Origin of the sequence: Desulfovibrio sp. 86 (genome assembly GCF_902702915.1) — a bacterium.
Classification (GTDB): Bacteria; Desulfobacterota; Desulfovibrionia; order Desulfovibrionales; family Desulfovibrionaceae; genus Desulfovibrio.
On record NZ_LR738849.1, the window covers coordinates 1324797 to 1382467 of the forward strand.

The 57671-nt window shown below is 58.0% G+C and carries 48 protein-coding genes (1 of these 48 only partly in view); 17 read left to right on the plus strand and 31 right to left on the minus strand.

What is annotated here, in order from left to right:
• From DESU86_RS05640 to purN, 3 genes are all read left to right on the plus strand, one after another.
• A protein-coding gene (locus DESU86_RS05640) for a leucyl aminopeptidase (RefSeq protein WP_179980153.1) crosses the window boundary here: on the plus strand, positions 1-26 show its final stretch. Its footprint begins 1480 nt before the window's first position; only the last 26 of its 1506 coding nucleotides appear in the window; its start codon lies off the left edge, out of view; its stop codon occupies positions 24-26.
• Positions 27-28: 2 nt separating this feature from the next.
• Complete coding sequence (cobA, locus tag DESU86_RS05645; protein ID WP_179981732.1) at positions 29-1549, plus strand: uroporphyrinogen-III C-methyltransferase; 1521 nt, start codon at positions 29-31, stop codon at positions 1547-1549.
• Positions 1550-1856: 307 nt separating this feature from the next.
• The gene (purN, locus tag DESU86_RS05650) at positions 1857-2531 is read left to right on the plus strand and encodes a phosphoribosylglycinamide formyltransferase (protein ID WP_179980154.1); all 675 of its coding nucleotides are present in this window, start codon (positions 1857-1859) and stop codon (positions 2529-2531) included.
• Positions 2532-3285: 754 nt separating this feature from the next.
• Here purN and DESU86_RS05655 read toward each other — a convergent pair.
• The 13 genes from DESU86_RS05655 to DESU86_RS05715 all read right to left on the minus strand — a co-directional run bounded on the left by DESU86_RS05655 (position 3286) and on the right by DESU86_RS05715 (position 18429).
• Positions 3286-3990 (minus strand): cytidylyltransferase domain-containing protein, encoded by a 705-nt coding sequence (locus DESU86_RS05655; RefSeq protein WP_179980155.1) that lies wholly within the window; start codon positions 3988-3990, stop codon positions 3286-3288.
• Positions 3991-4220: 230 nt separating this feature from the next.
• Positions 4221-5864, minus strand: coding sequence for a cytidine 5'-phosphate N-acetylneuraminic acid synthetase (locus DESU86_RS05660; protein WP_179980156.1), 1644 nt, complete (start codon positions 5862-5864; stop codon positions 4221-4223).
• 285 nt (positions 5865-6149) lie between these two features.
• Complete coding sequence (locus DESU86_RS05665; protein ID WP_179980157.1) at positions 6150-7337, minus strand: DegT/DnrJ/EryC1/StrS family aminotransferase; 1188 nt, start codon at positions 7335-7337, stop codon at positions 6150-6152.
• 454 nt (positions 7338-7791) lie between these two features.
• Positions 7792-8871, minus strand: a complete 1080-nt coding sequence (locus DESU86_RS05670; protein WP_179980158.1) for an iron-containing alcohol dehydrogenase family protein — start codon at positions 8869-8871, stop codon at positions 7792-7794.
• Positions 8872-9480: 609 nt separating this feature from the next.
• A complete protein-coding gene (locus DESU86_RS05675) occupies positions 9481-10086 on the minus strand; it encodes a DUF805 domain-containing protein (RefSeq protein ID WP_179980159.1) in 606 nt (201 codons plus the stop codon).
• Positions 10087-10166: 80 nt separating this feature from the next.
• Positions 10167-11030: a bifunctional methylenetetrahydrofolate dehydrogenase/methenyltetrahydrofolate cyclohydrolase FolD gene (gene folD / locus DESU86_RS05680; protein ID WP_179980160.1), complete on the minus strand. Its 864-nt coding sequence runs from the start codon at positions 11028-11030 to the stop codon at positions 10167-10169.
• Between the two features lie 574 nt (positions 11031-11604).
• A complete protein-coding gene (gene eno / locus DESU86_RS05685) occupies positions 11605-12903 on the minus strand; it encodes a phosphopyruvate hydratase (RefSeq protein ID WP_179980161.1) in 1299 nt (432 codons plus the stop codon).
• Positions 12904-13011: 108 nt separating this feature from the next.
• On the minus strand, positions 13012-13803 hold the full coding sequence (locus DESU86_RS05690) for a type III pantothenate kinase (protein ID WP_179980162.1): 792 nt from the start codon (positions 13801-13803) through the stop codon (positions 13012-13014).
• Positions 13804-13906: 103 nt separating this feature from the next.
• Positions 13907-15640: a translation initiation factor 2 gene (locus tag DESU86_RS05695; protein WP_179980163.1), complete on the minus strand. Its 1734-nt coding sequence runs from the start codon at positions 15638-15640 to the stop codon at positions 13907-13909.
• Between the two features lie 331 nt (positions 15641-15971).
• Complete coding sequence (locus DESU86_RS05700; RefSeq protein ID WP_179980164.1) at positions 15972-17036, minus strand: mechanosensitive ion channel family protein; 1065 nt, start codon at positions 17034-17036, stop codon at positions 15972-15974.
• 438 nt (positions 17037-17474) lie between these two features.
• A complete protein-coding gene (locus tag DESU86_RS05705) occupies positions 17475-17858 on the minus strand; it encodes a hypothetical protein (RefSeq protein WP_179980165.1) in 384 nt (127 codons plus the stop codon).
• Complete coding sequence (locus tag DESU86_RS05710; protein ID WP_179980166.1) at positions 17822-18106, minus strand: phage holin family protein; 285 nt, start codon at positions 18104-18106, stop codon at positions 17822-17824. The genes DESU86_RS05705 and DESU86_RS05710 overlap by 37 nt, the downstream gene beginning before the upstream one ends.
• Positions 18107-18114: 8 nt before the next feature.
• Positions 18115-18429, minus strand: a complete 315-nt coding sequence (locus DESU86_RS05715) for a DUF883 family protein (RefSeq protein WP_179980167.1) — start codon at positions 18427-18429, stop codon at positions 18115-18117.
• A 282-nt stretch (positions 18430-18711) separates the two neighbouring features.
• Between DESU86_RS05715 and DESU86_RS14345 the strand changes: the two genes are divergently transcribed.
• The gene (locus DESU86_RS14345) at positions 18712-18957 is read left to right on the plus strand and encodes a hypothetical protein (RefSeq protein ID WP_197957536.1); all 246 of its coding nucleotides are present in this window, start codon (positions 18712-18714) and stop codon (positions 18955-18957) included.
• A 224-nt stretch (positions 18958-19181) separates the two neighbouring features.
• Here the strand turns inward: DESU86_RS14345 and DESU86_RS05725 are convergent, their stop codons facing one another.
• From DESU86_RS05725 to DESU86_RS05745, 5 genes are all read right to left on the minus strand, one after another.
• Positions 19182-20996 (minus strand): KUP/HAK/KT family potassium transporter, encoded by a 1815-nt coding sequence (locus DESU86_RS05725; protein WP_179980168.1) that lies wholly within the window; start codon positions 20994-20996, stop codon positions 19182-19184.
• 515 nt (positions 20997-21511) lie between these two features.
• Positions 21512-21880, minus strand: a complete 369-nt coding sequence (locus tag DESU86_RS05730; RefSeq protein WP_179980169.1) for a DUF488 domain-containing protein — start codon at positions 21878-21880, stop codon at positions 21512-21514.
• Entirely contained in the window at positions 21877-23115 is a 1239-nt protein-coding gene (locus tag DESU86_RS05735; protein WP_179980170.1) for a sugar transporter, read from the minus strand. Before DESU86_RS05735 ends, DESU86_RS05730 begins: the two co-directional genes overlap by 4 nt.
• 809 nt (positions 23116-23924) lie before the next feature.
• Positions 23925-24842 carry a LysR family transcriptional regulator gene (locus DESU86_RS05740; RefSeq protein WP_179980171.1) on the minus strand — a complete coding sequence of 306 codons (918 nt, stop codon included), beginning with the start codon at positions 24840-24842 and terminating at the stop codon, positions 23925-23927.
• Positions 24843-24959: 117 nt separating this feature from the next.
• Entirely contained in the window at positions 24960-26591 is a 1632-nt protein-coding gene (locus DESU86_RS05745) for an outer membrane homotrimeric porin (RefSeq protein ID WP_179980172.1), read from the minus strand.
• 299 nt (positions 26592-26890) lie between these two features.
• Here DESU86_RS05745 and DESU86_RS05750 point away from each other — a divergent pair, with 299 nt between their 5' ends.
• The 3 genes from DESU86_RS05750 (at position 26891) to DESU86_RS05760 (ending at position 29671) form a co-directional block, all read left to right on the plus strand.
• Positions 26891-27355, plus strand: a complete 465-nt coding sequence (locus tag DESU86_RS05750; RefSeq protein ID WP_179980173.1) for a CYTH domain-containing protein — start codon at positions 26891-26893, stop codon at positions 27353-27355.
• Between the two features lie 30 nt (positions 27356-27385).
• Positions 27386-28024: a hypothetical protein gene (locus DESU86_RS05755; protein ID WP_179980174.1), complete on the plus strand. Its 639-nt coding sequence runs from the start codon at positions 27386-27388 to the stop codon at positions 28022-28024.
• A 78-nt stretch (positions 28025-28102) separates the two neighbouring features.
• Positions 28103-29671 carry an SLC13 family permease gene (locus DESU86_RS05760; RefSeq protein WP_179980175.1) on the plus strand — a complete coding sequence of 523 codons (1569 nt, stop codon included), beginning with the start codon at positions 28103-28105 and terminating at the stop codon, positions 29669-29671.
• A gap of 319 nt (positions 29672-29990) precedes the next feature.
• Here the strand turns inward: DESU86_RS05760 and DESU86_RS05765 are convergent, their stop codons facing one another.
• The 11 genes from DESU86_RS05765 to DESU86_RS05815 all read right to left on the minus strand — a co-directional run bounded on the left by DESU86_RS05765 (position 29991) and on the right by DESU86_RS05815 (position 43582).
• Positions 29991-32930, minus strand: a complete 2940-nt coding sequence (locus DESU86_RS05765) for a hypothetical protein (protein ID WP_179980176.1) — start codon at positions 32928-32930, stop codon at positions 29991-29993.
• Between the two features lie 257 nt (positions 32931-33187).
• On the minus strand, positions 33188-33991 hold the full coding sequence (locus DESU86_RS05770) for an ABC transporter ATP-binding protein (RefSeq protein ID WP_179980177.1): 804 nt from the start codon (positions 33989-33991) through the stop codon (positions 33188-33190).
• Complete coding sequence (locus DESU86_RS05775; RefSeq protein WP_179980178.1) at positions 33970-34803, minus strand: ABC transporter permease; 834 nt, start codon at positions 34801-34803, stop codon at positions 33970-33972. Before DESU86_RS05775 ends, DESU86_RS05770 begins: the two co-directional genes overlap by 22 nt.
• Before the next feature lie 126 nt (positions 34804-34929).
• On the minus strand, positions 34930-36024 hold the full coding sequence (locus tag DESU86_RS05780) for an ABC transporter substrate-binding protein (protein ID WP_179980179.1): 1095 nt from the start codon (positions 36022-36024) through the stop codon (positions 34930-34932).
• A 230-nt stretch (positions 36025-36254) separates the two neighbouring features.
• On the minus strand, positions 36255-37145 hold the full coding sequence (gene nifB, locus DESU86_RS05785; protein WP_179980180.1) for a nitrogenase cofactor biosynthesis protein NifB: 891 nt from the start codon (positions 37143-37145) through the stop codon (positions 36255-36257).
• Complete coding sequence (locus DESU86_RS05790) at positions 37142-37918, minus strand: 4Fe-4S binding protein (RefSeq protein WP_179980181.1); 777 nt, start codon at positions 37916-37918, stop codon at positions 37142-37144. The genes nifB and DESU86_RS05790 overlap by 4 nt, the downstream gene beginning before the upstream one ends.
• Complete coding sequence (locus tag DESU86_RS05795; RefSeq protein WP_179980182.1) at positions 37908-38762, minus strand: substrate-binding domain-containing protein; 855 nt, start codon at positions 38760-38762, stop codon at positions 37908-37910. Before DESU86_RS05795 ends, DESU86_RS05790 begins: the two co-directional genes overlap by 11 nt.
• 774 nt (positions 38763-39536) lie before the next feature.
• A complete protein-coding gene (gene gltA, locus DESU86_RS05800; protein ID WP_179980183.1) occupies positions 39537-40955 on the minus strand; it encodes an NADPH-dependent glutamate synthase in 1419 nt (472 codons plus the stop codon).
• Positions 40945-41787, minus strand: a complete 843-nt coding sequence (locus DESU86_RS05805; protein ID WP_179980184.1) for a sulfide/dihydroorotate dehydrogenase-like FAD/NAD-binding protein — start codon at positions 41785-41787, stop codon at positions 40945-40947. Before DESU86_RS05805 ends, gltA begins: the two co-directional genes overlap by 11 nt.
• A gap of 247 nt (positions 41788-42034) precedes the next feature.
• A complete protein-coding gene (locus DESU86_RS05810) occupies positions 42035-43393 on the minus strand; it encodes a sigma-54 interaction domain-containing protein (RefSeq protein WP_179980185.1) in 1359 nt (452 codons plus the stop codon).
• A 9-nt stretch (positions 43394-43402) separates the two neighbouring features.
• Positions 43403-43582 (minus strand): hypothetical protein, encoded by a 180-nt coding sequence (locus DESU86_RS05815; RefSeq protein WP_179980186.1) that lies wholly within the window; start codon positions 43580-43582, stop codon positions 43403-43405.
• Between the two features lie 515 nt (positions 43583-44097).
• Between DESU86_RS05815 and grdA (DESU86_RS05820) the strand changes: the two genes are divergently transcribed.
• The 9 genes from grdA (DESU86_RS05820) (at position 44098) to grdA (DESU86_RS05860) (ending at position 54247) form a co-directional block, all read left to right on the plus strand.
• Positions 44098-44574, plus strand: a complete 477-nt coding sequence (gene grdA / locus DESU86_RS05820; RefSeq protein ID WP_179980187.1) for a glycine/sarcosine/betaine reductase complex selenoprotein A — start codon at positions 44098-44100, stop codon at positions 44572-44574.
• Between the two features lie 272 nt (positions 44575-44846).
• Positions 44847-46157 (plus strand): glycine/sarcosine/betaine reductase component B subunit, encoded by a 1311-nt coding sequence (locus tag DESU86_RS05825; protein ID WP_179980188.1) that lies wholly within the window; start codon positions 44847-44849, stop codon positions 46155-46157.
• A gap of 58 nt (positions 46158-46215) precedes the next feature.
• Positions 46216-47544 carry a glycine/betaine/sarcosine/D-proline family reductase selenoprotein B gene (locus DESU86_RS05830; RefSeq protein WP_179980189.1) on the plus strand — a complete coding sequence of 443 codons (1329 nt, stop codon included), beginning with the start codon at positions 46216-46218 and terminating at the stop codon, positions 47542-47544.
• Positions 47545-47644: 100 nt separating this feature from the next.
• On the plus strand, positions 47645-49165 hold the full coding sequence (locus tag DESU86_RS05835) for a BCCT family transporter (RefSeq protein WP_179980190.1): 1521 nt from the start codon (positions 47645-47647) through the stop codon (positions 49163-49165).
• 297 nt (positions 49166-49462) lie between these two features.
• Positions 49463-50380, plus strand: a complete 918-nt coding sequence (trxB, locus tag DESU86_RS05840) for a thioredoxin-disulfide reductase (RefSeq protein ID WP_232088277.1) — start codon at positions 49463-49465, stop codon at positions 50378-50380.
• A 23-nt stretch (positions 50381-50403) separates the two neighbouring features.
• On the plus strand, positions 50404-51942 hold the full coding sequence (gene grdC, locus DESU86_RS05845; protein WP_179980191.1) for a glycine/sarcosine/betaine reductase complex component C subunit beta: 1539 nt from the start codon (positions 50404-50406) through the stop codon (positions 51940-51942).
• An 11-nt stretch (positions 51943-51953) separates the two neighbouring features.
• Complete coding sequence (grdD, locus tag DESU86_RS05850; protein WP_179980192.1) at positions 51954-53120, plus strand: glycine/sarcosine/betaine reductase complex component C subunit alpha; 1167 nt, start codon at positions 51954-51956, stop codon at positions 53118-53120.
• Between the two features lie 224 nt (positions 53121-53344).
• On the plus strand, positions 53345-53662 hold the full coding sequence (locus DESU86_RS05855; protein ID WP_179980193.1) for a thioredoxin family protein: 318 nt from the start codon (positions 53345-53347) through the stop codon (positions 53660-53662).
• 108 nt (positions 53663-53770) lie between these two features.
• Complete coding sequence (gene grdA, locus DESU86_RS05860; protein ID WP_179980194.1) at positions 53771-54247, plus strand: glycine/sarcosine/betaine reductase complex selenoprotein A; 477 nt, start codon at positions 53771-53773, stop codon at positions 54245-54247.
• A 447-nt stretch (positions 54248-54694) separates the two neighbouring features.
• On the opposite strand, the gene DESU86_RS05865 is transcribed toward grdA (DESU86_RS05860), so the two are convergent.
• Together DESU86_RS05865 and DESU86_RS05870 are read right to left on the minus strand one after the other, a co-directional pair.
• Positions 54695-55177: an OB-fold protein gene (locus tag DESU86_RS05865; RefSeq protein WP_179980195.1), complete on the minus strand. Its 483-nt coding sequence runs from the start codon at positions 55175-55177 to the stop codon at positions 54695-54697.
• Positions 55178-55196: 19 nt separating this feature from the next.
• Positions 55197-55994 (minus strand): ankyrin repeat domain-containing protein, encoded by a 798-nt coding sequence (locus tag DESU86_RS05870; protein ID WP_179980196.1) that lies wholly within the window; start codon positions 55992-55994, stop codon positions 55197-55199.
• A gap of 562 nt (positions 55995-56556) precedes the next feature.
• Here DESU86_RS05870 and DESU86_RS05875 point away from each other — a divergent pair.
• Positions 56557-57069, plus strand: coding sequence for a hypothetical protein (locus DESU86_RS05875; RefSeq protein ID WP_179980197.1), 513 nt, complete (start codon positions 56557-56559; stop codon positions 57067-57069).
• Positions 57070-57671 lie beyond the last annotated feature (602 nt).

Here is a 57671-nt window from a genome sequence, read left to right on the forward strand (position 1 = left end):
AACTGGCCAGGGGAGGCGTTCAGTAATGATGAAGGTGTATCTGATCGGCGCAGGCCCCGGCGACCCCGGCCTGCTTACCCTCAAGGGGCGTGACGCTCTTGCCGCCGCCGACGTGGTGGTCTACGACGCGCTTGCCAATGACAGCCTGCTCAACCACGCCAGCCCCCACGCGGAAAAAATCTACGTGGGCAAGGTGGCTGGCAACCATGCCCTGCCCCAGGATGAAATCAACGCCCTGCTGGTGCGCAAGGCCAAGGAAGGCAAGATCGTGGCCCGCCTGAAAGGCGGCGACCCCTACATATTCGGACGCGGCGGCGAAGAGGCCGAAGAACTGGTGGCCGCCGGTGTGCCCTTTGAAGAGGTGCCCGGCATCAGCAGCACCATCGCGGCTCCGGCGTATGCGGGCATTCCGCTGACCCACCGCGATTTTGCGTCTTCCGTGACCATCATAACCGGCCACGAAAACCCGGACAAACCCGGCTCCGTCCACAACTGGCCGGCCCTGGCGGCCAGCGCCTCCACCCTGGTTTTCGTCATGGGCATGAAGAACCTGCCCGACATTGCCCGCAATCTTCTGGACGCGGGTATGGCCCCGGACACTCCGGCCGCCCTCATCTATCGAGGCACGACCCCTCGCCAGCGCAGCCTTGTGTCCACATTGGCAAAACTGCCCGCCGCCGCCATTGAAGCCAAATTCACCAATCCTTCGGTGATCCTGGTGGGCAAGGTGGCGAGCCTGCACAAGACGCTCAACTGGTTTGAACAAAAGCCCCTCATGGGCCGCAGCATCGTGGTCACCCGCGCTCGCGAACAGGCCAGCGGCCTCGCGGCCAGCCTGACGGAACTGGGGGCCGAGGTTATCCAGTGCCCCACCATTGAAATCAGTCCCATGGCCGACTACGCGGAACTGGACGCCGCCCTTGCCAAACTGGCCGACTACCAGTGGGTCATCTTCACCTCGGTCAACGGCGTGCGCCATTTCTGGCAGCGTCTGGCTGCGGCGGGCAAAGACAGCCGCGCCCTGGCCACCTGCAAGGTGGCGGCCATCGGCCCCGCCACCGCCGATGCCCTGACGCAGCACGGCATTGCGCCCGACTTTATCCCCGATCGCTATGTGGCCGAAGGCGTGCTTGACGGCCTTGTGGCCCGCGAAAACGGTAACGTGCGCGGCAAGCGCTTTCTTTTGCCCCGCGCCGCCAAGGCCCGCGAAGTGCTGCCCGAAGAACTGCGCAAGGCCGGAGCCGTGGTGGACGTCATCTCCGCCTACCAGACCGTGCCCGCCGCCCATCGCAAGGACGAGGTGCTGGAACGCATCACGGCCGGTACGCTGGACTGCGTGACCTTCGGGTCTTCATCCACGGTAGAGAACTTTCTCTCCCTTATCCCGGCGGACGTGCTCAAGGCCCACCCCGAAGTGCAGCTTGCCGCCATCGGCCCCATTACGGCCGACACGCTCACGGCCAACGGCCTGCCCTGCCACATCCAGCCAGCGGAATACACCATTCCCGCGCTGGTTGCGGCGCTGCAAGCACACTTCGCCAAGGCCTGAGCCGCGTTCGGGCTGGCTTTACTGGCTTTGATGCAGGGGAAAGTACTCTGTGGGGGGAAATACTTTGTGGGGGAGGGACCCTTTTGTAAAAGGGTCTCCTCCCCCACACCCCCTCCCCCTAAAACTTTTATTTTGTTTCAGTATGCCTCGGTCAGGCGCGGAGCATCGTCCCAGCCTGCCACCCACCCCAAAAACTTTTACCGTGTTTCAGTATGCTGCGTGGAGCCTCCTGGACCCAAGCGGGTGAAGCCAGGGTTCACAAAGCCAGTGGACCCGCATAAAAAAGCTCTAATAAAACGGAAACCCCATGCCACTGAATATCGCCATACTTGCCTCGGGCAGCGGTTCCAACGCCCAAGCCATGATCGACAAAGCAGCCGCTGGCGTCCTTGACGTGAACATCTGCTGCATCGTCTGCAACCGCCCCGGCGCAACCGTCATTGAGCGGGCGCGCAAGGCCGGCGTCCCATGTGTGGTGCTGGACCACAAGGAATTTGCCGACCGCGAAAGCTTTGATCTCGCCGTGGTGCAGACCCTTCAGGATCACGGCGCGCAGCTCATCGTGCTGGCCGGGTACATGCGCATATTGAGCACGGCCTTTCTGGAAGCTTTTGCAGGCCGCGTCATCAACATCCACCCCGCCCTGCTGCCCAGCTTTCCCGGCGTGCACGGCGGCGCGGACGCCTGCGAATACGGCGTCAAGATATCCGGCTGCACCGTGCATTTTGTAGAAGAAAAGATGGACAGCGGCCCGGTGATCATTCAGGCCGCCGTGCCCGTGAATCCCGGCGAAGAAGTGGACGACCTCATGCAGCGCATCCACGCCATGGAGCACCGCATCTACCCGCAGGCCATCCAGTGGTTCGCCCAGAACCGCATCAGCGTGTGGGGCCGCGAAGTGCATGTGGCCCCCGGCACGGCCAGTACCGTGACGCCCGACGGCCCGTGGCTGGTCTGGCCGCCGTTGGAACAGGGATTTTAACGCTTTATTGGAAGAATTTTGTGGGGGAGGGACCCTTTTGTAAAAGGGTCTCCTCCCCCACACCCCCTCCTCCTAAAACTTTCATTTGTCTTCCAGTTCACGACAGGGAACCTTCCCGCGCAATGGGGAGACAAGCTGCATTACCGCAGGGGGCTGCCGCTCCCGCAGCCGCCAGAGCCACGTCAAAAGTATTGCGCATGGTCTGCCGTTAATCAGCAAATACAGCACACAGTTTCATAGCTCAAAAGGCTCCCCGGCAATGCCGGGGAGCCTTTTTAATTATGCTTTTTTTCAAACGGCAGGGAATCATGAGAAGAGGGGAATCAGCCCATTTGGGGCAGGCAAACCTTGAAATAGTGGGACGCCTAAAAGATGATAGCTCTAGCCGCCCCCCCGCAGATCAGAAACCCCTTTCAACCCGACCAAGCCATAATAAGAGTTTTAGGGGTGGGGGCGTGGGGGAGGAGACCCTTTTTTAGAGCATTTAACCTTTAAAAAGGTTGAATGCTCTAACGCTGCACGAGAGTGCAGCGCGCCACAACGAGGCGTGGATTCTGCCGAGCTTTAGCCGTTGCGACGAAGGAAGCTACGGAAAAAGACAGCAATTGGTTAATAGAGCGACCAGCCTGCTGATGCTTGGCGCAAATCGCATTTTCGGCAGAATGACACCTTTGAAATGTAAAACATTTCAAAGGTAATCTAGTCTAAAGAGGGGCCCTCCCCCACAAAGCGCTTAAAATAGCCTCCCCTCAGTTCAGACCTTGGCGCAGGCCGTGCCGCACACGTCCACGATGGCACGCGCGTCCATATCGGGCGAGATGGGCAGGAGCGCCAGACGGCGGAAATCGTCGGGTCTGTCCATGTCCAGCCGCAGATCCGGGCGGCGCAGCCAGTTTTCAGCGGGGTCAAAGGTGCCGATGCGGAAATCGGCGGCATTGTCCCAGATGTAATTCAGGCAGTGCTCGCGTTGTGAAGGCTGTGTGGCCTTGCGGCCCATATCCTCAAGCAGTCCGCGCGAAAGTATCTCGGCCCCGAGGCCATCGGGCCAGAGGTTGTTGCGCGGGATGTGGTTGTAGGCGTAATCCCAGTGGCCTTGGCGGTAAAAATCCACAAGCCTGTCCACGGCTCCGCTCCAGATGAGCGGGTTGTCGGCGCACACGCGCACCACAAGACCGGCGTCCGCCAGTTGGGCGGCCTGGCAGAAGCGCGCCAGCACGTCGTCTTCCGGCCCGGCCATGCAGGGTATGCCGCGACGGCGCAAATGTTCCAGCAGCACCACATCCAGCGGGGTCTCCGGCACTGCCACCATGATGGAATCCAGACGCGCGCACGCGCCAAGGCGGCGCGTAACCCAGTCGATAACCGGCACATCGCGCAGGCAGAGCAGGGATTTCAGGGGCAGGCGGCTGGACCCCAGCCGGGCCTGAACAATGGCGACAACCTTGCCTTTACTGGACATGAATGCTTCCTTTGAGAACAGATGGGCGTTGAATTGGAACAGTGCAGCCAGAGCAATGTAACTTTTACATTGCTCTGACGTCTGTGTGAGCAGACGTTCGCTACGGAGGCGTAAGCGCAGTTTATCTGCGCGGTTAAACGCCGAAGTGAGCGTGCCGTAAACTTTGAGAATGTACATTCTCAAAGTTTATCTGCTCTAGAGCAGTTTACGAATGAAATGAGTTAAATGCTCTAGTGTTCCGGCTCCTGGGGGCGTTCGTTCAGAAGCCCCAGCATGCGCCGCACCACGCGGCCCTTGTTGACGGTGAAATCCATATCGGACTGGCGTTGCCAGAAGCGTTGGCGGCGCGGATTTTTCAGCATGGCCAGAAAGGTATTGCGTATCCTGCCGTCGCTCACGCGGTCCATTATGCCTACAAAGGCAAAGCCGTGGCGCGGGCGGGCAAAAGTATGGCGCGCCTCGCGCTCGTGCGTGGCCAGCACAAGGGCGGGCACGCACATGTGGGCCAGTTCGTAAACAGTGCGCCCGGCGGAGCAGATGGCAAGGTCGGCCCCTTCCATCATGCGGCTCATGACATTGGTGGCCCAGGTAAAGGTGACCAGAGGATTGTCGAGCTTTTTGAGGTGCGCTTCCATGGCCTCTTTATGGGCATAGCCCGGCCCTGCCACCAGGCGGATGGCAATGCCGTAGCCACGGCAGATGGGCTCGATGATGTCCAGCACCCGGCGCGAGCAGTCGTGCTGATCCGTGCCGCCAAAGGTTATGAGCACGGTTTTGACCTCAGACCGGAAGGGATTGCGCGCCGCGTTCACAAATTCGTCGCGCAGGCAGAAAAATTCCGGCCCGCAGCAAATCCTGTCCGTACTCTTGCCTTCGTACAGGGCATTGACCACCAGCCGGGCCAGCGACGCGCCGGGGCCCTCGTCCTCAAAATTGACGCAGCGGACGCCCGCATTGGTGAGGCGCTTCATATAGGCCGTGGTGGTATTGAGAATGTCGTTGATCACAAGGTCGGGGCGCAGGGCAAGCACGGTGTCGGCCAGGTCTTCCTGCCCCTGACGCACGATCTTGTAATCCTTGCGGGCAATGCTTTCCACCGCCAGTTCGCTTTCGCGCGTGCAGACAAAGCTTACCCTGTGGTTGGAAATCTCGTGCGCCAGCATGAGCGCCCGGAACACGTGCCCCATGCCGATGGCGGGCCAGCCGGCCACCACAAAGACCACATGCCGCCGCTCCAGCAGGCGCTCGCAGATCCACCAGTCCTGATAGCCCTGAATTTCAATGGCCCTGTCGTTGAGAAAATAGGGGATGACGCGTCCCCGCCCCGATCCTTTGGGGTTTGCAAGGCAGGAAAGGCGCAGCATGATGAGCGCGCGACTTTCGACAACCAGCGTCTTTTCTTCATCCAGGGCGGCGTCGTCGTCCAACAGGCCCTCAAGCCCTTCGCCATGCATGTTCCAGATGCGCTGCCGCACGCTCTTGACGGTAACAAGGCTGTCTGCGTCGGCCTCGCGGTACTTTTTCCAGGCGTGTTCCACATCCACCCAGGTCAGCAGGGGGCAGGACGCGCGCAGAATGATGCAGTGCTCGTACTCTTGCGCCAGCTCATCCAGCAGCACGCGCATTTCGCTGACAATATCCAGCGACGTGAAGCGCAGATCCTTGTTACGGCGAAAGCCCACCCCTGCGCGCTCGCAGATGAGGGATATCTCCTGGCTGTCCGTGAGCACCACGATGTCTTCACCGGGCAGAACGCCCCGCGCCGTATTGATGGCCCGCTGCACCAACGTCACGCCTGCGAGTTTTTTCACCAGCTGGTCGGGTATGACGGCGTTTTTCTTGATGGCGGGGATGACAATGCAGCGTTCTTTCACGGTAAACCCTTATACAGCGGGCCGGTTTGAAAACATGTTTAACGCGGCCGGTTCGTTTGGGACGCTCGGCTGAATCCACGCCACGTTGTGGCGCGCTGCACTCTCGTGCAACGGTAGAGCATTTACACTTTTTCAAAGTTAACATGCTCTAAACCGGCGAAGCCCGTCTTTTGAAAAGCACGGCGTTACCGGGGATGGCTCATGGCGCAAAGGGCCGCCGGGGATGGCACAGGCCCCCCGGCAGCACCTTCACATATGGCACGACCAGGGACGAACCCCTTGGTCTCAACGGATTTTGGCCAGCACTTCGCGGGTAGACGCCAGCATATAGTCAAACTCTTCTTCCGACAGCCAGTGCTGGAAGGGGAAGGAAATCATGGTGTCAAAAAACAGGTCGGCATTGGGGCAGCAGGCTTCGCCCATGCCCTGCCGCCGGTAGTATTCGTACCTGTCCAGCGGAATATACTGCACAACGCACTTGACGCCTTTTTCATTGAACATGGCGCGCATGAAGCGGTCGCGGGCATCAACGCCGGAAGTCATGCGGGCCGCCAGCAGATGGTAGTTGTGGCGGCGGCTGTCTTCGCGGTGGAATTCCAGTTCGGGAAAATCCTTCAGGGCGTCGATGAAGGCCAGGGCGCGCGCACGCTTCTGGTCATTGATTTCATCAATGCGCTCCAGCAGTTTTGCGCCCAGGGCGCACTCCACTTCACCGAGGCAGTAATTGTTGGGCTGCACCATGCGACCGTCAATAAAGGGCATGTCCACATTGCCCATGGCGGGTTTCCAGTAGTCCGGGCGTTCAAAGTCAAAGGCGCAGTGCCCGTTGTGCCGCAGGGTGGGCACCATGGCCGCGAGCTTGGGGTCACGCACATACAGCATGCCGCCTTCGCCCAAGGTGGTGAGGTTTTTGTGCGAATGGAAGGAGAAGATGGCCATGTCGCCAAAGGCTCCGGCCTTGACGCCGCCAATCTCGGCCCCGATGGCCTGGGCCGCGTCCTCGATGAGGATCAGGCCACGCTCCTTGCACAGCGCGGCAATGGCGGGCATGTCCGCCACATAGCCATAAAGATGCACCACCACCACGGCTTTGGTGCGCGGGGTCAGCACACGCTCAATGCTTTCGGCCGTGGTCACGCGGGTGTGCAGGTCCACATCCGCCCAGACGAGCTTTGCGCCCTTTTTGACATACGGATAGGCCGAAGCCGTGAAGGTGTGGGAGGGGATGACCACCTCGTCGCCTTCATTGAACAGGCAGAGCTGCGCCGAAAGTTCCAGCGCGGAGCAGCCGTTCATGGTGGTAAAGCAGGTTCCCTGGGCAACGCCCTGATAGTCGGCGAACTTGCTTTCAAACTGGCGCATATAGTGCCCCTGGGTCAGGGGATCGGCATTGCGCATGGCCTCTACCACGACGGCGATTTCGTCTTCGGTGTAGCGGATGGCGCGGCCGCTGAAGTTGACTTTGATATCCATGAGACTCCTCACTGTGGAGTTTTGCGCTTGGAACGCGTCCCGGCGAGAGCATTTTCACTTTGAAGTTGCGCTAAAGTGGCTGACGGCGGCGGGGCCTAGAAAAACACTGATTAAAGAGCCTTCTGGAAACGCGCAGTTATTTCGTTTGGCAAGGCGCGATCTTTTTTTGAAGCAGGAGTGGACTCTTCCGTCCTCGACTGTTTCAAAAAAAGTGAAGCAAGTCCGCCAAGCGGAATAAATCAGCGTTTCCTTTGCCCCCTCGCCGCCAGCAGATGGCGTCAGTAGAGCATTTTCGCATTGAGAATATCCATTCTCAATGCTTCCAAGACGCCCACTTCGGCGCGTAACAGCGCAATAAATTACGCTTACGCCTCCGCGGCGGGCGTCTGCTCACACAGCCGCCAGAGCAATTTCAAAGTGAAATTGCTCTGGCGTTCAGATGCCAGCGCTGCGGCTACATCCTTTTAAAGCGCCCGATGACGTTTTCCTTGGTGAGGATATTTTTGAAATCCGGGCCAAGGCGGTTGGACAGCGGTTTTTCGTGCACGATGCTCGCCCCGTAGAGCGCGTCGTACTGGGCGTCGGTAAGGCCCTGACAGATGCCCTTGGGCAGATCAATGCCCTGGCGTTCCATCATGATCATGAATTCCTTGTAGTGCTCGGGATAGATGTCTTCCAGCACGGACAGGGCGTAACAGTTGGCTATGCCGTGGCGCATGTGCAGCACCATGCTGAGACCGGCGGAAAGGGGATGCACCACGCCCACAAATCCGGCGGCCATGCCGCCCAGGTAGGAGGCGATCATCATTTTTTCGCGGTTTTCCTCGCTCATCATGTCCTGCGAGAGGAAAACCTGCTTGCAAAGGTCGATGGCCTTGGCCGCCAGGGAATCCACCACCACGTTGCGGTACGAGCCGGTGATGCTCTCAAAGCAGTGCATGTAGGTGTCGATGCCCGTGTAAAAATACTGGTTGCGGGGCACGCTGGCCGTGAGGTCGGGGTCCATCAGCACCTGGTCGAACATGGTGAAGTCGCTGTTCATGCCCAGTTTGATGTTCTTTTCCTCATTGCAGATGATGCCCGTGCGCGAGGTTTCGGAGCCCGTGCCCGACAGGGTGGGCACCGCGATTTTGTAGGGCGCGGGGTTCTTGACCAGTTCCCATCCCTGGTAGTCTTCAGCCTTGCCGGGGTTATCGAGCAGGTTGCCAACGCACTTGCAGGTGTCAAGCACGCAGCCGCCTCCAAAGGCCACCAGGGTGCAGGGTTCCACGCCCTTCAGAAAGGCTTTCACCTGATCGGTGTAGCCGTCCACGCTGTCCGTGGTGGGTTCGCTGGCGGTGTCGATGTAGAGCAGCATGTCGCGGCTTTCCACAGGCAGTTTGCCCGCCAGATCCTTTCCCTGGAAGAACTTGTCCAGAAAAAAGACTGCAGGTCCAGCCACTGCCTTGCGGCGCACGGCCAAAAGATCTCCAAGCTGGCTCAGGCTGCCCTGGCCAATCATATAATACCCGACATTTTTTGCATTACGGAACATAGGTGTCCTCACAGTATGGCATAAGATTTCCGGGCCATACGCTATAGCCGCAGGTCTTGCAATAGCCGCTGTAAAGCGGCTTCCAGCGCGGACCAGCGGGGTTAAAAGACGGATTAGAGCATTTTAACTTTGAAAAAGCGTAAATGCTCTCACGCTGTACGAAAGTACAGCGCGCCACAACGTGGCGTGGATTCAGCCGAGCTTTAGCCGTTGCGACGAAGGAAGCTACGGATGCTTCAAGCGTTGTGACGCAGGCTTAAAGCGTTGTGACGCAGGAAACTACGCTTGAAGACAGCATGCGTAACGACACCGCTTGTTCCATACAATCGCTGTCGCCATCCGTAAGCCCTTTGGGCAACGGCTGCCGCGAAGCTACGGATGCTTCAAGCGTTGTGACGCAGGAAGCTACGGATAAAGACAGCATGAGTAACTATGCATCTTGTTCTGCGTAATCGCTGTCGCCATTCGTAAGGCTCGTAGACTCGCCAACGACTGCCGCAAAGACAGCAATTGGTTACTAGAGCGACCAGCCTGCTGATGCTTGGCGCAAATCGCATTTTCGGCTGAATGAAAACTTTGAAATGTGAAACATTTCAAAGTTAATCTGCTCTAGTCTCTTTTGTCAGGCACGGCACGCTGCCCCGGCTTCACGCCGGAAGCATCCCTGCCCTGCGCCCGGGTAGCGTCTGGCTTTGAAGCCAGCCGTGCCCAGCCATTATCAGTAGTACCATCGGCATTTGCGCCAGCAGAAGCCGGTCTGTCTGCGGGTGCGGAAGCGGCCGCCCCATCTTCCAGCGGGTCGGGGCCAAAACGGTTGGACCCCACAGTACCCCTGCGTGCGTAAAGGATGAGCAGCCCAAGGCCACTCAGTCCAGCCAGCATGATGCACATATACGCTGACGTGCCAAAGTCAAGATGCAGGGCAAGCCCGCCGAGCGCAGCCAGCCCTATGGGGGCCGCCTGAACCCAGCCGGAAAGGTTGGCGTCGTGCAGGCGGCGGGCAGTCACCGCAAGATGCGGCAACAGCAGCATAAGACTCACAATACCGCTTGTCAGCATGCCTGTCTGTGGCGAGGCGTTGCTGAAAAGCCCCAGAAACGAATTGACGATGGCGCCAAAAAGCACGAACCACCAGAATTCCGACCGCGAAGCACGGCCCTTGAAATCGCTGTACTTGCGAAACAGACACGTTCTGACCGCAGTCCTGAAATCCATGCGCGCTCCTTTGTGCCATGCGGCGGGAAGGGACAGTGCCCTCCCCCACAAAGCATCTCAACGTGGCAATGCTCCGACAACTATTCGCCAGCCGTGCGCTGCCGCCAGGAATGTACGGTATTCACGAGCAGCATGGCGATGGTCATGGGCCCGACGCCGCCGGGAACGGGCGTGATGGCGGAGGCTTTGGCGCTCACGCTTTCATAGTCCGCGTCGCCGCACAGGCCGTCGGGGCCACGGTTGATGCCCACGTCGATGACCACAGCGCCCTGGCGCACCATGTCGCCCGTGATGAGGCGCGGCCTGCCGATGGCGAGAAAAAGAAAGTCCGCGCTGCGGCATTCCGCCGCGAGATCAGGAGTGCGCGAATGGCAGATGGTGACGGTGGCGTCGCCGAATTCGCCGGAGCGGGTCAGCAGCAGGGCAAGGGGCTTGCCCACGATGTCCGAACGCCCCACCACAACGGCCTTCTTGCCCCTAGTGGGCAAATTGTAACGGCGCAAAAGCTCTATGACCCCGGCAGGCGTGCAGGACACAAAGCCCGGCAGCCCCAGCGAGAGCCGTCCCACGTTTTCGGGATGAAAGCCATCCACATCCTTTGCCGGGTCAATGGCCAGCAGACAAGCCTGGGCGTCCAGCCCCTTGGGCAGGGGCAATTGCAGCAAAATGCCGTCCACATCGGGCCGGGCATTGCACTCCCTGATACGGTGCAGCAGATCCTGCTGCGAGGTATCGGCTGGCAGGCGGTAGGCAAAAGAAACAATGCCCACATCGACGCAGGCTTTTTCCTTGTTGCGCACATACACCTGCGAAGCCGGGTCTTCACCCACAAGAATAACAGCCAGGCCCGGGGCACGGCGGCCTTTGGCCCTGGCTGCGCCCACTTCGGCAGCCAGTTCGGCGCGGATATCCTGCGCGGTCTTCTTGCCGTCAATAACTATCATGTATTGCTCCATGGAGTTTTCGTCCACAGGTTCGCAGACGGTTGCTATCGTTTTGACCTACGAGGTTTACAGTATAGACTGCCCTGCTGCCAAGCTCAAGCGCGTGGAACAAAAATGTCAGAACCCGCGGCGTAGTGCTGCCACGGGCTCAACTTTCCATTTCTGCCAGAAATTCAGGGTGATTTTATGCTGTGCCCGGCTCTGGCGGCTGCGCCTGATAGTGCCGCCTGAAAAAGCAAATGCCCCTTGTCTGCCTGAAAAAGCAAATATCCTTTGCCCGCGCTGCTGCAGGGGCAAAGGCGCGTACGGGAGTACGCCAGCTGAGGCACAGCAAGATTTTTAGGGGGTGGGGGCGTGAGGGAGGAGACCCTTTGTTAGAGCATTTACCCTTTAAAAAAGGGTAAATGCTCTAACGCTGCACGAGAGTGCGGCGCGCCACAACGTGGCGTGGATTCTGCCGAAAATCGCATTTTCGGCAGAATGACACCTTTGAAATGTGAAACATTTCAAAGGTACTCTGGTCTACATAGGATCCCTCCCCCACAAAGCACTTCAAAGTGAAACTGCGATTGCTCTACTCGTCGGAACCGAGGGAATAGTATTCTGCCAGCATGGGGCCGAAGAATTCGGCGTCGTCGCCCAGTTCTTCTTCAATGCGGAGCAACTGGTTGTACTTGGCCATACGCTCGGAGCGGCACAGGGAGCCGGTCTTGATCTGGCCGGAGTTGACGCCCACAGCCAGGTCGGCAATGAAGCTGTCTTCCGTTTCGCCGGAGCGGTGCGAGATAACGGTGGTGTACGCCGCTTCCTTGGCCATCTCGATGGTGTCCAGGGTTTCGGTGACGGTGCCGATCTGGTTGAGCTTGATGAGAATGGAGTTGGCCACGCCCTCGGCAATGCCCTCGGCGAGAATGGAGGGATTGGTCACAAAGACGTCGTCGCCCACCAGCTGCACGTGGTCGCCCAGGCTGGCGGTCAGCATGCCCCAACCGTCCCAGTCGCTTTCGGCCATGCCGTCTTCGATGGAAATGAGGGGGTATTTGCGCGTGAATTCGCCCAGCCATTCGCTCATTTCGGCATTGTTGAAGGTCTTGCCTTCACCGGCCAGAACGTATTTGCCGTCCTTGTAGAACTCGCTGGAGGCCGCATCAATGGCCAGGGCCACTTCCGTGCCGGGATTGTAGCCGGCTTCTTCAATGGCCTTGATGATGTAGGTAAAGGCTTCGTCATGATTCTTGAGGTTGGGGGCAAAGCCGCCCTCGTCGCCCACGCTGGTGACGTGGCCGTCCTTTTTGAGGATGCCCTGGAGGGTATGGAAGATTTCCGTACCGATGCGCAGGGAATCACGGAAGGTCATGGCCCCCACGGGCATGATCATGAATTCCTGGATATCCAGGTTGTTGGGGGCGTGCGCGCCGCCGTTGATGATGTTCATCATGGGCGCGGGCAGCACCTTGGCGTTGATGCCGCCGAGGTACTTGTACAGCGGCAGGCCCAAAAACGAGGCCGCCACCCTGGCGCAGGCCATGGACACGCCAAGCATGGCGTTGGCGCCCAGACGGGACTTGTTGTCCGTACCGTCGAGGTCAATAAGGGTATTGTCTATCTGCACCTGGCGCAGCCCATCCATGCCAAGCAGGGCGTCGGCGATTTCGCCGTTCACATGGTCCACGGCCTTGGTGACGCCCTTGCCGCAATAACGCGCCTTGTCCCCGTCACGCATTTCAAGGGCTTCACGGCTGCCGGTGGAAGCCCCGGAAGGAACGGCGGCCCGCGCTCTGAGCCCGGACTCCAGGGTCACTTCCACCTCAACGGTGGGATTACCACGCGAATCCAGAATTTCACGGCCAAATACCGAGGCAATGCTGCTCATGTGTGGCTCCTTTGCCCTCTTGGGCTTGTTTTCATTATACGCAAACGCAAAATGGCGCTGGTTCCGCCCAACCGGGCGGCAGGTCTGTTGGTTCCGCATAGGCGGGCATCAGAGCGCCGTGCGCTCTTCATAGTACAGCCGCCGCAAACCCTCAAGCAACAAGGTGGGCAGAACATGATCAAAAACCGGGCTTACCCGGGCAATGGAGGCGGCAAAGCCCCCTGTGCCCAACACCTTCACAGGGCCGGGCAACTGTCTTTTAAGCCTTTGCGTCAGTCCCTCCACCATGCAGGCAAAGCCGAATACCAGGCCATGCTGTATACTGGTGGTGGTGTTGCGCCCAGGCATGGGCTCGTCGGCCCGCACGTCCAGATTGACTCTGGGCAGCTTGGCGGCCTCGCGCGAAAGCGCGCTCAGCGCCGTGCGCGGACCGGGAAAAATCAGTCCGCCCATGTAGGCGTCGCCATTGACGCAGTCAATGGTGACGGCGGTGCCGAAGTCCACCACGAGCAGTCCGGGCGCTTCGGGGCACTGGCGGCGCGCCGCGTAAGCGCCCACCAGCCTGTCGGCCCCAACCTCGCCGGGGCGTTCGTAGCGGTTTTCAAGAGGAACCGGCAAATCCATGCCGACACAGAGCAGGGGGCAGTCCACATAGCGGGACACGGCCTCGCGCAGCAGGGGATCGAATCCCGGAACCACGGATGAGGCCACGCAGGCCTTGAGGCTTTGCGGCGCGACGCCCGCGTGCCCCAGGAGGGCGATGAGGTTGAGGCCGAGGTTATCCGCCGTTTGCCCCACATCGGTACGCAGGGTGTATGAGGTCAGCACCTGCCGCTCATGCGCCAGCCCGATCTTTATGGAAGTATTGCCAATATCGAAAAGGAGAAGTTCAGGCTGCATGGGGCCTCCGCACGGGTCTGGAGTGGTTCACCCCAATGATTATGCCCAATTAGCCAGCACTCCGCAAGGTGCGCGCAGGTCCAGCCAGCGGGGAGTCTGCCCGTTACTGCGGCGCGTCCTGAGGCTTTGGCGCGGGCGCGCCAGCCGGGGACGCCGGGACTGCGGGAGCCGAGGAAACGTCAGCCGGGGCTGCGGGAACGTCAGGGGAAAGCCCGGATGAAGGCCCGGAAACGTCAGCCTTTCGGCGCACAATAAGCCAGCCGGGATTTTCCCACACCACCTGTCCGTACTTTTCCAGCGTGTCGCGGTCTTCGGGCCTGTCGCAGATAAGCCAGGGCAAGCCGGATTTCAGCCACACGTCCACATAGCCTGTGGGGCTCTGGGCGCGCAGCTTTTCATTGGCAAGCCACTGCCGCGCCTGGTCGAGATTTTTATTGTAATACGGGTGGTAGCCGTCCTTGAAGGTGAGAAAAAGCCCGCGCTGGGCAATATGCCGCACGCCCAGGTCGCCGGAATTGCTGAACACCACATCTCCGGGAGCCGTCAGATCCTTGAGGGCTTCGAGCGCCTCGCGGTGGCTTTTGGCGCGGGCCGCGTCTTCTTTTGCCTTGGCCACATACGGCAACGGAAGCCCTGTTTTTTCCGCCACGGCATACAGGGCGGCCGTATTCTGCCTGTCGCCGTTGCAAAGCAACACAACAACCACGGCCAGCGCACAAAACCCTGTGCGCAGCCAACCGGCAAACCGGGGCCAGAAAATGCCGAGAACTCCGCCGATCATTATCCAGGCAAGGGGCAGAAGGTAGCGCAACCCGCGCACGAATTCGTGCGCCATGGGCAGCCGTCCCACACGCGGCGCCAGAAGGGATTCCAGCCAGGAAAACGTGGCCACCAGCGCAAGAGCCAGCACAAAGGCCGGATACATGCTCGCAAGACGCCGTAACCGCTCACAGCCGTGCCGCAGCACCACAAACCAGCTGCCGAGGCCAGCCAGCAAAATCCAGAATACGGGCTTGCCCAAGGACAGAAAAAGCGCCAGCCGCCTGGAAAAATGCCCGTAATCCTTGGCCCAGCGCAGGGAGAAAAGCTCATGGAATATTTCAAGTTCCACAGGCCCGAGAGCCTGCTTCTGCCCCAGCGAAGGCCAGAGAAAGAGCAGCACGGGCACAAAGTAGACCACCAGGCACAACACAAGGCTCAATATATGCCGTGACCATGTCCAGCCCTGTGGCCTGTGAAAGGCAAAGGCCAGAAAGAACATGGCCCCCGTGTTCAGCGCGCCCAGGCCGTGCACCCACATGCCCAGCCCGGTAACAAGCATTACCAGCGGCCGCCAGGCTGCATGGCGCAGGGCGGCCATGGCCCCCATAAGCATAAAGGGCCACAAGGCGGCAAAGAAGGTGCGGGGTACAGGATCAGAGTGAGTGACGCCCCAGAAGGTGCCCCAGCCCACCCATATGGTGACGCTCATGAGCAGGGCCAGTATCAGGGCTGGTCCCGGCCTGCCGTAGAGCCAGCGCCCCAGCAGATACATGCCCGTCAGATAGACAAAGATGATGAGCGCGCCCGCCCGCAGCAGCCCCACAGCGTACTGATCGCCTGGGGTCAGCATTTCTGCCGTAAACTGTTGGAGGTTCCAGAGGGAATTGGCGGGCGTTGCCTCGCTCAACAGAGGGTCGGCGTGAAAATTCTCGGGCTGATGTTCGCCAGCCATGGCAAAGGCATAGCAGGCAAGGTCAGTGTCCAGATCGGCACCCCGTCCTGAAAGGGGCACAATGCCAAAGGCCACGGACAGTGCATAAAGCGCGGCCAGAATCACAAAGCATGCGTCAGCCACACAGTTCTTGCTGCCGTGGCTCCCGTGGAGGGGGCAATCGACCATCAGTTCACCAATAAAAATAAAGTAATATCAACATATCATAATTTGCGCCCCCCAAAAAGTAAAGCCTGCACGTGTCTGCCAGGGCAAGCCTCGATGTTTGGGGAGTGCAGAAACGCCAACGCGACTAGAGCAGATTAACCTTGAGATGCTACACATTTCAAAGTTTTCATTCAGCCGGAAAATGTAATTTTCGGCTGAATCCACGCCACGTTGTGGTGCGCTGCACTTTCGTGCAGCGTTAGAGCATTTACACTTTTTCAAAGTTAAAATGCTCTATTCTGAAAAATCAGGTCCGGGGGGCGGCGACCGGCGCGGTGTTGGCTGGCGCGGCGGCCGGTGCAGGGGCGTCGTCCTTCTCAAGATACAGGGTACGCGTGGGAAAGGCGAAATCTGCCCCAAGACCATGCACCACGTTGATGATTTTCAGGTACACGTTGTGCTGGATCCTCATGAAGCGGCCCCAGTCCGACGTATTGGCGTAGCAGTAAATCATAAGATTCAGCGAGGAATCGGCAAATTCGTCAAAACAAACCAGAATCGTCTGATCCCTGTCTATCCCTTCGTCCTGCTGCAACATTTTCTCCAGACCCTCGGCAACGGCTTGAACCTTGTCCGCGTCTTCGTAGCGCAGGCCCACCTGCAGCTTGATGCGGTAACTGGATATGCGCCCTATGTTTTCAATGCATATGGAGGAAAAAACGTCATTGGGCACGTACAGGGGATAGTGCTCGAAGGTCATGATCTTGCACATGCGCCAGCCAATTTCCATCACGGTGCCCTCAACCTTGCGGTCCGGGGAGCGCACCCAGTCGCCGATGTCAAAGGGGCGGTCGAAATACAGCATGAGGCCCGAAAAAAAGTTGCCAAGGATGTTCTTGCTCGCAAGACCGATGGCGATGCCGCCGATGCCGCCGAATGTCAGCAGACCCGCAAAACTCACGCCCAGGTATTCGCCAAAAAGCAGCATGGCGCACAGGCAGATGCCCGCCTTGAGCAGACGCGCCACCATACGCCCCAGGGTGGCGTCGCCGCTGGTTTTCGCCAGATGATCGCAAAAACGGTTGATGCCCAAAAAGGCTTCGCGCATCAGGATAAGAATGATGGCAACACGCTGAAAAATATCAATATAGGTCGGATTTATAAGGGTGATGCCAAACTTGTCCGCAAGCTCGCGCGCGCAAAGGCTTGTGGCCACCACAAGGGCGCAGGAGGCGCACACGCGGGCCAGATGCACCACGATGTTGGCGCTGCGTTTCTGCCCTCGTACGGTGAAATAAAAAAGGATAACCGTCACAAGGGCGGCTATGGCATATTTGTCTGTCAGAAGCGCTATGATTTCTTTTTCGTCCATACCTTTTTCCGCATCACGCTCTGGAGCAGTTGAGGAAACGCTGATTTGTTCCGTTTGGCGGACTTGCTTCACTTTTTTTTGAAACAGTCGAGGACGGAAAAGTCCACTCCTGCTTCAAAAAAAGAGCGCGCCTTGCCAAACGAAACAACTGCGCGTTTCCAAGAGGCTCTTTAATAAGCGTTTTCTTAACACTTGAAATGCTCGTGCCCGGCAGGCAACAGCCCGCCTGCTCGCCTTTCGTGGGAGAATTTTCAGGAAAATCCCTGCAGAGCGGTTAATTCATTTCATTCGTAAACGGCTCTAAAGCAATTTCATTTTGAAATTGCTCTGCTGACGCCAAGGCGGCAGCCGCCACGAAGTGGCGTGGATTCTGGCGAAAACCACGTTTTTCGCCAGAATGATGCGTTGAAACAAGGCGTGTTTCAAAAGCAAAATGCTCTAAACTGATGTGCCGCTGGCGGCAGCGCGGCGTTGACCGCCTGTTTCAGCAACCGCGCCAGAACCGCCAACGGTTCTGCCATGGCGCTCCTGGGCAAGACGCTCCTGAGCGGGGCGTTCCTGGGCCAGGCCGCTCTTCAGGCGGGCGGCCAGATTCTGGGCAAGCGCCCTGCCCGCCAGCTGGAGCGTCAGCACCGCCAGGGCAGGCACAGCCCGTCCCGGCCGCAGCCATTTCCAGCCAAGGCCGAGCAAAAAGGCCCCGCCCGCGCAGGAAAGGGGACGCGCCCGCACCAGGGCATACGGATCAAACCCTGCCGCGGCCTCGCGCAGACGGCGTTTGGCTTCTTCTACTGAACCTGTTTCTTGCGTGGGAGCGACAGCCACAACAATCCTCCGGCGATGCCCGCACAGACCAGGCCCATGATGCACAGAACCCAGGCCGGGTGCAGAATGACCACAAGAGCCTGATACAGGGCTGCGACCAGAAAAAATACGGCCACAGCCCCGAAGATCAGGCCAAGAACCAGCAGAACGGCCATGCGCACCGTGAGCAGGGCTGAACGCTGCAGTTGCCGACCTTCCGCTTCCAGCAGGTCAAAAAAGCGGATCACAATTTCAGTAAGGCCGTTCACGCCTGAAATCACCTGTCCTGACGGAAAAGGCGGGAGATCACATAGCCCGCGCCAAAGGCCAGCAGCAAACTGCCAAGAGGATTCTGGCGGATGCGTTCACTAATATTTTCCACGCCGTCATTGCCGGCGTTCAGGGCTTTTTGCAGTTTATCCGCAGCGATCTTCTGGTATTTGTCAAACTGGTCTTCCAGGTCGGCGGCCACGGCCGCAGCACGGCCTGAGGCGTCTTTTTCCAGAGACTTGGCGAGGCTTTCCATCTGCTTGCGCAGGGTCTGCAGTTCTTCCTTCAGGGCATCTATATTTTCTTCGGTCTTGATGCTCATAACAGCTCCTTTCGGGCGTATGTCCCGTGTATGCGACGGAGTGACCTTCTGTTCATCCACCCCGCTACCTTGTTATTACGCTAATAGCATCGGGGTCGCAACGGGCGGACTTTTACGCCTGTCACAGCGGCCACGGCGGCCAAACAAAACAACTGCGCTTTTCCAAGGGCTCTTTAACCAGTGTTTTCTCAGAAACCCTTTTTTACGGAAGGGCATACTTTACACAGCCCGGATTTTAGATAACAATCAGACAATATATACAAAATATGCGACGAGGGTTTCATGCACGACAAGAAAAAAATTGCCATCGCCCTTCTATTGTCCGTCATTGTCTTCATCATCGTCCTTCTGGGGCAGATAATGCTGGAACAGCGTCCCACCACGAACCCCGGCGCGACGCCCCCTGCCCAGACAGAACCGGCGCGCGATCCCGCCCCCGCTGGCCCCGCTGCCCCCGCTGGCCCTGCTGGTCCCGCTGGCGCAACCCGGCCCGGCGGCGCAGGCCAGGACGCGCCGCAAGCACCCTGAACGCCTGAGTCTTTGACGCTTGAAATGCGAGCAGGCAGGCAAAAGCCTGCCTGCTCGCATTTCTCGGCAAGGATTTTCGGCAGCGTCCACGCCATGTTGTGGCCCGTTGCACTAACGCGCAGCGTTAGCGCATGTACACTTTTTCAAAGGCAAAATGCCCTAAACGGCGTAGCTTATGATCCCCCAGGTGGAGCGCCGCAACATGCGGCCAACGTCAGGCCTGGCTACAGGACAATGCGGCTGATAACCCCATGCACCGACTGCAGGGGAAGTTTGTAGAACTGCACAAAGGGCGGGGCCAGCTTTTTGATGACGGCGTAAATCTTCCAGAGGGGCGAACGGGTCAGGATGTCTTCCACGCCGTAGAAAATGGCGCGCGATTTGATGCCCGCCTCGCCAAGAATGGCGTCCACATCCACAACTTCCATATAGCCCGCCGTAACCGTGAATATCTGTATGCCCTCCACGGGCGAGTCTTCAAAACGGCATTCCACGCCGAGCGGCTCATAGGTGCGCGAGATGCTCAGCATGATATTGCGTTCATAAATGATGCCGTTGTCGAACATGGTCTTGCAGATATAGGGCGACACGCTGTCCAGGCTGCGCAAAAAGAATATGCCCGTACCCTTGATGGTGTGGCCTTCCTTTCGCTCCTTGGTGAACTCCTTGATGAAGGTTTCCCTGTCCATGGGCACCATGCGTTGGTATACGGCCTTCTGCCCCTGTGTGTAGATCAAAATGACGGCCAGAGGGATCATGGCGATGACCAGCGACCAGTACCCGCCGTGCGGCAATTTGTAGAAGTTGGCCACCAGATAGATCACGTCAAGCATGCAGATGCCGAAGGCCGCGGCGCACAGCCAGGGGCGCTTTCTCAGATGGAAAATCCAGACCATAAGAATGCCCGTGATGGTCATGGTTCCCGTAACGGCCAGGCCATAGGCGGCCGCCAGCCGGTGCGACTCCTGAAAGCCGATGATGACCGAGGTCACCGCCACAAAAAGCGCCCAGTTCACCGAGGCTATGTATATCTGCGAGTGCATTTCCCTTGAGGTGTAATCCACCTTGAACAGGGGCATGACGTGGGTGGCCATGCACTGGTACATGATGGAGAAAATGCCGCTGATAAGCGATTGGGACGCAATAATGGTCGCCAGCAGGCTCAGCACCAGAAAGGGGGCGTACAGCCAGCGCGCCTGACTGTGGATCATTTCAAAGAGTACGTTGTTGGTGTCGGGATGGTGTATGAGAAAGGCCGTCTGCCCCATATAGCACAGCAAAAGGGCCGTGAACACCAATGCCCAGGCCGCAAGGATGGGCTTGCGCCCCATATGGCCCATGTCCGCGTACAGGGCTTCGCCGCCCGTGGCGCACAGGATGACCTCCGACAGCACAAAAAAGCCTGTCCACCCGTGGTGCAGCATAAAATTGATGCCATACCAGGGGTTGATGGCTTTCATCACATGCGGAGCCTGACTGAGCGCCGCCACGCCCGAACAGGCCAGCGCCGCAAACCATACGACCATGACCGGGCCGAACAGGGCGGAAAGCTTGCTGCTGCCCTTTTTTTGCACAGAAAAAAGAAAAATGGCCACAAACAGGGCCAGCGCCACCAGAACCCCTTGTGGGGTATCCTCCAGTCCGGGCAGGAGCACCAGCCCCTCCACCGCCGACAATATGGTGATGGCGGGCGTAATGACGCCGTCGCCCACCAGCAGCGACACGCCGATAAAGGCCAGTACCGAGGCCACGCCCAGCTTTTTGCCAGACCGCAACAGGGGCCGCAAAATGGAAAGCAGCACAATGGTGCCGCCCTCGCCGCCCTTGCTGAGACTCATGGCCAGACAGGCGTACTCAACGGTTACAAGCAGCAGAAGAGTCCAGATGATTAAAGAAAGAATGCCGATAAAATTCGCTTCCGTTCTTTCGGTCATCAAAAAGATAACGGCCAGCGTATAAATGGGGCTTGTTCCGATGTCGCCGAAGACAAGACCCAAGGATTTTACAACATTGGCGGGGGAAATTTTTTGTGTGTCCATGAAGCCTCCACTAAGCAAAGCGGACACTATAGCAGACAATCGCGTCTGGCAATACTCGGTGCAATTTTGACATAACACCGTTAAATATCAGCGCCGTGTGCGTCGCTTCCAGACAAGGGCGGGCGGGATCGCGCCAAAAAGATTCCGCATGGCCGTTGCCTGCCGGCTCTTGCCCGCCGGGCCGGGGGCGGCGCAAGGGAGTACCGCAAGGCCGTGGCGCGAATGCAAACGTCCCTGCCGCAACAGGCGCACGTCAGGGCGGCGCGCCAGACAGCGTAACAGGACGACGCGCCAGAGCCACGCATCTGGACGGCGTGCCAGAGCCACGCATCTGGGCGGCGCATCGGCGACGCAAGGGGGACTACAAGGAGGCGCGCCACAAGGGATCGGGCCAAGGAAGCGGACAATGGCGCAGCGCAAGGCGCGGGCCAAGGGCACGGGCCAACGTACTGCCCGTCAGGCGGCCCGGCCGCCGGGAACCGTCAAACGCTCAGTCTTTCGCCGCCCGCCCTGTCTCAGCCGGGCAGGGCTTCCAGATAGGCTTTCAGGGCCACCGCGTTGTTGCAGAGCTCATCCTTGGCGGCGTACAGAAAAACCGCCGTGTGCGTGCCCGCGAGAAGCTTCTTCAGTTGACCGACAGCCGCGCTTGTTGGCCCGGCCGCGTCAAGCTCCGCAAAGTAGCGTTGCTTGAACTCGTCCCATTTTTCCCTGTCATGGGCGAACCATTTGCGCAGTTCATTGGACGGGGCCACTTCCTTGAGCCACACGTCCCAGTTGGCGGCTGCCTTGGCTATGCCCCGTGGCCAGATGCGGTCCACCAGGATGCGCACGCTTCCAGGTTCACTACTGTCATGATCATACACACGGTGCAGGATGATATTCACGCCTGCCCTCCTTTGTCACTGGAGCCGCCAGCCTTATACTCCGGCGACGTTACGGTTGTGGATTGTGCGCCGACGCTGCGCGCGGAATAGACGCTGACAAGCACGGTGGCCAGAAAAAACGCCGCCCCCGCATAGCCTGTCATGCTCAGGCCCAGCTTGTTGAACACGATGCTGCCCACAAAAGCGCCGCTGCCAATGCCCACGTTGAAAATTCCCGAATAGATGGAGGTGGCGATGTCCGCCGAGTGGGAGGCAATTTCAAGAATCCTGCTCTGGAACAGCAGGCCAAGCACGGCCATGCTGCCGCCCCAGAGGACGCACACGGGAATGATGGTCAGCAGCCGACTGATGGAAAGATTGAGCACCATCAGGCACAGAAAAATTATGAGCGAAGGCACAGCGAACACCAGTTTGCTTTTCATGAAGGTCAGGCGCGTGGCGAACAGACTGCCGCCAATGCCCGCCAGCCCCATGATCAGCAGAAACGCGGGCACGGCCGCTTCCGGAAAGCCCCCGACCTGTATCAGCAAAGGCGCAAAATAGGTGTAGGCAAGAAAGTAGCCCGTCACCGCCAGCACGGTTTGCAGATACAGGAGCGCAAGTTCCTTGTCGCGGAACAGAAGAGGAACGCTTTTGAAGGAACCCGTATCCTTGGCTTCGAGCGCGGGGAGCAGCCGCCAGAGTATCAGCGCTATGCAACTGGCCAGCAGTCCGATAAGCAGAAAGGCCACGCGCCAGCCGAAATGCTGGCCCACCAGCGTGCTGAGCGGCACCCCGAGCACCGTGGCCAGAGAGCCGCCCACAATGACGATGGCGATGCCTCTGGCCTTCATGGCTGGCGGCGTTATGCGGACGACAATGGGGCTTGCGATGGACCAGAAGCCCGCGTGCGCGATGGCCACGCAAATGCGCGCAAGCATGAGTGTGGCAAAATTGACGGCCAGGGCTGAAAGCCCGTGCCCAAGCACAAATACGGTAAACAGAACAAGCAGCAGTTTGCGGCGTGCCACCTTTGCAGTGAGGGCCGTTATGGGCAGTGAGAACAACGCCACGCACCAGGCGTACACGGCGATCAGAAGACCCGTAAAAGCCTCTGTTTCGCCAAGGTCCTTGGCGATGGTGGGCAGCAGGCCAATGGGCAGAACCTCTGTGGTAACAAAAATAAAGGCGGCCAGCGCAAGGGCGAGCACAGGAACCCAAATGCGCCTGCCTTCCGGGGTTTTGATCGTCGTCATATCTCTTCCTCAATCACACAAAAAACAGTCTATCCAGTGTATTTCATACGCTGATTCTGCCGAAACACAAGCCGGGCCAACTGGCAGGACTGGGCCAACTGGCAGGACTGTCCGGGCGCAGTAAAAAGGAGGCCTGGGCGGGCCGACTGGGCCCAGCGGGAAGGAGGCGGGCAAGGAGCGCCGTTGCGGATGGCAAAAAACCAGTACTCCACCCCATTGGGCGCACAGGGCGCTCAACAAAAGGGCTTTCTTTGCTCCAGGGAATTTTGCGGGAACCGCGTCAGGTCGGCAGCGGCGTTGTCTGCCTCATAGTGCTTTGAATGAACGGTGGCGGGCATGCGCCCGCCTGAGAAGAGCCTATACGTAAAGGACTTTTTTTGACACAGATTTTTTATTGCACGTCTGCTTTCTGGCAACTAGATGATATTATTACTTTAATATCTTTACAGGCTGCCAGCAGTTCTCAACGTAACAGGCATACGGAAAGAACCCGGCGCATAGTCCTCCCATTCCACTGGCAGTCTGGAGGCCAGCGTGCCTTTCCCGGAAACAGGGCCGAAAAAGAAGGCAACATGGCCCTGTTCCCCTTTGCCCACATACACCAGACCCTTTTCAGCGCCATATACAGGCAATGCATGTGCGCATCCTGCCTTGGCTGAAGCCGAAAAAAAGCCCGCAGCGGGCGCAACTCAGGATATTGGCGAACCGTAAACCGGCGAACCGTAAACCGATGAACTGGCCGCAGGCGCAACCGCCATCATGGCCGCAGGCTGGCTGCCTTTTTTCATCAAGGGCTTAGTGCCTGCCGGTCACTGCAGCATTTCTTCCGAAATGGGAACGCCATGTTCAAAGAGGGTGGCCAGAAAAGCCTTGGTGGTCCGGCTGAAGGCGGCGCCGGGGAGCGCCACCAGAAAATAGTTGGTGTGCATTGAAAAATCTTTGACTGGCAGGGGGACGAGAGCGCCGCTCTCCAGTTCCCTGGTGGCGGCATGTCGGGGCAAGGCCGTGATGCCCACGCCGTTGATGACCATTTGCTTGGTAACTTCCATATTGTCCACAGTCACCACAGTGGGTGGTTTGGCGCGAGGTGCGCGCTTTTTCAGCCACTTGGTAACTTTTTCCGTCATACGGGCGCCCTGTTCCCGCATGATGATCGTTTCACCCACGATATCCTCGGCCTGAAGAACCTTGTGCGAGCCGATGGGGGCGAGGTTCTTGCCAGCCACCAGGATAAGGGGTTCACGATGCAAGAAATGCTGCACCAGGTTAGGATGCCCGGAGGACGAACCTCCGAAACCAATCTCCAGTTCGCCGCTTTGCAGTTTGCCCGCGAGTTTGTGCGAATTGCAGATGACCATGCGGATCTTGATGCGGGGATATCGATGGTGAAAACTGTTGATGAAAAAAGGCAGCCAGTATGCTCCCATAATGGCTGTTGCGCCTATGGTCAGTTCTCCACTTTGCAGTTCGCCAAGCTCCTGAAAGGCGTTTTTCAGTTCGTCAAGCACGCCAAATATTTGCTGGGTGTATTTATAGAGAACGTGCCCCTCGCTGGTAAGCCTGACGTTACGGCAGGTTCTTTTGAACAGCACCACCCCGAGGCTCTGCTCCAGGTTCTGTATCTGCATGCTCACTGCCGGTTGCGTAAGAAACAGCTCCCGTGCCACCTGCGTGAAATTGCCTCTTTCTGCTACCTTGTGAAATGCCTTGAGATTTTCAATGTTCATACTGTCTCCTGATTGCGCCGCTTTTACAGGGGGGGATCAAGCGGTTACACCGGAGCGCCTGGCACGTTCCGTGTCCTGCGCCCGCATGGGCCCCATGCGGGCGCAGGCGCAAGACCATCAGAAGCTGTAATAAAAGGCGAGGTTGCACTGCCAGGCATCCCGCAAATTGGGATTGCCCACCCAGCCGCCGCTGGCCACAGGCCCTCTGCCCCATACACTCCGCGATGTATCCAGATTGAGCATGACGTAATGCCCTTCAAGGTTCATACGGAGATTTTTGTATATCTGCCACTCGTTGACAAGGCTGAATTCCGTGGCGCTGTCGCGGGTTGTCAGATAAATGCCCTCTACGCCCGCGTTGAAGTCCGTGCCGACGCGCGTGGTGGTATAGTCTCCATTGGCATTCTTTTTACCGAGAAAATATTTGGCCATCACAGGATCATTGGTGCCCATGAAGTGATTGACGCGCAACGTATGCTTGAGGTTTTCAAAGAAAGATATGTCCTTGAGCCGCGCGCCAAAGCCCCAGGTCCCCGTCCACACAGCCGTGACCGCGTTTTTTCGGGAAATGACGTTTCCGTTGCTGGCGTATTTTGAAAGTTCGTTGCCCGTGGTGGAGCGCAGGGTGGGCATGCGCTGCGAACCGTTCTTTATGTCGCCCGTGTCGCCGGAGCTGTACCAGGCGTACACGCCGGGGATGGCCCAATCCAGCTTGTATTCGCCGAGTCCAAAGGCTTCCCAGCCGGAGCGGTTGAGCTGCGCGTGCTCATAGGTAACACTGCCGTACGTGAAATCCCAGGCCAAGCGGAAGGGGCTGCTGCCCGTGTATTCGCCCGTTACCGCGCCCCAGAAGGCATTGCCATACTCGGTAAGGCGCATGGACTGCCCTTTTTTTGTGGCCCAGACCGCCGGGAGCATGCCGGTGTATATGCTGGAGATTCCGTTGCCCATCTGGTCTGACGTGTTGCTTGGCACGCTGTTCCACGAGCTGTAGCTCTTGTTGATGCGGGGATTCATGACATTGGGGCCAATGGCCGCGTACATGGCCCAGGGGGTAATTTTGAGCCCGTCAAACGACAGGGGCACCAGCAGCCCGGCCGCATCCATATTGTCCATATAGTTTGCGGGGGTATTGGGCTGCCCGGCGAGGCTTCCGGGATAGTTGTCATTGTAAAAACGGAACCAGAATCCCGTGACATCGGCATTGTCGTTTATTTTGTATGAGGCCACGATGCCCGCCACATCGTCCTGAAAGATGTTTGATGTCTTGGCCACAAAGTTGGGCAGGGTAATTTCCTGAATGCCCATGCGCAGTTTGAGCCGCGTGCTGGGAACCACCCAGTCGAGATAGGCATTCTTCAATTCCACCGCGTTGCCGTCCGAACCAAGCGATCCTCCATAAAACTTGGTGCCGCCGGGCCGATCCATGGCGTTGCCCCACTGCTGGTCGCCCATTTCAAACCACACGGTTCCCGAAAGATACTCCGATGCTATGGCCTGAAGCTGCAGCCGCACGCGCTGGTTGGTGCCGAAATTGTCGGCCGTATTGGTCGCGCCGCCATTGTAGCCGGTGTAGGCGGGCGGGTTGGGCGTCTTGTTGGTTGGCCGCCCGCTGTTGGAGAATTTGCCATAACTGCCATAGTCAAAGTTTACGATCCATTGTCCCTTGATCTTGAACTCCATAGCCAAGGCCTGCAACGGGGCCAAGGCAAGGCCCGCAGCCAAAAGAAAAGCGAGACACGTTCTCATCGGTGACCTCCCCAAAGGATATATTGTAAAAAATATACCTCAAAGAGAGAGTCCTTAAAAATCATGTTGTATAATTGTATTGATAAGCTTTTGTTATGGCAGCCTGTTCACACAAACAGCACAGACTTGAGGTGAAGTTTATCATACACGCGACAGATTAGTATTTCAAGATATAAACAAAATTTATAGCTGAAAAAAACTCTTTTGATTTTTTTGCGTAAAAAAAATCTTGTATGCTTTTTCGCAAGAGAAAACGAAAACCATGCCAATGGCACCAACAGACTTCAAAGGAGTTTCCCATGGGCAAAGAAATTGAGCGCAAATTTTTACTCAAAGGCGACGCCTGGCGTGATCTTGCGCAGGGCACCATGTATCGGCAGGGCTACCTCAACAGCGCCAAGGAGCGCACCGTCCGGGTTCGCACTGTGGGCGACAAGGCCTTTCTGACCATCAAGGGCATAACCGTTGGCGCAACCCGCGCCGAATACGAGTATGAAATTCCCTTTGTCGACTGCAACGCGCTGCTGGACAACCTGGCCGAAAAACCCCTGATCGAGAAAAAACGCTACAAGATCAAACAGGGCGAATTTGTTTGGGAAATTGACGAATTCTTCGGCGACAACAAGGGTCTCATTGTGGCTGAGGTCGAGCTGACCAGCGAAGACCAGGCTTTCCCCAAGCCCGAATGGGTGGGCGAAGAAGTGACCGGCGATCCCCGCTATTTCAATTCCAACCTCATCAAACACCCCTTCACCAAGTGGTAAGCGGGGATTCCCCTGCTACAGGAGCCCGTCATGTCCAATGTATTCGCCCAGAATGTGGCCACGTCAGCGGCAGATGCTGAAAAGATTGTTCCCCGCGCCGAGTTTCGCGTTTTTGGTCACGGCATCATAGAAAAGGTCAGGGCGCGCATGTGGTCGTGCGCCGCCACTCTGCACAAGGCCCGCAAGATGCCTGCGGAAACCTATTTTCTTTCGGTCAATACCACAGAGGCCAACGTGAAAGTGCGCGACGGTCTGCTGGACATCAAAACAAAAACTGGCGAAACCCCCGAGGGCTATGAGATTTTTCAGCCTCGCGGCAAGTTCCAGTTTCCTGTGAGCAAAGAGGACCTGGCGACCATCCTGGGGCATCTCAAGGTGGATATACCACTGGACATGCCCACGTATTCCATTGAAGAATTCATCAAAATGGCCCGCGCTCATGCGCAGCTTTCGCCAGTGACCGTGGAAAAAATGCGTTACGGCTTCACCGTTGACGGCATTATTTGCGAATTCGCCCAGGTGTGGTTCAACGGCGCGCTGGTGGAATCCGCCTGCTGCGAAAGCGAAAACTATGCTGGCATGCGCAACGCCGTGGAAGCACTAGGCCTTTCCGACCTCCCCAATACAAACTACCTCAAGGCGGCAAGGCGCGTTATCGGCATGGAATAGTACATCGCACCCCAGGCGGCTTTGCCCCCTCCCCTACCCCAGGGGTGAAGCCGCCTTTTCACCTGGGAGGTTCAGGCCATGTCACAAGTGTTTACACCCCCAAACAGTTTTGACCCGCTTGACATGCGGAACTACACGCTGGAGAAACTGCCGGAAATGAAAGGCGGCGTGTGGGCGGATCGCGTCAAGTTCGCCGGAGTGCCGCTGGCCATTTTCTTTTTTCTGTATTTTGATTTGCACTGGTGCGGCACCATCGGCGTTTTCGAAACGCAAACCAAGGTGCCTCCGGCCCACTGTTATTCAGCTCTGGCCATTTTTGTCTCATCGCTCATTCTCTGGTTGGCTGAGTCTATCCCCAATTATCTTACTTCATTTCTGATTATTGTTGCAGCTGTCCTTACGGGCGTTATGAAAATGCGCCCCGCCTTCGCCATGCTTGGCGAACCTGTCATGATCCTCAACATCGCCTCGTTCATCATGGCCAGCGCCCTGGTGGTAACGGGGCTGGCCAAGCGCATCTGCATCTATATGGTGCTGCGCATGGGCGGCAACCTTGGCATGATGCTGCTCTGTTTCATTGGTCTGAATTTGCTGCTGGGCGCCTTTATCAGCGCAACTTCGGCAAAGACGGCCCTGCTCCTGCCCCTGTTTATGGTCATATCGGCCATGTATGGCGCCACCGGCGGCGAACACCGCAATAATGTGGGCCGCAACATGGTTCTGCAAAACCTGCTTGCCAACAACGTGTCGGCGTCTGCCTTCATTACCGGTTCCGCCGCCAACCTTGTGGCTGCCAACCTGCTTGAGATGGCCGGATACAAGGTCTATTACGCCGACTGGCTCAAGGTCATGCTGCCCCTGTGCATCATCCAGTGCCTGTTTGCCTGGTACACGGGCACCCGCTGGATATTCCCCATCAGCAAACAGGACGCAGTGCCCAAGATGGAAGGCGGCACGGCGCGTTTGCACGAGGAGCTGGCCAAGCTCGGCAAGATCAGCGCGGCAGAAATACGCGCGGGCATTGTCTTTCTCGCGGTGCTGACGCTCTGGGCCTCTGACAAGCTCATCGGCGTCCGCGCGGAAGTTGTGGCGCTGGCAGGGGCCATCTGCGTACTGATGCCCAGCGTGTGCAAGCTCCCCCGGCTTGGCGTCATCAAGTGGAACGATGCCGACATTCCCTGGCACATGCTCATGTTCAGTTGGGGCGCGTATGTGCTGGGAGGATTGGTGGAAAAAACCGACATTGTGGGACTGTGGATACATTCCATGCTGGACAGCTGGAATGCGGACACGCTGCCCAAGGTCGCCGTTTTCGGTATTCTGGCCCTGGTTTTCGGCCTGACCACCCTGATCAGCGAAAGCAAGACGGCCAGAACCATCGTCATGTTCCCCATCATCATTGCCGTTGCCAAAAGGTTCGGGTGGGACGTCATAGGATTCAGCCTGCCCATGGCTTTTCTTATCAACCAGGTGTACGTTCTCTATTTCAACTCCAAGCCAGCCAACATCAGCTACCTCACAAACCAATACTCCAGCTGGGAATCTTTCAAATTCGGCATATTGCAAATGCTGGCGTGCATCGTGATGCTCATACTCTGGACGCAGTACGTCATGCCATTGATGGGCTTTGACAGCCGGCTCTGGTAGCGCCCGGAACGCTTACGCCCCACAGAAGAGCCGACCCCCGCAATAGACAGCGGGGGTCGGCTCTGGCATTGCGGCATGTGCTTTTGCCGAACCGCCCCTCACGGCAAGCGGCGTGTGCCCATCGGCATGGCCAGGCATCTCCTGAACCGCCCGCACGGCACGGCGCGCGCGTCCTTTTGGAGCATTTTCGCATTGAGAATAGACACGCTAAAAGTTCAAGGCACGCTCGCTTGGGCGCTTAACATCACAACCAAATAGCAGTGCTGTTTTCTCCCGTAAGCCCTACGGGCAACGGCGGAGGCTGCGCTGCTGCGGCTGTTCAGCGGCAGCGCCTGATCATGTGGGCCATGTCCCGCAGATATCTGCCATGAAAGTTCAGATAAAATGCCAGCGGCTTTCTGAAGTTTCGCCCCACAAGGTCGCCATTGATCAGTATCTTGCTTATGGTATGCCTGCAGCACAAGACAAGCTGCAGACGCAGCAGGGTTTTTCGTTCCTTGTCCGTCATCGCGCGCAGCAGTTTGGCAAAAACGTCCTGAGCGCGCGGCAGGTGGAACCAGAAATACATGAGATCCAGCGCGTGGATGCACAGGTCGCGCTCAAGAAGCCGCGCCCTTTCTCCGCCATTGCGGATCAGCCTTCTGGCGCGATTCAGGTTCAGCAGGATATCATCCTCGGGAAACATGAGTTCAAGGCGGGCGTGGCAGGAGCGCAAGCTGGCCAGCTTGCCCGCATAGTCCCAGTGCCGCATGCGCCGGTTATTGCGGCTGTCCGCATAGCCTTCGATGATGGCGGCCACAGTGTCCGAAGCGGTTTTTGAGATAATGGCGGCGCAGGGAATCATGTAGTACAGAGGATCGGCCACTCCGGCCAGTACAAGCACGCTTATGAAAGCCGTATTGAACAGCCCGGACAGGGGAATGGCCAGCGCGCTGCGAAACAGATTGCCCACGGCAGCCGCACGGGGAAACCCCCTGTAAACATTGTGCGCGGCTATATACAAGCCATTCACCACATTGAGAACCGTGAAAACGAGCAGGGGATGGCTCTGAACGGTTATGTCCATGCATTTTTCCAGCAGGCCGATGCGCACGCCCGCCTCAAGCAACAGCACCGAAAGCCCCGTGTAGAGCAGTGAATCGCAGATGCGGCTCACGCTCACATGGTCACGCCAGCGCAACAGACTCCCCCTGGCCCCGCCCCCGCCGGAAATGACCATCTGTATGCTATTGCGCACGCCGGTAATGGCGAACCATATCAAAGCGCCAAACCAGGCCAGAAACCACCACTCCTGCGTGTACCAGAAGGTCAGCGCGGCAGGAATAAAACCCGCTGCCACCTTGAGGCAATTGCCGATGCCCGTGTTGAGGCAGGCCCAGCCCGGCATGCCCTTGCGCCCCTGGGACGGATCGTGCAGCAGTCCGTTGCTGTGGGCAGGTTGTTGCGGGCCTGCCAGGCCGACCATATTGCCGACCCGAGCCATGCGGGCCGTTTCCGTATGGGCCAGCCACCGGCGTTCGGCGCGCCTTTTGGGCTCGGGCGAATCCGGGGAATCACGGAAGCGGATGGCGCGCTCTTCAAGCTCTGTCTGGATGGGGACAGCAATGGTGCTCACGCGCCGACGGCGTATGGCCCTTTGCGCGCGGGCGGGCAAGGTGACGGGGAAGGCCAGCCCCATGCGGCTTCGGGCTTCCCGGCTGGCGGACGCGGACCCCATGCGGCACCTCAGGGGAAGACTGCGGTAGCGCTCCCACAGCATGGGCAGGCGGTGCAGGATATGGCGAAATTTGGCCGCGCGCCGCGCCTGGTCGGGATCAGCCAGCATGCGGCGCGTCATGCGGCTCACCAGTTGTTTGAGAAGCGTGCCGTCGCCGCTGTTCAGGGCGTTGCGCAACATACTGATGGCGGGCAGGTTGTGAAGGCGGCCTGCATGCCATTGACGCGCATTGAACAGCTCCAGATGCGTGATGCGCCCCTGGCAGTCCCACAAAATTTCCAGAACGTCTTCCTGGGTAAGATCGGCCAGGCAGAGGACTATGCGGCAGTCGGAATGCAGCCTGGCCAGGCGGCGCGTCAGCCCTGCCGGAGATATGGAGCGCAGCTCCAGGCCGGGAACTGCCGCAGGTTCTTCCGGCAAGGCGGCGTCCTGCAGGTTCTGATCCGCGTCAGGAAACCAGCGCTGGCGCAGGTCGCTGCAACTCAAAGAATCAAGCCTGCCCAGTTCGGCAAGGGCCGCATCACCGCCGTCGGCCCGCAACCGCCCGGCTCGCGTCCGCATATAGGGAAGCACGTGGTTGAACAGGCATTCAGCCAGATGCGTCACGGAAACCTGCCTTCCGCCAACATGCTGCAGCAGGGCCTCGCGCGACAGCGGCGGAACGTCCACGCCCAGCGAAGCGGAAAAGGTCGGGCGTGAGTCGCAGTTCCAGGCGTCCAGCATGCGCAGCACCTGTTCGGACTTCCATGCCGCCACGGCCTTGCCCTGCTCCATAAGCTCCGCCACCAGCGGCTGCCCCAGAAAATTGAGAAAGGCGCGCGCATCGGCAAAACCGCGCGGCATCCATACCAGGCGCGCCCTGCGCCCCCGGAAGAGCGTGCCGTATTCCAGCGCCACCCGCGCGGTGATCCCCACAATATCCGCGGCCTGCAACACTTCTTCCGCTGCCTGCCGCGAAACATGGTCGCAATACACTATGGTCAAACTGCGGATGCCCTTGACCCAGGCGTCCATGATCAGATGTGTGGGGGTTTTTCGCCCGGTGCTGTGGGCGTCGTGTACGTGATCGTCAAGTACAAGCTGGTTCCATTCCTCTGGCATTTCAAGCAGATGGTAACGCTCCAATGTGCGGCGCACCACACGCGGCGTTCCCGTGGCCGTGCGATGAAATTCGTGAGCCAGCGCGAGCCGCTCCTCAATGTCGCTGCGGGCCACAAGGTCTTTCATGATCTGCACCAGCGCCCTGGCCGTATTTATGCGCAAGGTGGAGTGCGCGCTGGCCAGGGTCTCATCGTGCAGCGTCCGCAGGGCAGCCAGGCGGATTTCCGCCTGATCTTCCACGGGACTGGTCAGCAGGTTGATAACGGCATGGGCGATACGGAATTCCGGGGAGTAAACCAGTTCCTTTACGCCGTGCGGGTGCAAATTCGCGTCAAGAGCGTCGTGCATCGTGCTGCCGGTCCGGCGGTTGGACTCTATCTGCTCAATCAGTTGCAGCAGTTCATAATCCCTGGCGTCGAAGAACAGTCTTAGCGGGGACATGCGGCTTCTCCAATAAAGGAACGGCGTCTGCCGAGGTCATTCCTGCCATGTACCCCCTTTTGGAAAAATTTTATAATAATATCTTTTAATGTTTGTCATAATTCATTTTGAACACTGTCACCTGAACCGCCCGGACATTGCGGAAACAGGCGCGCCGCAAGGCGACACACGCGGTTTGCCCGCGCTGTGCAGCGACGCGTCCGGCGGCACGGGTGGATTCAATGCTTGAAAATCCATATTCGCAACGGTCGCTTACGCTAGGCGCTCTCCCCTGTGTCCTGCTGTTCCAGAAGCGCCAAGATGCGGGTCACAAGGCTGGCGTAGACAGGGGCGTCCCTTTGGCGCGGGCGTGCCATATCCACGGAAAAGCGATCCACAATACGCCCTGGATTGGTGCCCATGACGATGATCTCGTCGGCGAGGTACACGGCCTCGTCCACGCTGTGCGTCACAAAAAGAATGGTCTTCCGGCTTTTTTCCCACACGTCGAGCAGCCGCTTTTGCAGAATGATGCGCGTGAACGCGTCAATGGCGCCAAAGGGTTCGTCCATGAGCAAAACATCGGGATTGTTGGTCAGGGCGCGGGCAATGGCCACCCGCTGCCGCATGCCGCCCGAAAGCTCATGAGGCATGGCCAGGGCGAATTTTTCAAGCCCCACCATGGCCAGATAGCGGCGCGCCTCCTGCTCCCTTTTGTCCTTGGACATGCCGCCGAACTCCAGCCCAATACCCGTATTGTCAACCACGTTCAGCCAGGGGAAAAGAGAATATTCCTGAAACACCATGCCGATCTGACGGCAGGGGCCATGCTGCGGCGCGCCGCGAAACAGTATCTCCCCCTGCTCGCACGAGGCCAGCCCGGCCACCATGCGCAGCAGGGTTGACTTGCCGCAGCCCGACGGGCCGACGATGCAGACAAAACGGGAGTTTTCCACCGTCATGTCCACATGGCTCAGGGCTTCCACCGGCCCGCTTCTGGTGCTGAACACCTTGGAGACGCCCCTGACGGTGATTTCCGGATGCGTGGCGGCGCTCTGCGCTATTTTGTCAATCGCTTCCATACAAACTTCCTGTCTTCATACAGCCTGAAAATCCTGTCCAGCACCGCGCCCACAAGGCCGATGCTTATCATGCCCGCTATGACCACGTCGGTTCTGCCCACGGTATAGGCATGCGTAATCAGGTAGCCCACGCCGGAAAGGCTGCCCGGCAGCATCTCGGCGGAAACAAGGCACATCCACGAAACCCCCAGGCCGATGCGCAGGCCGTTGATGATGGACGGCGCGGCATAGGGCAGCAGCACCTTGCGAAAGATGTCCACCTGGTTTGCGCCAAGCACCCGTGCCGCGTCGGTCAGCGTTTGCGGCACAAGGCCCACCCCGTGTATGGCGCTGGTCAGCACGGGATAAAAGCCTCCGATAAAAATGATAAAAATCATTGATATCTTTATGTTGTGAAAATACGGATAGGCAGGGCCAATGGGTACGGAAAAAACGTCGGCCAGGCTCAGCATGCCGAACCAGGCCAGCACCAGCGGCACCCAGGCCAGCGGCGGGATGGAGCGGAACAGCCCGAGAAAGGTGCTCAGGGCCGTGTTGACGTCCGGCCTGTAGCCCATGACGATGCCCAGAGGGATGGCCAGAACCACGGCCACAAAATATCCCGCAAAAACTCGCGCCAGACTGATAAGGGTATTGGCCGGCAGGGTTCCCATGGAGATAAGGTCTTCATGAGGGCTGACCATGATATCCCATACCAGCGGAATATCGGGCAGAATGATGTCGTTTCGCACCACCTGCGCCATCACATGCCACAACAGCAGAAAGAGCAGTGGAACAATCAGGGGCAGAACAAAAGCTTTTGCACTTTTCATCAAAACCAACCGACGTTGATGGCTCACGTAGCGAACCGGGCCAGGGCGCACACTGCGTCCGGCCCGGTCAACCGCAGCGCCCGCCCTCACAGGGAACACGCAGGGCGGGCGCAACACGCAGGGATGCTATTTGCCGTTCAGGAACTGCGGATCCACAAGGATGCCTTCCGCTTGCTTAAAGGTTTTGTCCTTCAGCGCGCCCTTGAAATACCCGGCCTTGTTCAGTTCGCTCAAATAGCCGTCAGCGCCGTCCTTCCAGCCTTCAGTAAAGCTTTGCAGAAAACGCAGGTTGGAATTCTTGCCGATCTCTTCGGGCAGACCTATCCAGCCGGCTCCGAGAATCCCGGCGCGTTGGGTGTCCTCATTGCACCACTGCCCCGCTCCGGCCATCAGGCGGACGAAGTCACGCACAAGGTCAGGGTGCTCGGCAATGGTTTCTTCCCTGGCGGCTATGACGCAGCAGGGGTAGTCCGTCCATTTTTTTTCAGGGGGCAGGTTACGCAGCATACTGATGTCGCAACCAGCGCCCTTGCCCACCGCTGTCTGCGGGAAAGGCTCGGGCCCCACCACGGCGTCAACCTGCTTGCTGCTCAGCGCGGGGATAAGGTTGGACATGCCTTTCAGGTCCACCAGCACCACCTGCGCCTTCTGGTCCAGAGGATTGCTCGTGTAGCTGATGCCCTCGGACTTGAGCGCGCTTTCAAGAATAATGATGGGCGAGCTGCTGGGCGAATGGTAGCCGATGTTCACAGGCTTGGAAGACGCCTTGATGTAGGCGATGAATTCCGGCCATGTTTTGGCGGGCACGTCGTTGGACACGACAACGCCGCCGCTGGCCAGCACCAGGGGCGAAACGATCTTGATGGGGATGTTTTTGTCAATGCCGGCCATGATGGCGGTGATGGAGGCAAGGCCAATGTCAAGCTGCTTCTGGGCAAAGAGCGTGGCGGTTTCCGAGCCGCTTTTGATGACAACGATGTCAAGCACGGCCACGGCCTTGCCGTTCTTCATCAACTGGTATTTTTCCTTGGGCACCAGGGGCTGCATCCACATGCCGTCCACAGTGAGCTTTTCCCCCATGCCCATGGCCGCCATGAGGGGGGTGTGGTTGGTGGTAAAAATGTAGCCTACTTTCAGCCGTGGCAGATCCGCCGCCTGGGCCGCAACTGTCAGGGCAAGCACGAACGCGATTGCCAGGATCTTGCTGAACAGAATGCGCATATGACCTCCATCAGTTTACCAGAGTTGCATAATGTCAAAAACCTTTACAGCACATGGGAGCCAGACCTTCGAAATTTTTTAGAGCAAATTCACTTTGAAAATGCTCTGGCGGCTGTACGCGCAGCCACCAGAGTCATCTAACAATCAGACTGTTCGTAAAAATCCAACCGCCTGCCGCCGCCGGGCGCTACCGCCATCGGGCATCTGCGCGCAGCGGGAACCGCCCGTGCCTACTGGCCAAACTCCAAAGCATCGGCCCGCGTCGCGGGCGGCGCGCAGCAGATGTCTTCAAGCCGCCCGTCTTCGCCAAGAAAGCCCAGGGCGTCAGCGCGGCAACGCGTGCAGTGGCGCATCTGGGGGATTATGGCTCCGGCTTCGGCCCGCAGGCGGTGCATCGTGTCCGGGCCGGGAGACGCCGCACCGGCAAAGCGCGTGCCCGCCACGGGCAGCAGCGGTATGCAGTTCATGAGGTCGGCCCCCCAGGACGCCACGGCCATGGCTACGTCCCGCACGTGGTCGCTGTTGACGCCGGGGATGACCACCGTGTTTATCTTGACCGTCACGCCCAGGGATTTCAGACGCCGCACGCCTTTTTCCTGCCGCTCCAGCAACAGGGCCGCGCCTTCCCACCCGGTCACGCGGCTGTCGCCGTCGTTCACCCAGTTGTACACAACCGCGCCGATGGCGGGGTCCACGGCATTGACCGTCACAGTCACGTGCCCCACGTCCAGTGAGGCCAGCGCGTCCGCGTGCAGCGGCAAGGCCAGGCCGTTGGTGGACAGGCACAGGAGCATGCCGGGCAGCGCCTCGCGCAGCGTGGCGAGGGTGTCCAGCGTGCGCGTGGCGTCGGCCAGGGGATCGCCAGGGCCAGCTATGCCGATAACGCTCAGATGCGGCATGTGGGCCACGGCGCGCAGGGCCGCGTCAACGGCCTCTTCCGGCGCAAGCAGCCGTGCCGTGACCCCGGGGCGAGACTCGTTGACGCAGGAGTATTTGCGGTCGCAAAAACCGCACTGCACGTTACAGCCTGCCGCCACGGGCAGATGAACACGGCCGAAAGACCGGTGCGCCTCAGGGCTGAAACAGGGATGCCGCGAACTGTCCGGCTGCAGTATGGTCATGCCTTGCCCCTTGGCTTGACGCCGAAGCGGATGCAGTCCTTGGGACATGAGCCCACGCAGTCGCCGCAGTTGACGCAGTTTTCCTCATCGGGCCGCGTGCGCATGTTGCAGGCCTTTCTGCATTTGTCGCAGTCATTGCATTCCGGCGTCTTGTAAAAGCGGAAAAGAGAAAAGCGGCGCACAAGTTCCAGAGCCGCGCCAAAGGGGCAGGCAAAGCGGCACCAGCACATGATGACGCCCAGCCCCAGGGCCAGCACACCCACCGTGATGACAAAGCGCAACTGCCACAGAGGAAAGGCGTGTTCCCACGTCAGCATGACCGAAGGCCAGAACTCGCCCACACGCAGGGGCACGTTCACCCTGGGCTGGCCCATGGCGAACCATACCAGCAGCCCCGCCGCCAGCATGAGGTATTTGGCCCATCTGTAGTTCTTCACGCCTATGGGATTTGGCCCGAATTTGAAGGGGTTGAGCGCCAGAACCCGGTTGACGAAGTTTCCAGGGCACAGCCAGCCGCAAAAAGCCCTGCCGAAGAACACGGCCACAGCCAGCCAGATGCCCCAGAATCCCCAGAACATGCGGGACGCCTGGCCGGGACAGGTCATGACCGGGCAGTTCTGACAACTGACAAAGGGCACCACAAAAGGACAGCGAAACGCGCCATACAGTCCCCATTCGCCGATAAACAGCGTGGAGGCGATCAATACTGCCCTGTTGCACCAGCGAAGAGTCCGCAGCCTGAGGCTGGGTCGGGCGACCAGTTCATGCAACATCTTTGACCCCCAGCTTTTCAATGAGTTCCTGACCCTTGGGAGAAATTGCGGGGATAAACCCGGCCTGATCAAAAAATGCCTGGCCCTGCGGGCTGGTCAGCCAGGTGATGTAGGCGTTGGCCAGATCCTTGTCCGCCGCGTCGGCCATAAGGCCCACGGTAAAGGTCAGCGGCCCGGCGGGGAAAAACTTTTCCGGGATCTCCACCACATCAAGATTGCTGGCAAAGCGCGGCATGCGGCAGATGCGACGCTCCACAATCATGGCGTCGGCCTTGCCGCTGGTGACGTTTTCCACCGACCGCTGCACACAGGTTCCCTGTTCCGGCACATTGGCCAGCACCTTCTGGGTCAGGTCGGCGGCCTTGAGCAGGCCCATGACGGCCTGTCCTCCTGGCGGGGACGCCTCCTTGGCCATGGCCACGCGCACCCCTTTGCGGGTGAGATCCTCAAGGTCGGCGATGCCAGCGGGATTGCCCTTGGGAACCGCGATCACGTAGCTTGTAAAGCACAACGGTTTGAAGGCGAGCATTTTTCCCGCTTTACGCAGGCTTTGCGCCAGCGCAAGCACACGCCCGGCAAAAACCTCGGTGTGCCCGCTGCCGCTGAGCAGGGATTTGCCAAGAGCCCCGGCAAAGGCCCCGGTGTACACAATTTTGACCCCGGATTGCCGGGTATACTCCTCATGCGCCGGGCACATGGCCTCGGCAAGGCCGCCGCACGACCAGACCTGAAGCGTGCCCCCGCTTGCGGCCTGTGCGGCCTGCGGCGTGATGAGCGCGGCTCCCGCAGCTCCCAGAGCCAGCGATTTTAAAAAACCGCGACGCCCGTTTTTTTCTGCATCCATAACAACCTCCGTCAAAAAATGTTGGACAACGCGCCCTGATCCGTCCTTTTCGCCTGGTGTACGGCCATGCCGTCGCACGTCTGAAACAGTATGAGCCTGCAACGCCGCTGTTGCCGCCACGGTAAAAACGCTGCAATCCGCCATAAACATGAAGCGTTTTTCCACCCAAAAAATAAAAAAGGTTTCGCATCTGCATGCGAAACCTGCGCTGTGAAAAAGAACCGTCGCAACCCTGCCTTGCAGGGCCGAAAATGATTAGAGCGTGGCCCTGCTTGAAGGATAACGCGAGACAGCCTGCCCCACAGCGCCGCAAAGTCAGGTTCCACCGGATACCATAAGGCCGGATCGCCGCGCCCAAGGCGCAAGCGCTCCTGCCCTGCGGGTATCAGGGACGTGCGAAATATGGGAACAAATGTGCGTCATGGCGCTCATGCCGTGTTGCAGTTTTTTGGCCGACTGTGGGCCTTGTGCAGAAAACACCCCTGCCCGCGCAGCCGCCAGACTAGTGGCGCTACACGGTTGCTGCGTGAATCTGCTTGCATCAGTTAATCCAGACTACGATGAAACTTCCAGGGCGGCAAGCATCCCGAGCGCCGCAGTCAACTAAATCAGATCCACTTTGAAACGCTGCACATTTCAAAGTGGGGATTCTGCCGAAAATGCTCGTTACATCTGAAGTTACGCCATGTTGCGGCGTGCGGTGGGTGGCCCTGCCAAGGCAGGCCCACCCACCGCAATGTCCGGTGCAATGTCCGGTGCAACATCCGGCCGTATCTAACCCAGAAGCCGCTTCACAATTTCCTGCCCGGCCTTGCGCCCCGCGCCCATGGCGAGGATGACGGTGGCCGCGCCGGTGACGATGTCGCCTCCGGCAAAGACGTTGGGCATGGACGTTTCGCCCGTTTCTTCATTGACCTCGATATAGCCCCACTTGTTCTGCTTGAGCTTGGGGGTGGCGTCCAGAAGAATGGGGTTGGAACGTGTGCCCAGCGCCACGACGGCAAGGTCCGTGGGCAGATCGAACACTTCGCCCTCAATGGCCACGGGGCGGCGGCGGCCGGAGGCGTCGGGCTCGCCCAGTTCCATTTTTTGCAGGGTAACGGAAGTGAGGCGCATTTCATCGTTGCCGTTAAAGCGCAGCGGGGCCGAAAGCATGGCGAACTGCACGCCCTCTTCCTCGGCGTGTTCCAGTTCTTCAAGGCGGGCGGGCATTTCGGCCCTGGTGCGGCGGTAGACGATGTGCACGCTTTCCGCCCCCATGCGCAGGGCGGTGCGGGCCGCATCCATGGCCACGTTGCCCGCGCCGAAGACCGTCACGTTCTTGCCGGGAAAGGCCGGGGTGTCCTGATGCGGAAAGTCGTAGGCCCGGCCAAGGTTCACGCGGGTGAGGTACTCGTTGGCCGAGAACACGCCCACCAGATTTTCGCCGGGAACGCCCAGAAACATTGGCAGGCCCGCGCCCACGCCGATAAAGACGGCATGGTGGGTTTCAAGCAGTTCTTCCACCTCGACGGTACGGCCGCCAACGGAGTTGAGGTGAAAGTCCACGCCAGCCAGGCGCAGGCCGTCAATTTCGGTGGCAACCACGTTCTTGGGCAGACGAAAGGCGGGGATGCCGTAAATGAGCACGCCGCCCGGCTCGTGCAGGGCTTCGTACACGTCAACCTTGATGCCCGCAGCGGCGCAGACGCCCGCACAGGTGAGGGAGGACGGACCGGAGCCGATGCAGGCAACCTTGAGGTCGCCGCGCGGCAGGGCGCAGGCATCCGTGCCCGTGACCTGCTCGCAGGCCGTGGTGGCGATGTAGGTGTCGGCCACAAAACGCTCAAGGCGGCCGATGGCCACGGGCTGGCCCTTGGCCCTGAGAACGCACTTGCCCTCGCACTGGTGTTCCTGGGGGCAGACGCGGCCGCAGACGGCGGGCAGGCTGTTGGTGCTCTTGATGATGCGGTAGGCGGCGTCCATGTTGCCATGCGCCGCTTCACGGATAAAATCGCGGATGGGCACTTCCACCGGGCAGCCACTGACGCAGAGGGGCTTTTTGCACTGGAGGCAGCGCTGGGCTTCTTCAATGGCCATTTCCCTGGTGTAACCCAGGGCCACTTCGTCAAAATTGGCGCGGCGCACTTCGGCGGGCTGGCAGGGCATGTCCACCCTGGGGGCAACGGGCTTTTTGGGGGTCTTAGTTTCCATGAGCAGTCCTCTGATAGTCGTCGATGGAGACCTTCTCCTGTTCACGATAGGCGGCCAGACGGCGGCGCAGTTCAGGAAAATCCACTTCGTGCCCGTCAAATTCGGGGCCGTCCACACAGGCGAACTTGGTTTTGCCGCCCACGCTGACGCGGCAGGCGCCGCACATGCCTATGCCGTCAACCATGATGGGGTTGAGGCTGACCGTGGTCTTGACGCCAAAGGGGCGCGTGGTTTCGGCCACAGCCGCCATCATGGGCACGGGGCCCACGGCCACGACTTCAAAGACGCTCTTGTCTTTTTCAAGCCTGTCGCGCAGAAGATCCGTCACAAGGCCCTTGTGGCCGTAACTGCCGTCATCGGTGGAGATGAGCAGTTCGTTGACAAAGGATTTCAGCTCGTTTTCAAAAAGCAGCAGGTCCTTGCTGCGCGCGCCGATAACGCCCACAACCTTGTTGCCCATACGGGCATGGCCCTTGGCAATGTGGTGCATGGCGGCAATGCCCGTGCCGCCGCCCACACAGATGACGGTGCCTTTCTTTTCAATATGGGTGGGGTGGCCCAGAGGACCGCAGACGTCAAGGATGTCGTCGCCGGCACTGAGAGCTTCAAGCAGGGCCGTGCTTTTGCCCATGACCAGATAGACAATGGTGATGGTGCCGTTTTCGGCGTCAGTATCAGCAATGGTAAGGGGAATGCGCTCCCCGGTGGGGGTCATGCGCAGCATGACAAAATGGCCGGGTTTGCCCTTGCGGGCGATTTCCGGCGCATCAAGCACCAGCTTGCTGGTTTTGCCCGGGATCAGGCTTTCCTTGTGCAGTATGCGTGTTGGCATGGACTCTCCTTCCCTCAGGGGGCACGCCAGCGCGAATAAACGTGCCCGGTATAAGTGCTGCCTGCTTACGATCAAACTGGCCGGACAGGTTTATGCATAAAATGTGCCTGACCGCCTGAAACCCTCCAAGGCCCTTCTGCTGCGGCATTGGCGGCATGGCAGACATACACCGCCGGACGGTGCGCAAGCAGCGCCCGCGCGCCGTGAAATACCCAGAGCATTTTAACTTTGAAAAAGTGTAAACGCTCTAAAGCTGCTTCGGCACAAAATTTTTCGCATTGATGCCGAATTTTTTAATCTTATAGGACAAGAGCTGGGGTGATATGCCAAGCAGCCGGGAAGCCAGGCTTTTGTTCCCGGCTGCCTTGCCCAGCGCGTCCAGAATGGCAACCATCTCCATATCCTTGCGGCTCGCCAGAAGATTTTCAGAGGAAGGGGCTGGCGCTTCAGCTGCGCCCTGTTCGGCCTCTGCATCGGGAACCGCCTGCACGTCGGCAATAACCGACGCCGGCGCTTTTACGCTGAGCGCCGCAGCAGCGCGGATTTCGACGGGGCCCACGTCTGGCGTGACGGCCACCGCGTCCGGGGGGAAGATGTCGGGGCATGACTTGGTGAGCTGCTCGACGTCCAGTACGGCAACCCCCTGGCCCACACTTATGGCGGCCTCGAGCACATGCTCCAGTTCGCGCACGTTGCCAGGCCAGCTGTGCGACGACAACAGGGCCAAGGCGGCTTCAGAGAGCCGTGGAGGCGGATTGAGCGGATTGGGGTTATGCTTGGCGAGAAAGTGACTGGACAGCAGGACTATATCGTCTATTCTATTTTTTAGTGGCGGCAGGAATATTTTTATGGCCCCCAGACGATAGTAGAGATCCGGACGCAGGACTCCTGTGTCCAGCAATTCCTTAGGGTGCTTGCCCACGGCGCACAATATTCGAACGTCTATATCTTTTTCAAGGGCATCGCCCACACGCCTGATCTTCTTTTCCTGCAGGGCCCGCAGCAGCTTGCTTTGCAGAAAAATCGGCATGGAGTCCACTTCATCCAGAAAGAACGTGCCCCCGTTTGTGGTTTCAAAAAGGCCAGGCTTGTCCAGCGCCCCGGTAAACGCGCCCCTGGATGTGCCAAAAAGGATGCCCTCAAGGAGCGGTTCGGGCACGGCCGAACAGTTGATGGCCGTATATGGCCGGCCGCGCCGGGCACTCCCATAATGGATGGCCTGGGCAAACACCTCCTTGCCCACGCCCGTTTCACCAATAAGCATCACGGAGGCTGACGAGGTGGCGGCCACCTCCGCCATGCCCACAGCCTTTCGCAACTCCTGGTTCATGCCGACAATGGACGCAAAGGAATAATGCTTGTCCGCAGTCACAGCTTTTTTTCGGCCCGGGGCCTTGCTGCCCTGAACCTCGATAACGTGCTGCACATTTTCCATATGGCGGGCAAGGTCCGTGTAGCCAATGCTGTAGCAGACAACGCCCAGAAGGTCTTTTTCCTTTGTGTACAGGGGATATATTGTGCACGTTGAGTACACGAGGTTGCCGCCGCGCGTGAAGTAATAATACACCTTGTTTTCTATTGGCACTCCGGTCCTGAGTACCTGCATGGCCGGGCTTCAATCCTTGGTGAATTTATACACCTCATACATTTTGCGCCCCAGGGCGTCGTCAATGTCAATCCTGTCGATGGCCGATTGCGCCTTGTTGTAATACACAAGCGTGCCGTCCACATCCGCGATGATCAGCCCGATATCCACACTGTCAAAAAGCATCTCAAACGTTTCGGTATATTTCATAATAGCGCTCGGCTTTTTTGTTCTCATGTTCGCGAAACTCCTTTGCCATTGGGCAGGTGTTGGGCGTCTATGGAATGTTGATTGTTTTAAAAATAAATTTTCAAAACTTAAAAATTCTTTTCAATTAGTAAAACACCTGGTCCCTGCACACAACCGTGCCATGTCGTAACATTTATCATTTTTATGTGATTTATTTCACTATTCAAACACTATACCAGCGTTCTATCACCCTAAAAAAAATTTGGAACACATGTTGCTGTAGAGGAACTATCCAGCCGAGATTCAGCAGAAGGCTGGAAGGGCGCAAACGCATTTTCTTATTTGTTAAACAAAATTTAACAAAAACATACTTCAATAACAACGCATAGAAGCAAAAAAGTTTTTAAATTCGTAAATTATTTTTTTATAACTATACTATATATTATTATAATTTTATTTAAGACAGACTTGTATGACAACTTTATATGTCTATTTAGAAAACTAATCTCCCTCTATTGCAACAAAAAGGAGAATGTATGAGTGGTATTGCAGGAAAAAAGCTTATTCTGATAGGCGAACGGGATGGCGTCCCCGGCCTGGCCATGGCCAAGGCCTTTGAGGGGAGCGATGCCGAAGTCGTCTTTGCCGCAACCGAATGTTTTGTTTGAACCGCGGCAGGCGCAATGGACCTGCAAAATCAGCAGCGCACCAAAGAAGCTGCTGACAAGTACGACAAGGATGACATCCTCGTCATCCTGGGTACAGCCGATGTGGACGGAACCGGCATTTACGCCGAGACCGTGACCCAGGGCGACCCCACGTACGCAGGCCCATTGTCTGGAGTCCCGTTGGGACTTCCCGTGTATCACATCCTTGACCCTGCCATTAAAAAGGAGGCCGATCCCCAAGCGTGGGAAGAGCACATCAGCATGATGGAAATGGTGCTGGATGGAGAGGCGTTGACAAAAGCCGCGGCAGACATGCGGGAGCAACACGGCAAAAGCACATTGTGACCTGCGGGTGAAAGGCGACGGAAGAGCGCGCATCACCTGCCCGGCTGAAGCAAGGCTTGCCCGACGCTCTCGATGATACGAGCGACTCGGTTTGAGGTTCCACAGCGGTGGCGCTGCACCTCAAATGGCTGGACCAGCTGCGTGCCCGGTCCGTCTTTCCGACATACGGTTGAAGATCAGAACTGCCCGTGTACGGCGTTCTGGTTGTGGGGCCCCCTGAAAGGGCTTTTCCGGCACAAACCGTTTTCTCAGCACTAAAAGGAGTGCAGCCCATGAAACTTGAGATTGGTAACTTTGTAGTGAAGGATGTGGCCTTCGGCGCAAAAACCGGCTTTGCCAACGGTATTTTTACCGTCAACAAAGAAGAAGCGCTCGCCGAAGTCATGAAGGACGAGCATATTACTGAAGCCGAGCTTCATATCGTCAAGCCCGGCGATGAAGTGCGCCTTGTTCCCGTGAAAGACGCTCTGGAAATCCGTTGCCGCGTCAGTGGCGCTCCAGGCAACCACCCCGGCGCGACCTCCGACCTCTGCTCGACGGCCACCGGCCGCGTGCATTCCCTTACCGGCGCTTCCCTGCTGGTTGTGGGCAAGCACTGGGGCAGCTTCCAGGACGGCCTCATTGATATGGGCGGCCCCTTTCAGCGCGGCACCCTCTACGGCTTCCTGAAAAATATCGTGCTCGTGGCCGATACGGATGAAGAATTCGAACGGCACGAACAGCAGAAGAAAAACCATGCCCTTCGCTGGGCTGGCATGCGCCTTGCCGAATTCCTTGGCAAAACCCTGGCCGACCTCACCCCCGATAGCATCGACGTTTACGAGCTTGACGCCGTCAACCGCCGTGACTCCGCCGTCTCCGACCTGCCTTCGGTTGTCTACGTGATGCAGCCCCAGACGCAGATGGAAGCCATGGGCTACAACACCCTGGTTTACGGATGGGACGGCAACCACATGCTCCCGACCTACATGCACCCCAATGAAATCCTTGGCGGCGCTGTGGTTTCCGGCAGTTTCATGCCCTGCTCTTCCAAGATGTCCACGTACGAGTTTCAGACCAACCCCACCATCAAGCGCCTCATGAAAGAGCATGGCAAGACCCTGAACTTCCTCGGCGTGATCATGTCGAACCTCAACGTGATCATGGAACAGAAGATCAGATCCGCCATCATGGTCGCCCAGATTGCCAACAGCCTGGGCGCCGACGGGGCCATTGTGGCCGAAGAAGGCTACGGCAACCCCGACGTGGACTACATCCAGGTCATTGTGGAGCTGGAAAAGGCCGGGGTCAAAACCGTCGGTATTTCCAACGAATGCACGGGCCGCGACGGCAAGTCCCAGCCCCTGGTGGCCCTTGATCCCAAGGCCGACGCCCTGGTTTCCACGGGCAACGTGTCCGAACTGGTGCATCTGGCCCCCATGAAAACCGTTATTGGAGAACTGGACGCCCTGCAGCGCGACGGTCTCTCCGGCGGCTGGGCCGGTTGCGTCAATCCCGACGGATCGTGCCTGCTTGAAGACAACGCCGTTTTCTGCGCCGACCATCCCAGCGGATACTCGGTCAAGCGTTGCTTCGAGTTTTAATCGCCCACGAAAATACCCATTGGTACGTCGATAATTTTTACTCTATCGGGAGAAGACCATGAAGAAAAAAGCTATCCACTACCTCAACCAGTTCTTCGGACAGGTTGGCGGTGAGGACATGGCGGACTATGAACCGGCCATGCACGATGGCGCTCTTGGATGCTCGAATATCTTCAATGCCGTTTCCAAGAATGTTGAAATCACGAACACCCTGATCTGCGGCGACAACTTTATGGCCTCGCATGCCGACGAAGCTGTGGAACGCTGCCTCAAGCTGCTTGAAGGCAAAGAGTTCGACGTCTTCATCGCTGGCCCGGCCTTTAACGCCGGTCGTTACGGCAATGCCTGCGGCCTTGTGTGCAAGGCTGTCAGCGAAAAGTTCAACGTGCCGGTCATCAGCTCCATGAACGTTGAAAACCCCGGCGTCGAGCTTTTCAAAAGAGATTTGTATATCTTCAAGGGCGGCGCCCGCGCCACGACCATGAAGGCCGACATGACCGCCATGGCCACCTTTGCCGACAAGATCGCCGCTGGCGAACGCCTGCTGCCCGCCGCCATGGAAGGCTACTTCGGCCGTGGCATCCGTCACCAGGTTTACCTTGAAGACCTTGGCATGGAACCCGTGCCCGCCTGCGATCGCGCGGTGGACATGCTGCTTGCCAAGCTCGCCGGAAAGGAATTCGAGACAGAACTGCCCATCCCGGCCCCTGACCTGATCCCCATTGCCCCGGCCATCAAGGACATCACCAAGATCAAGATTGCCCTGGTCACTTCCGGCGGCATCGTGCCCGTGGCCAACCCGGACAGGATTGAATCCTGCTCGGCCACACGCTGGGGCAAGTACGACATCGCCAAGATGGCCGCGCTGGAATCCGGCGTGTTCAAGACCATCCACGCGGGCTACGACCCTGAACAGGCTGACAAGAACCCCAACGTGGTCGTGCCTCTGGACGCCATCCGGGCCTTGCAGAACGAAGGCCTGCTCGGCGAAGTGGACGACTACTTCTACACCACCGTGGGTACGGGAACGACCCAGGGCGAAGCGGCGCGCATGGGCCGCGAGATTGCCGAAGTGCTGCACCAGCGTGGGGTTGAGGGCGTCATCCTCACAGCCACGTGAGGAACCTGCACTCGTTGCGGTGCAACGATCGGAAAAGAAATTGAACGTAGCGGCATTCCTGTTGTGGTCATGTGCAACCTTGTCAACATCGCGAAAACAGTTGGCAGTAACCGTATAGTTCCTACGTTTGCGGTTCCTTACCCTCTTGGCAATCCTCAGGCCTCTCCTGAAGAACAGTGGAAGATGCGCCTGCACAGAGTCGGAAGGGCTGTTGAAGCCCTGCAGACCGACGTGCAGGACCAGACCATCTTTGCTGTGGAAAAGTAAAAGGCATGACATACGGCCCGCCATTGCTCTGCAATGACGGGCCGCCTTGTATAAAGGCTTTTCCCCACTCAATTCAGAACTGCAATATGAGGATGAAGCCATGAGCAATACCCCAGAAGTTCAAACAAGCAAATTCGTTTACTATGTATCACTGATTTTCGTTCTTTGCGTGGTCGGCATCGGCCTTATGCTCCCTGTACAATTCGGCGGTTTCACAGGAAGTGTTTTCACTTTTCTGACGAAGTACATGGGCTGGTGGTACATGCTCGCCGTGAACTTTTTCGTCATTTTTTGCATTGTTCTTGCCTTCAGCCGATTCGGCAGTCTCAAAATGGGCAAGCCCGATGAAAAACCCGAGTTTTCCACCATGAGCTGGTTCGCCATGCTTTTTGGGGCCGGCCACGGCGTTGGCATGGTCTTTTACGGCGTCGCGGAACCGCTCATCAACTACATAGTGCGTCCCTTTGGCGCCACTGATTCCGCCCAGGCCGCCGAAGACGCCCTGCGCGCCTCCATCATCCACTGGGGCCTGCACCCCTGGGCTGTGTACGCGGTCATAGCCATGTGCCTTGCGTACTTTCAGTTCAGAAAGGGCGCTCCGGGCCTGTTCAGCAGCCTCTTTCTGCCCATCCTTGGCAAGGACGCCGCCCGCACTCCCATTGGCCGCATCATTGACGTGGCGGCCGTGTTCGCCACCATTGCCGGTGTGGCCACATCGGTAGGGCTCGCCGTCATGCAGGTCAACAGCGGCCTGCACTTCCTCTTCAAACTGCCCGAAAACATTACCGTGCAGCTTTCTCTGATTGTGATTCTTGGATTTTTCTACACTTTTTGCACGGCCACAGGTCTGGACAAGGGCATCAAACTTCTCGCCAACTCCAACCTCACGCTGTGCATCGTTCTGTCCGTGGGACTTTTGCTCCTCGGGCCCACACTGCCCATCATTGAAACCAGCATGGCTGTCATCGGCAACTATCTCAGCCATTTCATCACCGACAGCTTCAGGGTGGCCCCCTACGGCGGCTCGTACCGCAGCTGGCTGGACGACTGGACCCTCTACTACTGGGCCTGGTGGATTGCCTGGGGCCCCTTTGTCGGCTCGTTTGTGGCCAGAATTTCGCGTGGCCGCACCATCAGGGAATTTGTCGCCGGCGTGCTCATCGTGCCCACCCTGGGCGGCGTGGTATGGTTCTCCATCTTCGGCGGCACAGCCCTGCACATACAGGTGACGGGCATTGCCGACATCGCGCAGACCGTCAAGGACAACATCGGCGTGGGCGTCTACCTGATGTACGACTATGTGCCGCTGGGCAGCATCATGTCCGTGCTGATGATGGCTCTGCTGATCATCTTCGTGGTGACTTCCGCCAGTTCGTCCACCTATGTGCTGGCCATGTACACCTCCGACGGCATGCTCAACCCGCCCAAGAGCCGCATGGCTGTCTGGGGAACCCTTCAGGCCGGGCTCGCCTTCGTGCTGCTGCTCACAGGCGGCATCAAGGCATTGCAGACATCATCCATAACAGCGGCGGCGCCCTTTTCCATTATTACTGTCGTCGCCTGCTGGTGCCTGTGGACAGCCTTGAACAAAGACTTCCCCAAAGGGGTGGAAGTTCGCTAAATTAATGTCTTGGCCCCGGCGGCGCACAGGATTCCAGTCTGCCGTGTGCCGCGCCTGACAAACTGGCTCGGTGATTGCATACAGGCACATAAATCTGATGCATGAAAACCGCCAGCGGTCACTTGAGGCCAGGCATGACAGTCCCTCCTCCACGAAAGGCCTGCGGCAAATGTTGTCGAGTTTGCCGCAGGCCGCCCAGCAACCCTCCGGTCTGGGGGGAGCATGGCGGGGGCGCTTATAAATTTGGGCTGGGAATGGTTTTGATTGTACATCCAGCGACACTGCAACAAGGAACTTATGATGGAAACTCGTGAACTCGTCATCATTGGAGCGGGCCCTGCCGGGCTTTCCGCCGCCATCTACGGCAAAAGGGCCGGTCTTGATACCCTGGTGCTGGAAAAGGGCCGCCCCGGCGGCCAGATACTGACCACCAGCCGGGTGGAGAACTACCCCGGCATCCTTGACGGCACCGGCACGGGGCTGGCCGATGCGTTTCGCGCCCATGCCGAGTTTTTCAAGGCGGAATTCAGGTCAGCTTCAGTGCAGAAGCTTGAGGTGCGTGACGGGAAAAAAATCATCACCCTCAAGGACGGCAGCGAAATAGCCGCCGGCGCCGTCATCGTGGCCAGCGGAGCCTATTTCCGCAAGCAGGGCTGCCCTGGCGAAAAGAAGTACACGGGCATGGGCGTTTCCTACTGCGCCGTGTGTGACGCCGCCTTTTTTGAAGACCTCGAGGTGGCCGTCATCGGCGGCGGCAATACCGCCGTTGAAGAAGCCTGCTACCTTACGGGCTTTGCCTCCAAGGTCTACATTGTGCACCGTCGTGACGAGTTCCGCGCCGACAAGCTGGTGGTGGAACACGCCATGGCCAATCCCAAGATCGTGCCCGTCATGGACAGCGTGCTGGAATCCATTGAAGGCAGCGACATGGTTGAAAAAATCGTGGTGCGCAACGTGAAGACCGATGAAAAGCGCGAGATTCCCCTGAGCGGCGTGTTCGTCTTTATCGGCACCCTGCCCAACGACGAATACGTGCGCGGCCTGCTGGAAACGGATTCCGGCGGCTGGATCGTCACCGACGACAAACTGCAAACCTCGGTGCCGGGCATTTTCGCTGCGGGCGACGTGCGTAACACTTCGTTGCGCCAGGTGGTTACGGCCGCTGGCGACGGAGCCAGGGCCGCCATGTCGGCCTATGCCTATTTGCAGCACTAAACCGGCTTTCAGGAGATACCACTATGAAAACTGTCGGCGTCAAAGCTGCCGCCTACTGTCTGAATTTTGCACCGGAACTGGCCCTGCACCATGGCGGCACCCCCTCCCAGGAACGCAAGGCCAAGCCCGATTCCGAATTCCTGCGCGAACTGCCCAAGCATGCGCAAACGTACGAACAGGCCATTGCCTACGCCCCCAACAAGACTTACGTGGGCGTCATGAGTGTGGATGAGCTCGCAAGCGCCCCCGCGCCCTGGATTGACAACCTGAGCACGCCCGAACGCTTTGGCAAGTTCGGCGAGATCATGCCTGAGGACGAATTTATCGGCCTTATGGACATCTGCGACGTGTTTGATCTTATCTGGCTGGAACAGGGCTTTGCCGCCGCTGTGGGCCCCAAGCTGGCCCAAAATCCCCTCATGGGCGAAAAGCAGCTTGCCCGGCTTGAAAAGGGCCGCCCCGAAGCCGAACTGCTGGAAGCCATTGAAAAGCAGCACGCCCTGCCCATCTACTTCGAGAACAAGATCGTGGCCTGCTGCAGACGCGCCCACGACACGGATGAAAACCTCGAAGCCAGCATCATGCTGGAAAACCTGGCCTGCAAGGCCAGCGGCGTGCTCTGCCTGATGCACCTCATCAAGAACGCCGGTATGGAACCCACGGACATTGATTTTGTGGTGGAATGCTCCGAAGAGGCCGTGGGCGACGCCATGCAGCGCGGCGGCGGCAACATGGCCAAGGCCGTTGCCGAAATAGCCGAGTGCACCAATGCCAGCGGCTTTGACGTGCGCGGCTTCTGCGCGGCCCCTGTGGCGGCCATCATCAGCGCGGCCAGCATGGTCGCCAGCGGCGTGCGCCCCAATGTGGCCGTCATCAGCGGCGGCTCCGTGCCCAAGCTGTACATGAACGCGCGCGACCATATCAAAAAGGGCGTCGTGCCGCTGGAAAACTGCATCGGCAGCTTTGCCCTGCTGCTTACCCCCGACGACGGCCAGACCCCGGTCATCCGCCTTGACTGCATCGGCAAGCACAGCGTGGGCGCGGGCGCTTCACCGCAGGCCATTACCTCTGCCCTGACCTTTGAGCCCCTGTCCCGCGTGGGCCTCAAGCTGACGGATGTGGACAAGTACGCTCCGGAACTGCACAACGCCGAAATCACCCTGCCCGCAGGGGCCGGCAACGTGCCCGAAGCCAACTACAAGATGATCGCGGCCCTTTCCGTCATGAAAGGACAGATTGAACGCGGCGACATCCCCGCCTTTGTCGAGCAAAAAGGCATGCCCGGCTTTGTGCAGACCCAGGGGCACATCCCCTCCGGCGTTCCCTATATGGGGCACGCCATGGAAGCCCTCAAAAGTGGCGCCATCAAACGCGCCATGATCATCGGCAAGGGCAGCCTCTTCTTGGGCCGCCTGACAAACCTGGCCGACGGCGCTTCCTTCATTATGGAAGGCCCGGGCACGGGCGCTGGCGCCGCCGCCGAGACCATCAGCCAGAGCGACGTGACAGAAATGCTGCTCACGGCTCTTGGCGACGTGGCCGCCAACCTGCAAAAAAGTTAGGGGGAGCAGCTATGGTCAGGCAAGAAAACCAGCGCGCCCTCCTGGGCAAAGCCCTTGAGGACCTGGTGACGCGCGCGCGCAGCGGCAAGCCGTTGTGCCGCATAGGCCTCATGGCCGCTGGCGGCGAACACCCGCAAAAAGAGTTTCTCTGCGCTGCGGCCGCCGCCATGCGGGAAGACGCCGCGCTTATCGTGACGGGGGTCGGGCCCAGGCCCGTTGATCCCCTGCCCGCAGGCATGGAGTGGATCGAAACTGGCTGCGATGGCGGCGAGCTGGCTGCAGCCATGGAAAAAGCCCTGGACGAAGGTCGCATCCAGGGTGCTGTGGCCCTGCACTATCCCTTCCCCCTTGGGGTCACCACAGTGGGACGGGTGACGACGCCGGGCACGGGCGCGCCCATGTTCGTTGCTTCCAGCACGGGCATGAGCGCGGCTCACAGGCAGGAGGCCATGCTGCGCAACGCCGTGTTGGGCGTGGCCGTGGCCAAGTCACTGGGCATATGCCGCCCCAGCCTTGGCGTGCTGAATCTTGACGCCGCCCCCCAGGTGCTGCGTGCCCTCACCCGCATGGTGGAAAAGGGCTATGCCCTGAACCTCGGGCAGAGCGCCAGAAGCGACGGCGGTTCCCTGCTGCGCGGCAACGACCTGCTGCGCGGCACCGTGGACGTGTGCGTGACGGATACGCTGACGGGCAATGTGCTCATGAAGCTTTTCAGCGCATTCACCTCCGGCGGTCTGTACGAGACCACAGGGTGGGGCTATGGCCCCTCCGCGGGCGAGGGCTGGAACAAGGTCGTCAGCATCGTGTCCCGCGCTTCGGGCGCACCGGTCATGGCCAATGCCCTGGCGTACACGGCGGCGGCCGTGCGCGGCAATCTGCCCCAGATGGTGGCGGAAGAACTGCGTCTGGCCAGGGCCGCCGGTCTTGACGACGAACTGGCGGCATTTGCCAAGACGGACGCGGCCCCGGCGGAAACCGTGCAGGCTCCGCCAGCCGAACCCACTGATGAAGAAATCCACGGCATTGACGTGCTGGACCTGGAACAGGCCGTGCGTTGCCTGTGGAAGGAAAAAATATACGCCGAAGCCGCCATGGGATGCACGGGCCCTGTCGTCAAACTGGCCTCCGCCAATGTTGACAAGGCGCGCACGCTGCTGGCGGCGGCAGGATACATCTAGGGAAACGCTGATTTATTCCGTTTGACGGACTTGCTTCACTTTTTTTGAAACAGTCGAGGACAGAAGAGTCCACTCCTGCTTCAAAAAAATCGCGCCTTGCCAAACGAAATAACTGCGCGTTTCCAGGAGGCTCTTTAATCAGTGCTTCCCTAGCCATACTGCTGTGCGCTTTTTGCGCAGGGCCTGCTGGCCATTTTTAATCGTCAATCATATCGAGGTGCAAAATGATCATTGTAGACAAAGACAACTACGAAGCTGAAGTGCTGCAGAGCGCCACCCCCTGCGTTGTGGACCTCTGGGGCCCGCAGTGCGGCCCCTGCCTGGCCCTTATGCCCGAAGTGGTAAAGCTGTCTGAAAGCTATGAAGGCAAGGTCAAGTTCTGCAAGCTTAACGTGGCGGAAAACCGCCGCCTGGTCATCAGTCTGCGCGTCATGGCCGTGCCCACCATCCTGTTCTACAAGGGTGGGGAATGCGTGTCGCGCATTTCCGGCGACGCGGTTTCCATTGAAGCCATCAAGGCGGAAACCGATAAGCTTGCGTAGCAATTTTCGCTGCGGCCAGCCCACAAGACAGGCCGAGCGAATGTAATGCGGATAACGGGCCGCAGTGGCCCGCTACTATAAACTGCCCACAATCTCAAGGAGTTGGTAATGGGTAAACTCGAAGGCAAGAAGCTTCTGCTGCTTGGCGAAAGGGACGGCGTACCCGGCCCTGCCATGGCGGATGTGTTCGCCAATTCGGGCGCGGAGATTCTTTTCTCCGCCACCGAATGTTTTGTCTGAACAGCCGCCGGAGCCATGGATCTGGAAAATCAGCAGCGCGTCAAAGACGCCGCTGAGAAGTTTGGTGGTGAGAACGTAGTGGTGATTCTCGGTTCTTCCGACCCTGAAGGGGCGGAAATCTATGCCGAAACTGTCACCCTGGGCGACCCCACCTACGCCGGACCCTTGGCTGGAGTCCCGTTGGGACTCTGCGTGTACCATGTTCTGGAGCCCGAACTGAAGCAGGAAGCCGATCCCGCCAAATGGGAAGAGCAGATCAGCATGATGGAAATGGTTCTTAACGTGGATGCGTTGGTAGAATCTGTGCGCAAAATGCGCGAGGCCAACAGCAAGTACGCTCTTTAGGGCATGTTAAGCGATCCTTGCTGTTAACAGGCTACAGTAACAGCCACAGTATCAGCAAAACAACAACAATTCCCCATGGAGCAACCGCTCCATGGGGAATTGCCGTATATGCCTGTATGGTGATTGCAGGTCTGCCCTGTCGACTGATAAGCCCCTTGTATCGCGCCTCATCTGCGCCAATCTGCGCTTACCTTCCGCAATTCACCCTGTACGTTTACCAAAAACTGATCGTGACTAACTGGCTAAATAATGACAAATTTCAACAAACTGTATTCCTAGCGTATTCAATCTGGGATGTTTTTGTGGCGGCGTGTGCACCCATATTCAATGAAGCGTTTTTTGAGATGCATCACAAGCAAGGCATTTGGGCTTTTTCGCAGAGAAGCTGCCACGATCCCAATGGCTGCAAAGGCGGCAGGTGCGAGTCAGACAACGTTGTCCATTATGTTATTTTTCTACTGAAAGAATCGTACATCCGATCAGTTTAGGGACATACTTTTCCTCTGTAGCATAGACGCCAATTACAACTACAGTCTGCCACATAATCAATTGCTTCAGCTGCTCACGCTGGCGTTTGCCAAAAAAGATGCAGGCGACTTTTTTTGATCCCTCTCCCAACCCCAAGTAATACGAATTAACACCTGGGACACCCATATCAACAGGCCCGTAAGCCACCCGGCCACGCACCTTTATCCACTTATCGCCGTAGAGCGCGTCAGCCTGCTTGCGGCTATTTTCAAAAGCATTACACAAGGTTTGCGGGGCGAACTCCGGCATATTTTCAATATTTTTGGGCAACGTGTTCAGTTGCGGAGAATCCATAAGTGCATTTACAGCTTCTGCCTGCTGGTCAGTCATTGGCTGAGTCTTGTTGGCGCATGCCCCCTGAAACCCCACCAAGCACAACAGCAATAGAAATATAATTCTCACTAGAGCCCCCTGTGCTTTTTTATTCTTTCGCGCCTGCTTGCAGCAGATAATCAACAACCTGCTGATTGTTTGCCCTTTTTTTGGCCAATGAAAGGGCCGTTTCCCCCAATATGTTGGCGGCGTTCACATTGGCTCCTGCTTCCACAAGCGTCTTGAAAATTTCAACATTACTCGTTTTTTGTCCTGCAAGAACAAGAACTGTGTTGCCATACATCTCCGCAGCATTGATATTTGCCCCATGATCCAGCAACATCTTAAGTTTCTTTGTTGGCTGAGAATTGGCGGAAGAAAACATGAGCGCAGTGTACCCATCAACTGTCTGCAAATTTGTATCTGCACCAGCCTCAAGCAATATCCTTGTGATCTCAATGTTTGGATTATATGTCGCCGCTAGAATCAACGGCGAATAGCCTTCAGCATCTTGAGTATTTACCTCAGCACCGGCGCGCAACAAAGTCATCAGCACCTCTGCGTTGGAGTTAAACCGGGCCGCAAAGGACAATGCCGTTTTATTGCTGACGGTTCTGGCGTTTACATTTGCGCCTGCATCAATCATTGCTTGTATGGCATCCGGGTGCGGATTGCTTTTCGCTGCAACCATCAGCGCAGAGACCCCTTGCGCGGTGGCGACATTGACATGTGCCCCACTATTTATAATGGCATGAATTTGTTGAGCTGTTCCTCCTTCCCATGTTGTTGTGTAGTTTTTACCTGCACAGCCAGACAAACAACAGATCAGCAGTATCAGAAAGCCCCCTGCCCAGTGAGACACATGGCAGCAGTTCATGCCGCCACCATACCAGTCACGAAAAAACATCCTTGTCCCCTTATCCTGGCATTCTGCTCGCATAGACACAGACATTTATAGTAACACGCTTGCACATCAGATGGATGTACTATGTAGCAACATACGAAAACACGCAAAATGCATTCGATGATGCCCACGATGGAATGTATCCATCTTATTTCGATCTTTGTCAGTCGTAAAGTCAGATTCGCAAATAAATAAGGCGGCTGGGCGTACACACCTTGTAGCATCAGGCGGGTGCAGAACCTTCGCCGCGAAACTTCTTTTTATTCTTCTAACATACTGATTATTCAGACAAGTGTTCACCAAGGCCCGGCTACTTCTGCATGGCTGGATTTTTGAGCCTTTGCGTAGAGTTTGAAATTCCGCTTACCCCGACTTCATTCTGGAGCACTGCCCGCAAGCACTATATTCCTACCTCGTCATCCTTTACTAATGTTTTACACACGGATCACAATTCTTTCTTGTTATATATATTAATATTGCATATCTTATTATGCTGCAACAAGGCATAGTTATTGCTCAATAATGACACATATGGCAATAAGGAAATTTTTCCGTGGAGGAGAACATGTCCATTTCACTTGTTCAGTCATGCAATGTACATGTTGCCAGCACACAAAGTGCAACCACGTCCACGCGCATTCCTGAATCACCCAAGCGAAACAAAGGGCAGGACACACTTTCACTTTCTGAAGAAGCAATACGCCTGAGCCAGGAACACAGCAACGTTTCTTCATCGGGTACAGAACACGCCAAATCAAAACCTCTTGAGCATTACGAGTTGCCAGCTTGGATAGAGGAAGTCAGCACGCCTCTTTTGCTGTACAGCCCCAAGAATCATCAAGAATATACGCCAACCCCTGCTGGTGCAATAGACTATGGCAAATCTGTAATGACTGCCCTAAGAAATGCCCTGGATAGCAACAGCATCAACTCTGATAACAATTACGCTGAGTTCATTATGAACCCGAAAATGAGCATAAAAGTTAAGGATGACGTATGCGCACTGCTGCGACAAGACCCTGACGCCATGCAGCTCATGAAAACTTACAATTTTTCTCTTTACCAAAAACTCATTTAGCTGTGCTGGCCAGACTTGCATAGCCCAATAAGAAGAAGCCCAGTCAGTACTGTACGCAACCCTCTCATCGGGCAGCGGAAGCAATGAAACCGCCCAAGTACCCGCCCGGCCATCGTTATGATGACCGGGCGGGTACTTGGGCAGCCAGAAATCCCCACTAACAATCAGCGCCACAGGGGCGCTTTCCACTGCCACCCTTGTATTCTGGGTTTTATAAGTTGCAGTATTGCTGTGTACGCGCTGACGTGCGCGTCAGCCAAGCTTGCGCAGCATCGTTTCAAGTTTGGCCCGAATCCTTGCTTCGGCTTCCAGTTTCAGCTGTGTCTTGGCATGGCGGCTTTGCCCTTTTGCAGATATCCCTCCACTTCACTATGGGCACAACAACGGAATCAGAACCGGAGACCTGCTCAGACTCAAACTCTCCGACATCAAATCCGTCAAACCAAATCAGGCTATACAAATCAAAGAATCCAAGGCCGGTAATTCCAATACCTCTTCATTACCAGAAAGGCCTAGAAGGCCCTCAGCGAGCATCTGGACGCATTAAACCCCAAAGTTGGGGACCGCTGAAGCCTTGGAGCAAATCCGCCTTCGCCCGCTGC

What these genes read in the sequence shown, in the direction of transcription:
- cobA (WP_179981732.1), top strand. Translation starts at nt 29, where the DNA reads ATGAAGGTGTATCTGATCGGCGCAGGCCCCGGCGACCCCGGCCTGCTT.
- purN (WP_179980154.1), top strand. Translation starts at nt 1,857, where the DNA reads ATGCCACTGAATATCGCCATACTTGCCTCGGGCAGCGGTTCCAACGCC.
- DESU86_RS05655 (WP_179980155.1), bottom strand. Translation starts at nt 3,990, where the DNA reads ATGTCCAGTAAAGGCAAGGTTGTCGCCATTGTTCAGGCCCGGCTGGGG.
- DESU86_RS05665 (WP_179980157.1), bottom strand. Translation starts at nt 7,337, where the DNA reads ATGGATATCAAAGTCAACTTCAGCGGCCGCGCCATCCGCTACACCGAA.
- DESU86_RS05670 (WP_179980158.1), bottom strand. Translation starts at nt 8,871, where the DNA reads ATGTTCCGTAATGCAAAAAATGTCGGGTATTATATGATTGGCCAGGGC.
- DESU86_RS05675 (WP_179980159.1), bottom strand. Translation starts at nt 10,086, where the DNA reads ATGGATTTCAGGACTGCGGTCAGAACGTGTCTGTTTCGCAAGTACAGC.
- folD (WP_179980160.1), bottom strand. Translation starts at nt 11,030, where the DNA reads ATGATAGTTATTGACGGCAAGAAGACCGCGCAGGATATCCGCGCCGAA.
- eno (WP_179980161.1), bottom strand. Translation starts at nt 12,903, where the DNA reads ATGAGCAGCATTGCCTCGGTATTTGGCCGTGAAATTCTGGATTCGCGT.
- DESU86_RS05690 (WP_179980162.1), bottom strand. Translation starts at nt 13,803, where the DNA reads ATGCAGCCTGAACTTCTCCTTTTCGATATTGGCAATACTTCCATAAAG.
- DESU86_RS05700 (WP_179980164.1), bottom strand. Translation starts at nt 17,036, where the DNA reads ATGGACGAAAAAGAAATCATAGCGCTTCTGACAGACAAATATGCCATA.
- DESU86_RS05715 (WP_179980167.1), bottom strand. Translation starts at nt 18,429, where the DNA reads ATGAGCATCAAGACCGAAGAAAATATAGATGCCCTGAAGGAAGAACTG.
- DESU86_RS14345 (WP_197957536.1), top strand. Translation starts at nt 18,712, where the DNA reads ATGCACGACAAGAAAAAAATTGCCATCGCCCTTCTATTGTCCGTCATT.
- DESU86_RS05725 (WP_179980168.1), bottom strand. Translation starts at nt 20,996, where the DNA reads ATGGACACACAAAAAATTTCCCCCGCCAATGTTGTAAAATCCTTGGGT.
- DESU86_RS05735 (WP_179980170.1), bottom strand. Translation starts at nt 23,115, where the DNA reads ATGACGACGATCAAAACCCCGGAAGGCAGGCGCATTTGGGTTCCTGTG.
- DESU86_RS05740 (WP_179980171.1), bottom strand. Translation starts at nt 24,842, where the DNA reads ATGAACATTGAAAATCTCAAGGCATTTCACAAGGTAGCAGAAAGAGGC.
- DESU86_RS05745 (WP_179980172.1), bottom strand. Translation starts at nt 26,591, where the DNA reads ATGAGAACGTGTCTCGCTTTTCTTTTGGCTGCGGGCCTTGCCTTGGCC.
- DESU86_RS05750 (WP_179980173.1), top strand. Translation starts at nt 26,891, where the DNA reads ATGGGCAAAGAAATTGAGCGCAAATTTTTACTCAAAGGCGACGCCTGG.
- DESU86_RS05755 (WP_179980174.1), top strand. Translation starts at nt 27,386, where the DNA reads ATGTCCAATGTATTCGCCCAGAATGTGGCCACGTCAGCGGCAGATGCT.
- DESU86_RS05760 (WP_179980175.1), top strand. Translation starts at nt 28,103, where the DNA reads ATGTCACAAGTGTTTACACCCCCAAACAGTTTTGACCCGCTTGACATG.
- DESU86_RS05765 (WP_179980176.1), bottom strand. Translation starts at nt 32,930, where the DNA reads ATGTCCCCGCTAAGACTGTTCTTCGACGCCAGGGATTATGAACTGCTG.
- DESU86_RS05770 (WP_179980177.1), bottom strand. Translation starts at nt 33,991, where the DNA reads ATGGAAGCGATTGACAAAATAGCGCAGAGCGCCGCCACGCATCCGGAA.
- DESU86_RS05775 (WP_179980178.1), bottom strand. Translation starts at nt 34,803, where the DNA reads ATGAAAAGTGCAAAAGCTTTTGTTCTGCCCCTGATTGTTCCACTGCTC.
- DESU86_RS05780 (WP_179980179.1), bottom strand. Translation starts at nt 36,024, where the DNA reads ATGCGCATTCTGTTCAGCAAGATCCTGGCAATCGCGTTCGTGCTTGCC.
- nifB (WP_179980180.1), bottom strand. Translation starts at nt 37,145, where the DNA reads ATGACCATACTGCAGCCGGACAGTTCGCGGCATCCCTGTTTCAGCCCT.
- DESU86_RS05790 (WP_179980181.1), bottom strand. Translation starts at nt 37,918, where the DNA reads ATGTTGCATGAACTGGTCGCCCGACCCAGCCTCAGGCTGCGGACTCTT.
- DESU86_RS05795 (WP_179980182.1), bottom strand. Translation starts at nt 38,762, where the DNA reads ATGGATGCAGAAAAAAACGGGCGTCGCGGTTTTTTAAAATCGCTGGCT.
- gltA (WP_179980183.1), bottom strand. Translation starts at nt 40,955, where the DNA reads ATGGAAACTAAGACCCCCAAAAAGCCCGTTGCCCCCAGGGTGGACATG.
- DESU86_RS05805 (WP_179980184.1), bottom strand. Translation starts at nt 41,787, where the DNA reads ATGCCAACACGCATACTGCACAAGGAAAGCCTGATCCCGGGCAAAACC.
- DESU86_RS05810 (WP_179980185.1), bottom strand. Translation starts at nt 43,393, where the DNA reads ATGCAGGTACTCAGGACCGGAGTGCCAATAGAAAACAAGGTGTATTAT.
- DESU86_RS05815 (WP_179980186.1), bottom strand. Translation starts at nt 43,582, where the DNA reads ATGAAATATACCGAAACGTTTGAGATGCTTTTTGACAGTGTGGATATC.
- DESU86_RS05825 (WP_179980188.1), top strand. Translation starts at nt 44,847, where the DNA reads ATGAAACTTGAGATTGGTAACTTTGTAGTGAAGGATGTGGCCTTCGGC.
- DESU86_RS05835 (WP_179980190.1), top strand. Translation starts at nt 47,645, where the DNA reads ATGAGCAATACCCCAGAAGTTCAAACAAGCAAATTCGTTTACTATGTA.
- trxB (WP_232088277.1), top strand. Translation starts at nt 49,463, where the DNA reads ATGATGGAAACTCGTGAACTCGTCATCATTGGAGCGGGCCCTGCCGGG.
- grdC (WP_179980191.1), top strand. Translation starts at nt 50,404, where the DNA reads ATGAAAACTGTCGGCGTCAAAGCTGCCGCCTACTGTCTGAATTTTGCA.
- grdD (WP_179980192.1), top strand. Translation starts at nt 51,954, where the DNA reads ATGGTCAGGCAAGAAAACCAGCGCGCCCTCCTGGGCAAAGCCCTTGAG.
- DESU86_RS05855 (WP_179980193.1), top strand. Translation starts at nt 53,345, where the DNA reads ATGATCATTGTAGACAAAGACAACTACGAAGCTGAAGTGCTGCAGAGC.
- DESU86_RS05870 (WP_179980196.1), bottom strand. Translation starts at nt 55,994, where the DNA reads ATGTTTTTTCGTGACTGGTATGGTGGCGGCATGAACTGCTGCCATGTG.
- DESU86_RS05875 (WP_179980197.1), top strand. Translation starts at nt 56,557, where the DNA reads ATGTCCATTTCACTTGTTCAGTCATGCAATGTACATGTTGCCAGCACA.